Raw genomic sequence first — 57,671 nt, 5'->3', positions numbered from 1 at the left:
ACCGCTATTTGCGTTCACAAGTAAATATACAATGTAGCGACTCTGACCACCTGATGGATTTTTGCGATGAGCGACAAAGATAAAGATAGTGGTGACAAGACGGAGCTACCGACTCCGAAGAAGTTGAAAGACGCAAGAAAAAAAGGCGACATCGCTAAATCAAAAGATGTTGGTGCTGCCTTTTCGACCGTCACCTTCTGTCTTCTTTTTGCAGTTGCCGCGGGATATTGCTGCTTGCTCATTGGACAATTTGCATTGGCCATGTTGAGCCAGGCGACCAGCATGCCATTTGACGCAGCACTGGATCAATTGGGCCATCGTGCGTTGTGGTTGTTTATCGGATTGTCAGCCATGCTGCTCGGCCCAATGGCGGTTATCGGAATGCTGGTGGAATTTTTTCAGGCCGGCCCGGTCATGACCGGTGAAAAAATGAAACCAACACTGGATAAACTCAATCCTGTTGAAGGATTGAAAAGGATGTTCGGAAAAGACGGGTTGGTCGAGATGGTCAAAACCCTACTCAAGGTCGCAGCGTTGGTGAGCATAGTCATTCTCATATTTTTTGGCGCGATCGGCGAAGTTGGCGGCATCGTCCGACAGGCGTTGTGGACTGAACAGGTTGGAGCAGGCCAGATGGCCGGTGCCCGAACGCTAGACCTGTTTTATTCGATCACCCTGCAATTGCTGATGTGGTCTGCGTTCCTGTTCCTGTTCATCGCGCTGCTCGATCGCATCTATTCCAAACATCAATTTATCAAAAAAATGAAGATGAGTCGGCGCGACATAAAACAGGAATATAAGGATGATGAAGGCGATCCAATGGTCAAATCCCATCGCCGTCAATTGCATCAGGAATGGGCGGACAGTAACGCCGCCCAAGCAAGCGGCAGTGCCGCAGCCCTGCTGGTAAATCCGACCCATATCGCCATTGCTCTCGACTATAACGAGGATGACACACCCGTGCCTGTTATTGCCGCCAAAGGACAAGGACCGTTGGCACAGTTAATGCGCGATAACGCCCGGGACAATGATGTGCCAATCATTCGTAATATAGCTGCCGCGCGCAAGTTATGGGCCCGCGGAGAGACCGGAGAGATTATCCCGGAGGACATGTTCGATGCGATAGCAGAAATTATATTGTGGGCGCGCAAAGCGAAAGCCGGACAAGCACCGATGGAACAGGAACTTGGTGGCGATGTGATGGCTTTTGAACAGGATGAATATAGCGATGAACCGCGTGAGGACAATCACCGCGCAATGGAGGCTTAAGCATGGGAATTGGTACGGTGGTTTCTTCCATCATGGCGATTGTGGTCGCTATGATTGTTGTGCTGGCAATGGCCTGGGGCGTGATTTGGCTTTTACGCAAATTGCAGGATCGCACGATGACGGAAGCGGGCGAAGGCGGCGGCGAGCGCCCCATGCGATTTATACGGGCGCTGCCGCTAGGTCAGCGCGAGCGACTGGTGCTTGTTGAAATCGGGGGAGAGCAACTGTTACTTGGGGTCGGTGGCGGCATCATAACAATGCTGGCCGAATGGGACGCACAAGGACGCCGCATTCACGGCGCGGACTTGACGGAGCAAAATCGGAAAATTGATCCAGCCATCCTCGCCGGTATCAGAGAGGCAAGATCATGACTTCATTTCTGTTTGGTAGCGGTCCGGCGCTAGAATTACAGGTTGAAGAAGACATCGCTAGGACGGACGCAGAAAGACTGCCCACATCTGCCGCGCATGCCATCCGAGCAATCGATACTAAGGAAAACGCGTTTGCCAATCGCCTTGCCGCATTGTTCCAAGCTTCGCCGTCTGACAAATGTGATGATTGCGCAAACGGGCCGTTTAAGTCGTGCAAGATAGTCCGTGACCTACCCTGCCCCTCGGGTCCCCCGGTATTTTCTGATAACAAAGGGCGTTATTTTCAACCACTGGCCACAGCCGACGGTCCGGTTCATGCCGATGACGCGAATCTGGACGGCTTGATAGAATTGCTCGAACAGTTCGAACCGCTTTTGCAGATATTTGAAGAACGTACGGGTCACGCCTTCGAACCGGCTTCTTTAACCGAACATTGGTCAAGCGATACGGTGTGGATCGAATTTGCAAATGCCATTGATCAACCTGAAAAGGACCAATCATGGAGCGCGCGGTTTGGCTTCGCTCGCAAATATCAGCATGTTCAAACCTTACCCGAACCGTCGGTAATTTGCGATTTGCAGAATTTACCTGTCGCGGTTCAACTTATCCTCCGCGGGCCTGCTCTAGATCTGTCCGACGCGGAAAAAATTGCATCGGGAGACATATTGCTGCTCGGTGTCGAGACATTGACGGCCAAGCTGATTGCCGATCCGCAATATTCCGGAAAACCACAAATAACCGAAGGTTGCTTGAATTTGCGTTCCGGGCATTTTCAGCGAAGCGGCGTCGCCGATGCGACATCTCCCCCACAGAATATTCAACAAGGAAAACCGGCCATGCCAGATGATGCTGCGACCGAAACACCTGAACCTAATCCAAAATCCTTCAAAGTTCCGATCAATATCTGTTTGCGGGATGTTGCTGTACCCGCAGAAGCGCTGACGCGTTTGACCCAGGGTTCGACGCTCGACCTCATGCCCGTGCGCGAGGGACTACAGGTGGATCTCAATGTTGCCGGGCAAATGGTAGGTCGCGGTGAGATTGTGAAACTGGGTGAAAGTTTCGCGGTATTGATGGATCATGTGTCTGCAGAGGACAGCCAAATGAACGAAGCGTTAGACCAACAAAAATCCGCCAATGCGGAAACCGATTGATGGATCTATCGACCTTCACTCCCGGCTCCGCTCTTGTAACGGTCCTTCTGGTAGCACTGGCGCCATTTTTTGCTGTCATGGTAACATCATTCACAAAAATCGTGGTGGTGCTCGCATTGTTGCGCAGCGCCATGGGTTTGCAACAAGTACCGCCCAATCTTGTGCTCAATGGTCTGGCGCTGATATTGACGCTCTACGTTATGTATCCGGTGCTGGAAGACATGTCAGAGGCAGCCGGTTATAGTGAGCAGGTGAGCGGGATAGAAGGCGAAGGGCCTGAAATCGAGTCACCAATTGATGATACCGGCGCGATATTTTCAACGGCTGACAAAGCCAAAGAACCGTTGCGATTATTCCTGCTCAAACATAGCGATCCCCGGGAAAGGGCGTTTTTCCTGCGGACCCAACAAAGATTGAGCGACCCGGAAAAAGCTGCCGAACTAACGGATCGTGATTTCATCGTGGTAATGCCTGCCTTCGTTGTGCGAGAGTTAAAAGTGGCATTTCAGATTGGGTTTCTGATTTTCTTGCCCTTCCTGATTATCGACATGGTGATATCCAATATCCTGCTGGCGATGGGTATGATGATGCTCTCACCGGTGACCATCTCGTTACCGTTCAAGATATTATTATTCGTGCTAATAGATGGCTGGGTGAAGCTAACCCAGGGCTTGGTACTTTCCTATGTTTAGCCAGAGGCGAAGCGCATGAGCGCCGACATACTGGGGCTGACTATCGAAGCTTTGTGGCTAATCTTATTGCTATCCGCGCCGCCGGTGATTGCCGCTTCTGTTGTCGGCTTGATTACAGCGATCATCCAAGCGGCAACGCAGTTGCAAGAACAGACTCTGCAATTCACTTTGAAATTTTTTGCAATTGTGCTGACCATTTTTCTCACCGCCTCGCTTGTTGGCGGCAGCCTCTATACTTTTGGCGACAATATTTTTTCGCGTTTCTATACCATGGTTGGTTAGACGGTGATTGCCGGTGATCCTTCGCTAGGCGATGCGCTGACGACCATTGCGCCATGGACGCAGCAGGCCTTACTTGTTGGCGTGTCGTCCGCCCGCTTTGCCTTTGCGTTCATGTTTCTGCCCCTATTCTCAACCGCAGTCATTCCCGCAATGGTTCGCAATAGCCTCATCGTTACCTTTGGATTGGTCGCGTTCTCCTTGCAGGCAGACTTCATTCCGCGCGATCTAAGTGCCATCGGGTGGCTGGTCGTATTTTTGAAAGAAGCCGGTGCGGGAACCGTGATCGGTTTCTTTTTCGGGACAATATTATGGGCCATGGGCGCTGCTGGCGAGATGATAGATAATAAGGTCGGCGCGACTATCGCGCAGATTCTTAATCCGATGACCGGCACCCAGTCTTCTTTAACATCAGACCTGCTAACCCGCTTTGGCCAAGTTGTTTTTGTTACCGCTGGCGGTATCACAATATTGGTCGGTGTGGTGATGGAGAGTTATGCGATATGGCCCATTGGTCCTGGCGGACTTCGCTTTAATCTGGATAGCGTGACCCTGTTTCAGGCCGAATTTGGTAGGATGTTTACACTCGCCTTTCTATTCGCTGCACCTGCCATCGTCATGCTGTACATCATTGATGCCGGACTCGGGCTGCTCAACCGGATCGCGCCACAATTCAATGTTTTCATATTATCGCTTCCGATTAAAAGCGTCGCTGCAACCTTCGTTTTGATCCTGATCCTGCCACTGATCGCGGAGGCATTGCTTCATGATCTGGGAACACGAGCAGAGGTCTCCACTGAGGTTCTAAGAGGGGTAGGAACACCGACAGGGAATTGAATATCCAATGGCCGCCATTGTCTTGCGATATTCTATTGTGGCCGCAGTTCTTCTTTCATTACGGCCATGTTAGCAGGCGTCACTTTCCATTTGTTCGCGTCTTCATATTCGAAAGATACCGCAACGTTCATCTCTGGTTTGGAAATCTGGATTAGCACTGTTTTCCAAGGCCCCTGCCCTTCAATTTGCGTGACTTGCTGAAAATTCTGCAGCTTGTCCATGATGTCGCCGTTTCGCGGTGTCCCGGGCGAAGATTTACCGTTGGCATCATAAGAAAAACCGGTCATGTCAACACTGGTTGGGGTAACAATCGCTACCAGCGACATCGCCTCCCATTGACGACCAGCATATTTTTCATCCTGTACGATCATCGCACCGATCTCATGCAGAACATCATTAGCTATCGCATCCATAGATATCTCATTCGAAATATTGTTGCATCTGTCCGCTTGGTACTCGATCAAACGTTTCGCCAGCTACATTGTTAAATTGCTTCATATTATCAAAGATAACATCCCCTGTTTTCGGGTCAATCACTTCATAGGCAATTTCGATCTTGCCGGGTCGACCGTCCACTATATCTTTCAATTTGATATCGACGGAGACTTCCCCGCCGGCTGTGATCCAGTCAGCCATCTCATTTTCGACTTTTTTGAAGCCGCTATTGTTCAAATTGGCATTCTGGGGAAACAGGTTCTTCAACCCCTGATCTTTTACAAATCGATGACCAATAACATGGCCGCCTTGATCGGTCGCTAGCCGGGCGGCACCACCAACCTCAACCTGCGCAGCTTTTTCTGCGGAACTGCGAGGAGCTTTTACAAAAACTTCGCGTAATGTCGCATGGGCTTCTACCGGACGTCCCGCACCATCCAATGTCCATTCAACACTATTTTTTCCTACCTTGGCGGATTGCTGGGTCAGTTGCGTTGCCCGTGCCGCCAGCGCCGCCTCATCAAGATTATCGGCAGCGCGAGCCGTATCCGTCAGTGCATCACCAGCTCTTACAATATCGCCCGTTTTATCTGTTGCGCGCACGCTATCTCCCGCCGCGTCAAGAATACGGACAGCATCGGCAGTACCGTCAATCACTTGCGCGCCTTTTGATGCCTTTCCTGCAACCCCGGCTACAGGAACAAAAGTTGCAGCAACCTCAAACGTAACCCGCCCGACCGTCTCTCCCCACCAGCGCGCTTCAGCTTGCGGCCCTTGAGCCACAGCTTTGGCGTGATCCGCCTCCAGACCGTCCCAGGCTTTATCAATTGCGTTGCCGACATCATCCGCAATTTGCGACGCACTGTGGCTCGCAAAATAGTTTTTGGCGGCATTACCCATGTCTTGTAGAGCCGCCGTGCTTACATCACCGCGGCGGTCACTGGGTAGCACCGCGTTCATGGCTTGCCCAACACTGCTTGTGCGTAACCAGCCCTGAACCGTTTCTGGCAATGCCGATTTTGCTGTATTTCGTACAAAGTCCCCAACATCTCCCGCAAGGCCGACATCTGCGCCATATTGAACTGCGCGACCGGCGAGACTGGCAATACCAACGACCATGTCTTTGGCTCCGTTCAGCATCCCCTCTTGCAGTCCTGCGGTGAACGAAGTTGCGAGGCCGGGGGTATCCAGTATCTGTTGAAGACTGGCGCCCCAGGTTGTTTGATCCAGCCCAGCCTTGCGCCCCAATTCTGCGACAGCTGGCTGAATAGCATCGAGCGCCATCGCGCCGGAAGAAAATTGCGCGGTAAAATCGGCAACCTGCGTGGTCCAACTTGTTTCTTGCTCAATGACCCACGCCAACTCACCCTGCTGGACGGGGCTTAACTGACTATTGGCCTGTTGTTGAGTAGCTTGACCGATGTCGATATTTGCAGTCGCCAATTGCCCGATGTCGCGGCCCAGAAACTGGATATCCATATAATTTTGTGGCGGAGGAGGAGACGAAGTTATCGCGGCGGATTGGATGCCGGATGCGGACGTAGCGGGGTCAACCATATGCGGAAACTCCTCGGTCAGAATTCACTCTCGCGTTCGTGATAACCGATAAGGGGGAGTAGCCGCGCTAGACGTTATGACCACTACGCCTAAGCAAAACGATTAGTTTAAGCCGCCCCGAGCCTGATAATTGGATGGTGGAATGCCCGGTTTGACTTGTCATCGCTTCGTCGCGAATATCGGATATGGGCATGGTAAAGACGATTCGCATCGGGGGCTGAGGGAAATTTAAAATGCTCGAATTGATATTAGCGGCTACTGCTTTGAGCGGTACGCAGCGAGAAGAAACCGGCGTTGCAGCGACAGTGGATAGCTGTATCGCGGCTGGTATCGGTGCAAACGGAATTGATGATCCATCACTGAGGCGCGTCGATGGCTCGACCATCCAAAAACTATCTGATCTAAAAAGTCTCCGCCGACGCAACGGCAGAGGCACCGCGCCAATCATCGTTGACGGCGGCAACTTTAAGGGCTGGCAGCTTAAGAAGCTGAAGCTACAGAACATCTGTTTCGTAGGCAGCGATTTCTCGGGTAGCGACTGGTCTAGCGTTAGTGCCAGCGGGCTAGGCTTTATCCGCACCAACCTCGCCGGTGCCAATCTTAGCGGAGCGCAACTGCCTAGCAGTTTGTGGCGCGAAAACGATATGTCAGATATGAACGCAAGCGGTGCCAATTTGGATGGCGGTCTTGTTGATGGAGGATGGGCCGGCAGCTTTGCACGGGCGAGCTTTGACAATGCATATATGCGCAGCTTTCGTTTTAATTGCGGTGCCAGCGAATCCAATGGCTGTTCGTTTAATCGCCAAGGCCTATCGCTGAAAGGCACAGATTTCAGGCAGTCTAGCATTGGCAGTTTTTCGTTCTGGGATACCGATACGACCGGCGCCCAGTTGGGAGGTGCGACCATAGCGCTTAACCAACTTCCATTATTAAGCGACATCAATCTCGACCGCCCAGCGATATTATCGTTCGGGAACCAAGAAATTCCTGTCACCCAAGACGATATCGATGCGTTGCGGCAGGCTATCCGCTATGATAGCGAAAGCGGTTTAGCACCATGGTGTGTAGATCAGAGCACCGCATCTTGCCCGGTTGTTTTTCAGGAAAACGCAGCGCTGTATGAGGATGTCCAAAGATTGGCTGCGGAGCGGACAGGACGAACGGCTGATCGCGTCCAGGCGGCTTTTGAAAAAGCACGTAGTGCCTGCCTGAACAAGAGCGAGAAACAACGCGCGGAGTGCCTGGTCGCCTTGCACTGGCGGCGACGCGAGACGCTTTTATCGCAAGGCGCGCGACCAGAATGGCTGGATGGGGAAACTATAAGAGTATATGCAGCAAGCGAGCTATCGATTGATCCCAATTTCGCCAATAGCAAAATTGTTGAACAGGTGGCTCCAGTCCTGCTCGACCAGATGGAAAACATGGTGGTGTTACGCAGTGATAAGCCGGGGCAATTACAGGCCCGATTACGCAGCGAAAACGGTTGCGTAATCAGCGCCGATAATATCGTCTATTTGCGCCGACAAGGACGAATGGCGCGGCCTTTGCCGAGAAAAAAATACCGCTCGCTTTTTTCGGTTTCTGATGATGTGCTCACCTGGTCGAGACTTAGCAATCTGAGCAAAGACAAAGCATTGTTACAATGCGAAGACCGACCGATGATCCTACAACGGATAAATCTACCGCAAGATGTGGCTTATAATTTGTGGCAAAAAATGAATCTGCAACCCTAAGCGTTTCGATTAGAGACATGCCGGTGTATGTCGGGCTATGAGTTGAATGTTATGACTGACGAGCGTTTTCTGTGAAGGTCGGCTCAACCACCGATCCACAATCTTACGCGGCTGCGCGGCTGCCTGAACCTGCACGTCTGGATCATAACAATGCAGTGGCTGATATTCAGTCTCGCAACAATGCTGTAGCCGCTCCCGTTACCAAGGCGCATCCCGGCGCTACAGCAGCAGCCGTTGCTGACATATCCGCCGACCGCAACAAAGATGAGTTTGCCCAGATAGCCGATTTCGCCGCTGGTCGTTCGGCCCGCCCTCCCGCCGGTTGGCGCCAAGCGGGAACGTCGGAATTGTCCGAGATAGGCATGCGAAGCGACGCCATCAGCAGTCTGCCCAACGCACAATTTGCACGTATTTTCACCGCGGGTACCGGCAAAAATCAGCGCATCGCCGTTCATTTTTCTGAGCAATCTGGCCATTGGCAGCAATGGCTAAAAGCGGGTGGACATGGGTTTGGACCAGCCACTGCCCCGGCTGCACAACAGAAACAATTTGTATCGGAACTCGGACAAGCAACGAATGCGACAGTCACAGTGATTGACGAGAATAGCGCACCATCAGACGAGCTCCTGACAGCATCCGAATTGCATTCGGATTTAAAGTGGCACACTCCTGATCCGGGCAGGCTAGCCTATATTCAGGACTCAGGCCGCGCTATTGCTTCCAACATAGCGACCCTCTTTTGATATTCAGCCGCGCGCTATAGTTAGATAGCAATTGGTAGCCCCCAAGTTTCACCCAAATTGCTCCCATAAGATGCGCATGGCTACATACAGAATCAACAGAGCGGTGAGCCGTTGAATCCAATGCTCCGGCAGCGCCTTGCTCGCAAAAAAACTTCCAATTTGTCCGCCAATAAATACGGCTAGGAAGAGCGGCCAATAGGATGTTATTGGCATACCGGCCTGTTCCCATTGCGATTTCATAAGCTGCCCGACAAGGCCGCTAGCTGAGTTAACAAGAATGAATACGCTCGCCGTTGCCGCTATTCTGCGGCTGTCAGCCCAGTTGGTCAAAAATAAAAGTGGTGCGAGAAATATGCCGCCGCCTATGCCTACCATGCCCGAAAGAAATCCGATCGCGCCCCCGATTGTTGGCGCAAACCATATCCGCCGGGACCATGCCGAACGAGATGCCGCATGACGATTGCGAAAAAAAGGCTCTGCCAAGAGCAGCAGACCGGCAACAACCAACGACAGTCCAAGCAGAATAAGGAAGCTATCACGATCTATCACCAGAAGGCCGCCCGCCCACGCGGCAGGCACCGATAGCAGCAGAATTGGCCAGATCCTTCGCCAATCGATCAATCTCCGCACCTGAAAGCGAAGCGTAGCGCCCATCACCACTATGATATTGCAAAGCAGTGCGATAATCGGAAGTATCCGATAATCCAAATCGGCAAGCGCTAGCAGAGCGATGTAAGTAGAACCGCCTCCAAAGCCGACAGAGGCATAGAGGGCCGCCGTGAGAAGAAAGAGCAACGCGAGACCGGCAATGCCAAAGGCCATGTCAGGTCTCGCCCCGCGTCCGGCTCACGCGATCAATATTTGCCGTGACAATGCTTGTATTTCCGGCCCGAACCGCAAGGACAAGGCGCATTACGACTGACACCGTCAAAATTGACGTCGGCGGGTGCCGCTCCACCCGACTGGCGCGGCGGCATTGTGGCAGCGACCGTACCCAATGTCCCACCGTCAATGTCATCACTGTTATCTTCACCGGTAAGCGGATCGATATGCGTTGTCAGGAAATCTGGTAGCTCTGGCAATTCCGGCACTTCAATTTCTTCCTGACGATGGAACTGGCTAACCGCGATGGTTTTTGTCACGCTTTCACGAATGACTTCCAACATGCGTTCGAACAGACCAAAGGCCTCTTTCTTATATTCATCCAATGGCTTTTTCTGAGCATAGGCGCGCAGGAACACCACCTGTCGTAGCGCGTCAAGAGTGGCCAAATGCTCTTTCCAATTATGGTCGAGCGATTCCAGCAAAATTGATTTTTCTATCTGCACCCAGATTTCAGGATCAATCTGCTCGACTTTGGCATTGAAATCAGCGTCAGCCAATTCGACAATCCGCGTTTCAAGAATCTCCGGTTCAACCGCATCTTCCTGCAACCAGGCATCAATATCAGGCTTGAGATTAAAAACCTCTTCAACACGGGTTTTGAGCGTTTCTGTCTCCCATTGCTCCGGATAACTTCCCGGCGGGCAGCAGTCTGCGACAATGGCATTCACTGTTTCAAGGCGCATATCCTCAACCACGTCGCCAACCGTCTCAGCATCCATGATTTCAGAACGCTGTTCATAAATAACCTTGCGCTGATCATTCATGACATCATCATATTCGACAACCTGTTTACGCGCCTCGTAATTGCGCGCCTCGACCTTTTTCTGAGCCGTTTCAATCGCCTTGGATAACCACTTACCACCAATGGCTTCACCGTCTTCGAGGTTTTTGTTCATCATTTTGGCAAACATCGTCTCGGTACCAAAGATGCGCAGAAGGTCATCTTCCAAACAGAGGTAGAATCGGCTTAACCCCGGATCACCCTGACGACCGGAACGGCCACGCAGCTGGTTATCAATCCGGCGGCTTTCATGCCGCTCCGTTCCTAAGACGAACAAACCGCCGGCTGCGCGGACTTCTTCCCGCAATGCCCGGACTTCTTCCTCAATCTTGGCAATGGCCTTGTCGCGCTCAGGCCCCTCTTCCATATCGGCGAGTTCCTGCTCGACGCGAAAATCAATGTTGCCGCCCAGCTGAATATCCGTCCCGCGACCGGCCATATTTGTGGCAATAGTGACAGCGCCCGGGCTACCCGCCTGCGCGACAATATGTGCTTCCTGTTCATGAAAACGCGCGTTCAGAACATTGTGCGTTACATCTTCCTTCTTCAGAAAATCTGATAGCAGTTCCGATTTTTCAATCGACACTGTACCAACCAGAACCGGTTGGCCTTTGTCGCTATGCTCTTTGATTTTCTTGGCTATTGCCGCAAATTTATCGATCGTGTTCTTATAAAACTCGTCATTCTCGTCTGTCCGCTGGATCGGTTTATTCGTTGGAATGGTCACGACGTTCATTTTATAGATTTCAAAAAATTCTGCGGCTTCCGTGGCGGCCGTACCGGTCATGCCCGACAATTTGGGATACATCCGGAAATAATTCTGGAAGGTAATCGAAGCCATTGTCTGGTTTTCTGGCTCAATCTTGACGCCTTCTTTCGCCTCTACGGCCTGATGCAGGCCGTTGGACCAGCGCCGTCCGTCCATCATGCGGCCGGTAAATTCATCAATGATCACGACCTTGCCGTCTTTGACGATATAATCGGTGTCGCGCTTGCGCATGACATTGGCCATCAATGCCTGATTCAAGTGATGTACAACCTGGGTATTTTCAAAATCATAGAGGTTATCGCCTTCGAGCAATCCTGCTTCTTCGAGTAGACGCTCGGCTTTCTCCGTGCCCTCTTCTGTCAAAGAAATGTTGCGGCTTTTCTCGTCTTTCTCATAATCTTCCTCGGTAATGCTCTGAACAACCTCATTGACCGAAACATAGAGCTCTGACTTGTCGTCAGTAGGACCAGAGATAATCAAAGGCGTCCGCGCTTCATCAATCAGAATTGAATCGACTTCATCGACAATGGCGAAGTTAAATGGCCGTTGGACCATCTGGCCGCGATCATGCTTCATATTATCGCGCAGATAATCGAAACCAAACTCGTTATTGGTTCCATAGGTGATATCTGCGGCATAAGCCTCTCGCCGCTGTTCTTCGCTAATGTTCGGAACAATCGTACCAAGACTCATGCCCAGGAAATTATAGACCTGGCTCATCCACTCACCATCGCGGCGCGCGAGATAATCGTTTACGGTGACAACGTGGACACCTTTGCCCTCAATCGCATTGAGATAACAAGCAAGCGTCGCGACGAGCGTTTTACCTTCACCCGTCCGCATTTCGGAAATTTCGCCGCGATGCAAAACGATTCCGCCGACCATCTGGACGTCATAATGGCGCTGACCCAAGGTCCTCTTGGCCGCTTCGCGAACGACCGCAAAAGCTTCAGGCAAAATATCATCCAGCGTTTCGCCATTTGCCACTCGTTCCCGGAAATAAGGCGTTTTAGCCGCTAATTCTTCATCGGACAAAGGTTCGATTTCTGGTTCGAAAGCGTTGATCTTATCAACGACTTTCATAATGGTTTTTACGTAACGGTCGTTGGAGGACCCGAAGAAGGATTTGGCAAAGCCGCCGATCATGATGATTTCCGATATTTTATAGCTGTTGGGCGTATAAACAGCCCGTTTACGTCTGGATTTGGGAATAGTTGTGGACAAATCAACACAGTGACTGTCCAGAAGGCCGCTCTAGGGGGCGCCTTCTTCATGCTCCAGCTTGTCGCCAATAGTCGACTGTGTTGGCAATACCGCCCAAACAGGCTTAGTTTCGCGCGAACCAGAGAAGGCAATAATGAAGGGCTCCTCGGTCGTTGCAAATGCCCAGGTAGCCTTATCCCAATCAGATGATGTTGCGCGTTCAACTTCGGAAGCCGTTTCATTGCCAGCTGTCTCCGCCGTCATAGCAGTAGCCGGCGTATTGACGCCCACTGCATTGAAAAGCAGCAACATAAAACTTGCAATATAGACGTTCATCAATAAGCCCTGTGAGAAGTTCATCGCTTTAGCAAAACAATAGATAAAGGCAAGTTAAGTGTCAGAAACTATATCACCTCTTGCCCCCAAGCACATGCCCAAGCTTCCTGAAATGTCAGGCGTAACCCGTCGCATCGCGCAAGCCCGATATAAAGAATGGGACCGCTGCGATCTTACTTATATAGAATTGGCCGAAGGGACATCGGTCGCGGGCGTCCTGACCCAAAGCAAGTGCCCTTCCACAGAAGTAGAGTGGTGCCGCAAAGCATTGCTGGGCGGCAAAGCAAGAGCTTTGGTCGTCAATGCAGGCAACGCCAATGCCTTCACCGGCGCGCGGGGAATGGAAGCCGTGCAGCGGATATTGTCCCTAGCGAGCAATCATCTGGATTGTTGCGAGGAGGAAATATTCGTTTCCTCAACTGGTGTAATTGGTGAACCCTTGCCCAAAGACAGGGCTGAAGCCGGCTTAAATGCAGCTTTTATGGCAGAACCGTGCGGTTGGACAGAAGCTGCCGCCACGATCATGACCACTGACACTTTCCCGAAAATGGCGACCACGAGAGCTATTATCGGCGGAAAGACCATCCATCTTAGCGGCATTATCAAAGGGTCCGGCATGATCGCACCGGATATGGCAACGATGCTGGGCTATGTTTTTACGGATGCAACAGTGGATCCGGGCTTGCTCCAGGACATGCTGAACGCGGCAACGGCAAAGAGCTTCAATTGCATCACTGTTGATAGCGACACTTCCACAAGCGATACCGTTCTGGCCTTTGCCACCGGACAGCATGACGCCCCTGCCCTGCAGTCTTTTGACGACCCCGGAGCCGATGCGTTTCAGGCGGCGTTGAACGATTTGTGCATGCAGCTAGCTCATCTCGTCGTCCGTGACGGCGAAGGCGCGAGCAAATTTATCGAAATTGCTGTGATGGGCGCTGAATCCGCTGAAAGTGCCAAGCGAATTGCCTTGTCCATTGCCAATTCCCCGCTCGTTAAAACCGCCATTGCCGGGGAAGACGCCAATTGGGGCCGGATTGTCATGGCGGTTGGGAAAGCCGGTGAGCCAGCGGACCGGGACAAGCTGGCCATCGGGTTTGGCGGAGTTACAGTTGCGCGCGACGGGCTCGTTGTTCCAGATTATGATGAAGCGCCCGTCGCGGCGCACCTGAAGGGCGACGTAATTGAAATAAGCGTCGATATCGGCATTGGTAACAGTAAGGCCACAGTCTGGACCTGTGACCTGACCCATGGATATATCTCGATAAACGCCGATTACAGGAGCTAAAATGACTGAAGTCATATTGCATCACTATGAGAATTCCCCGTTCGGACAGGCGATGCGGCTGGCATTGGGCCTCAAAGGCATAAACTGGAAATCTGTTCAACAGCCAGATATTTGCCCAAAACCAGAGCTCAGCGCCCTGACCGGAGGCTATGAGCGCATTCCTGTGCTGCAAATCGGTTCGGACATTTATTGCGATACGTCGGTCATCGTGGATGCATTGGAGACGTTAAAACCGGAGCCCAGCCTTTATCCCGAACCTCTCGGTTTCGCAGGGCGTATCATTGCCACATGGTCTGGCGGTCTGTGGTTCATGCCGGCTGTGGGCGTCGCGCTGGGCACGAATCCCGATATCGTCAGCGATGCGTTCTGGGAAGATCGAGCCAAACGCTTTGGTATGGATCGCCAGAAATTCCTGCCGATGGTACCGCATTTAACAGCACAATTTGAAGCGGGGGCAGCCCTGGTTAGAGATGCTCTGGCTGATGGTCGGCGTTACATTTCTGGTGACAGTCCCGGTCATGCTGATCTGATGCTGTACATGAACATGCGCTTCGTCGGTTTTGCAGGACGAAAACCCTCCGAATTTGGACCCAAGCTCACAGCCTGGTATGACCGCATTGACGGGATTGGCTATGGCAGCTTTGAAGAATGGACCGGGGAACGGGCCATAGACTATGCGCTGGGAACCAGTCCATCGGCCAGCTGCACCGTCGATGAAGACCATGGTTTCGAACATGGTGATGCGGTTTCAGTCAGAACGGAAAGCCCCGATCCTGCTGCCGTTTCCGGAATATTAATCGGTTTGAATGATCGGCAGATAAGTATCAAAAGGGAGGATGAAAAGGTCGGCGAAGTGCATGTCCATTTCCCCCGCCTAGGACAGATATTGTCACCGGCATGAGCGATCCCAACCTCAACGAATCGGTACAAGCCATCATCCGGCAAGTCGCCCGCGACGTTGTGCTACCGCACTACCAAAATCTCAAAACGTCCGATATTCAGGAGAAATCACCTAGCGATCTGGTAACCGTAGCAGACAAACTCAGTGAAGAGATGCTGAGCGAAAAGCTGAGCGCTCTGACACCGGGAGCGGCGATTGTTGGCGAAGAAGCAAGCGCAGCGGATCCTTCTGTCATGGACCATCTGGCAGATAATCAGACATGGATAATCGACCCTATCGACGGGACCGGGAATTTCGCGGCGGGTAATCCGCCGTTCGGTATGATTGTGGCGTTGTCGGAAGCGAACGAAACGGTTGCAGGCTGGCTCTATGACCCGTTAGCCGACCGTATGTGCTACGCTGCCAAAGGCCAAGGCGCATTTCTAAACGGTGAAAGACTGGTGGTTCCTGATGATCCTGAAGGAAATCCCATTGCGGCCATGGCCACTGGCTTCATGACGTCAGAGCAACGCGGCAAGCTATTGGCCGCCGCTGACGGGCATTATCAGATTGTCGATATTCCACGTTGTGCCGCAGAGCAATATCCGCGCCTGGCGCTGGGTAGCAACCATATTTCGACGTTCGAACGCAGCCTTCCCTGGGATCATGCCGCTGGCATCCTGTTTCTCAATGAAGCCGGTGGAAAAGCGGCCCGCTGGAATGGAGACGCTTATCGCCCCGCTGATCGCAAAACAGGATTGCTCGGGGCCTCATCACCCAAATTATGGGACGAGGCCGCCGAGCTATTGGGATCTGTTTTCAGTAATTAAGCTGGGAGACTTTCTTCCAGCCAGGATTTAAGCTGGCTTTTTGGAGCTGCGCCCACCTTGGTTTCCACTGGTTCACCGTTGTTGAACAAGATCATCGTGGGAATACCGCGTACACCATATTTTCCAGGCGCATCCGGGCTATCATCAATGTTGAGCTTGGCAATCGTAACCTGCTCCCCCATTTCATCGCTGATCTCTTCCAACGCGGGGCCAATCATCTTACAAGGTCCGCACCATTCTGCCCAAAAGTCGACCAGCACTGGTCCATCCGCTTTCAAGACATCTTGTTCAAAACTCTCGTCGGTAATTGCTTTGGTACCCATAGGGAATCTCCTTTGCTTGTTTAATATCTATTTAGGCGCGCGCGCATCATTGCTCAACCATTTGCCCGAAAAGGATTTTCATGGGCGATCCAAGTCTGGCTTGTTCGTCGGCTTGTGCTGTACGATAAGATCGCCGGAAAGCTCCAACAACGTAGGTCCCTGCGTGTAAAGCAAAGCGGCCTTAACCGGCCTGTCAGGAAAGATTTTCTCCAAAGCCGCTACATAGGCTGCCATTTGACGCAAATATGCGCGCGGCGCTTGCGCCGCCTCTTTGGGTACAGCGCGGCCGGTTTTGAAATCAATAACCGTAATCAGGTTATCAGTGACCAACAATCGATCCACGGTGCCAGATACAACATGCTGATCAACAACCGCGGCTATAGGCGCTTCGGCAAAACTGTCCGGTGAGAATAGTGCTGACCAATCGGGATTGTCCAATACAGCGACAACGGTATCGATCAACGCTTTGCGCCGCGCCGCATCACCTATTTGCTTTTGCTTCTCCAACCAGCGATCCGCCACATATTTGCGCTTGTCCGGTGCGATATCCGGCAATCTTTCAAACAGGCTGTGCAGCAACTTACCACGTTTCGCAGCATCGCGCATAATCTGCGCTGACGGCGGGTTAGCGGCATCATCGGGACCGAGATCCGACGGCGTTAACGGACGCGGTGGACGTGCTTCTTTGGGTGCCGGAGCAAATAGCCATTCGGGTAGTGCTATCGGTCCGTCATTCGAAGATGGTTTGCCTTGTTTCGCTCCTACCGCCGGCATTTTTGTCACATTTGAACCGGTATAGGCCCGCTGGGCAATCCACCGCACGGTCTCTGTCAATTCACTGCCAAGTGCCTTCAGGCCCTGCTCGACAGCATTATACCAGCTTCCGTCCGGTACAACGCCTTTCGCTTTCGGTCCCAATATACCGGTTACAACCAGATGTTCCTCGGCGCGCGTCATCGCTACATAAAGCAGCCGCCAATGTTCCTGCCGCTCCCGCCCATCGGCTACCGTCGCAAAAGCATCGAGCAACCCGGTCCGTTCGGCCTTGCGGACCGGGACAACCGGATATTCAAGATCATCATCGGGGCGCATCGGGTCTGGTATGTCGAACCCACCGCTTTTCTTGTTCGCAGGGTCAAATGTCGCATTGGCGAGAATAACCAGTGGCGCTTGCAAGCCCTTGGCTCCGTGTACGGTCATCAAGCGGACCTCATTGCCGCCCTCTATCTGATCACGTTTAATCTCAACATCGCCGCGATCAAACCAATCGAGAAAGCCCTGCAGCGTCGGAATATGGTCCTGTTCAAACGCAAGTGCGGTGTTGAGCAACTCCTCCAGCGGATCAAGCGCGGCATGGCTAAGCCGCGCTGTCAGCTTCTTTCGCCCCTGCATCGGGCCAGAGACAATGGTTTCCAGAAACTGATAGGGTGTGTTGAAATCCGCCATGTTCAACAATGTCCGCAAGGGTTCGATATGGTTCACCAGTGCATCTTGCGTTCGTAAATATTGCCACAAGCTTTTATCCTTGTGCGCATCCCCGCGATAGCCGCGCTCCAGCAAATCCTCCTGCGTCCAGCCCAAAAGCGGTGACACCAAAAGCGACGCGAGATTAAGGTCATCATTCGGCTGTAAAACAAAGCGGATGGCGGCGAGCAAATCCTGTACCACCAAAGGCTGATTGAGACGGATCCGGTCAATGCCCGCTACCGGTACATTTTCAGCAAAGAGCCGCGCCACGATCAGTGCGCTCAGATCATCGCGCTTGCTGACCAGGATCATAATATCTTTAGGCTGCAGCGGGCGGTTCTTCTGGTTCAGCCAGAGCGGTGTCTCTAGCGAGAGCCACTCTTTAATCTGGAGCGCAAGTCGTTGCGCGAAAACCCTTTTTTCGTCGCTAAGCCAGCCTTCTTCATCATCGGCATTGCTCACCGCGCCATGGGCAACGGGTTGCCACAAGGTTACACTGCCGGGCTCTCCGGCAAAGTGGCTCTGATGCGGCGGGATGGCCTTGTCCAGCCCCAGTTCCTTTTCGCCAACATATTCCAGAACCTTATCGACCACCTCCAGAACTGGCGGTGTTGAACGGAAACTGCGATCCAATGGCAGGTCTTTAAACGGCCGCTCTGATGCCTCTGCCCGTGCGAAAAAATCATCACGGGCCTGCACGTAATTATGCGGGCTGGTACCCTGAAAGCCGAAAATCGCCTGTTTGAAGTCGCCGACAGTGAACAACGTCCGGATTTTATCCGCGCTCGCCCCCAATCCTGCAAAAAACTCCCCGGCGAGCGCCCGTACGATATCCCATTGCGCCAAATTGGTATCCTGCGCTTCGTCGACCAATATATGATCGGTGCGCTGGTCAAGTTTGTAGCGGATCCATTCCGCCATATTCCCCTGATTGAGCAATTTCGCGGTCATCCGGATCATATCATCAAAATCGACCACGCCTTGCAACTTCTTTGCCTGTGCATAGCGATGGTAAAAACCGCGCCCGGCGGTCAGCGCACCTGCGAACAGGTCGGCATAGTCAAACAGCGCCTTGGTCTCAAGCAGCTGGCGGCATTCGTCATACATTGCGACGCTCAGCTCATGATAATGCGGCGCGGCCTTATCCAGGCCTTTTGAAACAGCACGCCACTCACCATCGACTTTTGCCCAGATTTTGTGGAGATCTGGCAGTGTTGCAGCCCTATGCGCTGGATCAGCGGCTATCCAATTGCGAATTTGCTCTATGTACGCGGTAGCGGTCTTGGTCCCCCAACCAGCCAGCGCTTCCGCCATGTCCTCAAGAGACGCGACATTAAAGGCTTCATCGGTACATCGTTCTTCCAGCCAGTTTTGCGCGTCGCCCTCTGTCGGTAGACCCAGCAAACCCCGCACAAACGGCAATACACCGCTGGGAAGGTTTTCCATCGCATCCGCTTTGGACGCGCATTTCATCAGGTATTTTTCGGTTTCTTCTTCGCCCATTCGTACGCTAAGCGCCTGAATAGCTTGAATAATACCAGTATTCCCAGCCGCCTCTTCGGCCAACAGCAGATCGCCTAACGCCTGACGCGCCAGGATCTTCTGGTCGCGCTCTTCAATCGGCTTGAACAGGGCCGGGATACCCGCTTCTTCGGGAAAACTAGCCAGTAACGTCTGACAAAAGCTGTGGATCGTCATGATCCGAAGACCGCCGCCACGGGCATCCAGCACGCGGGCGAATAATGTCCGCGCATATTCCCGTGTTGCGGGATCAACCGGCGCCCCAATAGCCGATAAATCAGTGGCCAGTTTCGCGTCATCGGCACGCACCCAGCTAGCAAGTTGCCGGTGGATCCGGTCTGCCATCTCGGCGGCGCCGGCTTTGGTGAAGGTCAGGCAGAGTATATGTTCCGGCTTCACATTTTCGCGCAGCAACAGCCGGAAAACCCGAGCGGTCAGGACCTGTGTCTTGCCCGTCCCAGCGGACGCGCTCAGCCAGATATTATCATCCGGCTGCACAGCATCACTTTGCTTGTCCGCAAGCGGATAAAGGGTCGGCGCCTCACTCATGCCCGTCCTCCGCCTCAGTTACCGCTGCGCGGCCATACCATTCCTCAAGCCGCATTAACTGATCATAATCAGCATAGGGCGCATATTCGGGATGGAGTTTGGCGGTCATCGGCGCATCGCCTTTGATATAGCTGGTCACAGCTTTGGTGAATTCGGTCACCGCATGATCAACCATCTCGTCGGCTGCGATCTTGTCCGGACTGCGGGGATTGGTTGGCGTTGCGATATAACCAAAACTGTCTTTGGTCCCCGATTTCGCTAACGACCAATATTCAAAGCTGCTGGCATCGCCGGAAAGCCCACCAAAATCGCCTTTTTCGGCAATGGCGCCCAATAAGCCGAGTTGGAGAGCAAACCCTTCTTTCACAGCCTTGTTCGACGGCGGCCCACCCGTTTTATAATCGACTATACCAAGGTTGCCATCGGGCATCCGGTCAATCCGGTCCGCGATACCGAACAGATCAACGCCCGCTATGCACGCGCTGCCCTTTTGCTCTGATCTGACAGGTATCCGACCGTCTGCGCGCTGCTGCGCCACAGTATCAGCCACCCATAATAAACCCTGCATCAAACGCGGTGCCCATAATGTACGCATCAAAGGATGAGATGATCGTTCGTTCAAAAAGGCCTCTGCGCGCCGTTTCAGAGCATCAGGGTCATAGTCATCCTCTTTTGCCCATTTATCCAAAATGTCGTGAATGATAGACCCGCGCCATGCCGGACTTGGTTCAGCATCGATCATATCAAGTGCGCCCAAGCCCATTATTCTCGATGCATAAAAGGCATATGGATCGGCAATCAGTCGGTCGACTTGGGTGACAGACAGCTTCACCAGACGCTGCTCTGCGCTGGGTTCCGGTGCGGGCTGATCGATCTTCGCCGGTTTCTCCGGTTGATCCAAACGCCGCGCCCAATTCTTGGCGATGGGATGTGCTTTCAGGTTATCACCGCACATCGCTCTCAAACGCAGCAGGAAACGCGAGGCGATGGCCGGTCCCGAGCCATCTCGCCCCGCCCGCGTCAAAACCACATTTTGCGCGCCCATCGCACCGACCAGATCATGCGCGGACAAACCAATTTGGCGCTCTTGCGCCGGTAAGCCCAGCGATTTCCGGACCATAGGGGCAAGCCATGGGTCGGGCGTGATGGCTTGCGGCCAGCTGCCTTCATTCAAACCGCAACACAGGACCAGATCCGCCTGTTGGAGCCGTGCTTCCAGCAGACCATAGAGCGCAATCCGGGGATGTCCGCCATAAGGGGGGCGAACCGGTATATCCGCCAAAAAAGTCTCAAAATAGCTGGCAATTTCCGATGACTGGATTTTCATCGGCCCCAGTGCTGCACGATCTTCCATATCCGATAGGAAGTCAGCCAATTGGCGCCCCGCTGGTCCTGCCCAGACCTGCCCATTGGTCAGCAAGTCGGCGAGTTGCCGGATTTCGGATAAGGTTGCGGCCCAATCTGCCGCTCCGCTCAATATCTTTGCCGCTGGCTCGAAAACCGCTCTTACATCTTGCCACCAAGGTTGAAGTTCTTCCCTCAGGCCTCCGGTTCTTTGATCCTCACTCTGGAACAGGCTGTCAATGCCCGACAATCCCGGGGCTGGCCGGGGGCCGCGCATTAGAAGGTCAAGCTTACGAACTTGGGAAAGCCATTCCAACCGCCCCTCACCTGCCCGCACCAGTGGATGTTTTAGCAACGTCAAAAATTCGGCTGGTGGAAACCCGTCCGTTGCCGCGGACAGCAAAGCGAGAAAGAATGTCCCTTCTGGTTTTTTCGATAAGGGCTGGCCTGCCGTATCATCCGCCGCAATCATCCAGCGTTCGAGATGGGCGGATATCCGGCCCGCCAGAGCCCGATCTGGCGTGATAATCGCTACCCGGCGTTCTGGCGTCTCCAAAGCCTCGCGCGCCAAAATGGCGACAATCTGGGCCTCTTCAGCGCTATTGCGCGCTTCTATGGTCTGCACGCCCGCCAGGCTGCGCTCGTTCGCGTCCAGCGATTGCCAACGCGATGTTAATTTGGGGATGGCAAAAGCGTTACTCAGCGCCCTACTCCGTTTAGCCGCTGCCCCGCTTGTTCCCGTTCTCGGCCAACGCACTATCTCCCCGCGTGCGATCGACATGCGTTCCAGCAGCAACTTCATATGATATTGCGGATGCGTTTCCTGCGCCCGATCCGTTTTGCCCGTCTCGGAATCGGGCTCGAACGGGCCGAGCATGTCCCACTCCTCGTCTGTCATCACCATGTCCAGGTCCGGTAGAACCACCATGCCATCTGGCAGAAACGCAATCGCCCGCAAAAAGCGCGCAATAGCGGGGGCGGACGTCGTGATACCAGCGGCAACAACAAAATGATTGGGCGGACTTGTTTTCCAGACCTTGACGCTTTGATCAAACAAAGCGTTCCGCCGCGCCGCTTCATCGACAGCGCCCATATCGTTCAGCTTGGCCTGCCATTTCTCTGCAATCACACGAAAGAACGCGAGCGAGTCCTGCCAATGGCCGGATAATTCTGGCTCTACATCAATATCAAAAAGATCTTTGAGCGCGATTTCCTCAACGGTCAGTTGGTCGAGCGTCCGCGCAAATTCGCGCGCCAATCGCAGTGCTTCTTTGGACAATAGCGCATTACCCTTGGCCGCGCTCTCCATTTCGATGAGGCGCGCGAGCATCAACAGACGGTCCAGCGGATCAACCGATGGCGGGATATCGAGCGCCAGCTGACCACTATCCAACGCAACGCCGATAGATTCGTCTAGCTCCAGATCCCCGATCACTGCCATTTGCGGCAAAAGCAAACCGTCTTCGCTCAGCCTGACAAAAGCATCATGAACAGCACGACGCGCCCGGTTATTGGGCAGGATGACAAGCCCTCGCGCCAACCCGAGCGGGTCTTTCGCAAACCTATCAATTAATCCTTGCGCCAGCGCGTCCGCAAAGCCGCCATGCGCGGCAATATTGTAAATTGCGGGCGCTGACCGCTTGGTCATACTGGCCTATACACGGCGCAAAGCCGCCTCGGTCGGAGCAATGGCCTCAGGGGACCCGACTTCAAACCAGTCCCCTTCATGCACCAGTCCATAAAGTCGTCCTTCTTCAATCGCCCGGCTCCAAAGAATATTGGTCGAAAACGGCCCGTCGGGCGCGTCGCGGAGCAGGCGTTTGGAGAGAAGCTGAATGCCCGTATAGATGAAAGGGGCTTGGCGATCCGGCAAGCGCCGTGACACGCGCCCATAGTCGTCGAGCTTGAAATCACCGGCGCCCTTATAATTATGCGCCGATGTTTGCGGCACCAGCAGCAAAAGCGCATCCATTTCAGCATCATCCCAACGCTCTTCCAGCCGCTGCAGGCTGTTGGTTGGTCCATCGGTCCAAAGATTGTCGCTGTTGATGGCAAAAAACCTGTCCTCGTCGATTAGCGGTGCGGCCTGTACCATCCCGCCGCCCGTTTCCATCAACTGCGCCCGTTCGTCCGAAATTCTGATATCAAAAGGGTAGTTGACGGCCTTAAGGTGCGCTTCCAAAGCATCTGGCAGATAGTGCGCGTTAACGACGACCTTCATCACCCCCGCTTCCCACAATTTGTCGAGAGTATGATCAATCATTGCTTTGCCTGCCACTTTGACCAGCGGTTTGGGACGGGTAGCGGTTAGAGGCCGCATACGCTTTCCCAGGCCAGCTGCCATAACCATTGCGGTTTCAACCTTGCTCATGCCTGTACCGCCGCAATGGGTTTGCTGCGGACATCTTCCGGAACGTTCTGATCGAACCAGTTTGCCACGGGAGCGAGATCAGGATGGGCCAGATCCTTTTCCAACAGACGCCACATGCGCGGCAGAAAGTCGAGATAACGCGCTTTACCGTCACGCACGAAAAGACGGGTGAAGATACCGATTATCTTCGTATTCCGCTGCGCCCCCAATATGGCATAGTGGCCGCGAAATTGGGTGGCTTCGTCAGAAGACCGGTCGTCCAGATAATATTCCAGCATGGCCTCTTCCAGCTCATCCGAAACGTCACGGCGCGCATCCTGTAACATTGAAACAAGGTCATAGGCGGCATGCCCGGCAAGCGCATCCTGAAAATCCAGAAGTCCCAGCCGATTGTCGTCCAACAACATAATATTTTCAGCATGATAATCGCGAAGGACCGTAACTGGAGATTTTTGAGACGCAATTACCGGCTGTAAGACGGATTGCCATGCATCGGTAAAACCGGCTGTATCCACATCAAGTGATTGCGCGGGACAATACCATTCGGGAAGCAAATTGACCTCTTTGAGATATTGATCCCAGTCATAATGCGGTAATTTGGCGGCGGGCTTTTGATGAAGCTCCTTAATAAGGTCAATCGTGCGACGATAAATCGCCTCTTCGTCTTCCGGATGATGGTCCAGATGCTCACGCATCCGATGGTCACCAAAATCCTCCAGCAAAACCAGTCCCTCTTTCAGATCCTCCCCGAATATCTCCGGCGCCGCGAAATTCTGTGCCTTCAGATGCCGCGCGATATGGATGAACGGGCGGGGATCTTCGTGCGGGGGCGGCGCATCCATCAATATTGCTTTGCGACCTCCGTCAACGACCCGAAAATAGCGGCGAAAAGACGCATCGCCCGCGACCGGTAGTATCTCTGCGCCTCCCCAGCCGTGATTGTCTAAAAAATCCTGCGCCGCTGCGGGCGGTGTCATATTATTGGCCATCTGTCTTTCCAAGCGGGGCCAGCCGTCCAAGTCAACTGGCGAGTATTGTCATTGCGTATTTCTAAGGTAATTTGCAGGCCTTCGGTCCAGAAGCTATCAGCCATTCGGTCTGGCCATTCTGCAATGATCGCGCCATCCATAAGAATATCATCGAGCCCCAATTCCTGAATCTCGTTTGGGTCTTCAATGCGGTAAAAGTCAACATGAGCCAAAGATAGCCGGACTTCCGGTGGTTCATATTGCTGGACAATGGCAAAGGTCGGGCTAGGCACATCATCCTCAAAACCCAAACCGCGCAACAGGCCCCGCGCCAGGGTTGTTTTTCCTGCACCCAATGTCCCGGTCAAAGCGATTTTATCGCCCGGTAGCAGGATATCAGCTAGCTGTTTGCCCAGAGCCATGGTCGCTGCTTCGCTTTGTAATATCACGAATATCCGCCTATTGCCGCGGCAGATGAATGGTGACCAACGTGCCCTGACCCGGCTCTGAGGTCAGGGTCAGTTCGCCGCCATGCGCCAGCAATAATTGCCGGGCTAGCGGTAGACCCAGGCCACCAACATTCTCGCCTGTCTTTTTGCGTGATCGGGCAAAACTATCAAATGCCTTCGATTGCTGGCCTGCGCTCATGCCTGGACCGTTGTCAGAAATATGAAGGACGGCCTGTTTCACATTACCGCTGCCATTGATCAGCAAACGTCCATTTTCACCCGTGTAACGGATACTATTATCTACGATCTGACCAATGGCTTGAGACAGACGCTTGCCATCCGCCAAGGCTGATCCCAGCGTATCGTCCAGCTGCAATTCCATTTCAATATTCTTGGCTTGCGCATCATCGGCAAATTGCGCCGCAATTTCTTCGACCAGCTTATTGAGGTTCACCTTTTCCTTGGCAATCGGCAAGGCTCCTGCCTCGCTTTGACTGAGGTCAAGAACATTGTCGATCTGCATCCCCAGCCTTTTCACGGACTGCAAGATTGCACGGGCATATTCATGACCTTGTTCTGTCAATGGCCCGGCCACTTCATTGTCCAGCAATTCAGCAAAACCACCGATTGAGGTGAGCGGCGTTCGGAATTCATAACTCATATTGGATAGGAAAGAAGCTTTGATCGAATCCGCCTCTACCAGCGCCTCGTTGCGTTCGCGCAGTGCCAATTCAATGCGCCGACTATCCGATATGTCGAGCATCGTGAACAACGCATTCCCGTCGGGCAGCGGTATGGCGGCAAATTCAAATCGGCGGCCATCGGCAAAGGACATCTGACCGCTTTGTTGTTCGCGTTCAGACGTCGCGGCCCGAACCATGGCACGGACTTCCGAAATCCGGGCCGGCTGTTTCAACTGAACCGCCATTTTCTGCATCAAAGTATCGACCCGCGGATGTTTACCCAATTCCTCTTCGTCAAGATTCCAGATGCTAGCAAACTGGTGATTCCAGATGTTGAGTTTGCCATCCGCAGCAAAGACAGCCACGGATTCGAACAGATTGTCGAATGTTGCGGTCCGCACGCGCAACAACGTATCTCTTGCACTGGCCAGTTGAACCTGCTCGGTACGATCTTCGATGATCATCAACAGGCCGCCATCCGGCGTCGGGTTGGCAATAACCCGCAAATGCGTACCATCGGCCAACATCCAGTTTTCTTCTATCGAGCCGGTTGATTTGAACCATTTCGTGCGCTCTTCCCGCCATTCGGGAAAATCGCGTACTTCAGGAATCCGGTTCATCTCGCGCATCCGGTCAAGAACACGCGGAAATTCTGGTCGCTCCGCTATCCATTGCTGGCGCATGGAAAAAATACGCTGAAATGGCAGGTTGCAAAACTGCAAAGATTTGTCGGGATCAAATTGCACAACAGCAGCAGATATCTTGTCGAGCATATCACGCTGGGATTCATTGAACCGCCTTTGCTCTTTGCGCGAATCGATCAATTCCTGAATATCGATGGCGTAACCGGCAATGCCTGATTTGCCGAGCGGCACGTCGACCACTTGGGTGGTGCGGCGCTGTCCGCCAATGGTGGTCGCCACCACGCGCTCATGGGGCTCACCCTTCTCTTTTGCTTGTGCTGCGGCGTCTTTGGGACTGACCCCGTTGATTGTCTCAACAAGCTCAATACCTTCTTCAACGACCTGAGCCCCGTCCTTTGCATCCACAGCTCTTACATAAGCACTATTGACCAGCGTCAGTTGTAAGTCACGGGAACGATGCCACATCGGAACCGGTGCCGCCTCAATTAGTGCCGATAGCGCATCAAACGCGGCATGGGCTTCTTCATTTTCGGCGCGCAGTTTTTCAATCTGGTTCTGGCTGTCAGTTGCATCAAATACCCATAGCAGGGCACTGCCATTGGGCGCGATTTTCTGATCCGCCAATCCTCCATGGATCAACAACGCTTTATCCGACCCGGCAACTTTGATTGCTCTGGTAAAGCTGCCTCCTGATTTCTGCGCCAGGTTCACATCCTGCGTCAGCCCTTCCAGGTCTGCGCGGCTCATCCCCGCGTCATTGCTATGAAGTTCCGAAATATGGGCCGGCAAATAGTCAAAGCCCAGCCAATGCATCAATCGCTGTGATGCTTCCAGTTTTCCATCCGACCGGACCAACAAGGGAAGCGCCGGAGATGTTTCGAGCAATCGCCCTAAACGTCCCGATTGGCGCATCGTGGCCGCCGCCTTTTTCTTCATCGCCAAACCAGTCCACACCGCCCAGGCAGACGCACCCAGCCAGGCGGCTAGAATCAGGCCCAATATGACAGCAGTGAAGTCCGGAACGTTCGACATTAATACAAGCGATTAGACGGTTAGAGCACCGGCGAAAAGCCCCTATTCTTTATGGCTTATAAAAGTCCGACAATATGGGTTATATAGCAGCCGAAAAGCCACCGGAGAAAACCCATGCCGATAGACGAAAGCCGGACGTTCAAACCGATAAACATCGCTCTTTTGACGGTGTCCGACACCCGTTCCCTCAAAGAAGATACATCCGGCGATATACTGGCAAACCGGATCACAGATAAAGGTCATATACTGATCCATCGCAACCTGATCCGTGACGAGAAATCCAAAATTGTCGCGCAGCTGCATGAATGGATTGACGAGGAAACCGTCGACGTGATCATCACCACAGGCGGGACTGGCCTTACTGGACGCGACATCACGCCCGAAGCGCTCGATGCCGTCAAAGACAAAGACATCCCGGGCTTTGGCGAGCTGTTCCGCTGGCTGAGTTTTGACAAGATCGGGACATCCACCGTCCAGTCGCGCGCATGTGCCGTCGTCTCCAGAGGCACTTATATCTTCGCGCTACCGGGCTCCAACGGTGCGGTCAAAGACGGCTGGGACGGCATATTGGACACCCAACTAGATAGCCGCCATCGTCCGTGCAACTTTGTCGAATTGCTGCCGAGACTACGCGAAAAATAGACCTTTGTTCTTTTTTTGTTCTCATGCTATATCATATTCATGGAACAGGACAAAAGGCCTGCCCCACCCGCCCGGAAGGGGCGCGGCGCGGTCACTAACAACGACAGTCACCGATTCAATTTGCCCAGCCGCCAGGCCGATGGTGATTGGCTGGATGATCGTGAGGCACTGGGAGACAGTCCAACCAAGCTTCGCACCCAAGTCACAACCGAAACGCCTAAATCCATATTAAGCTTCAACACATCCCCGGACATTCCCTTTGACCGTTCCATCAATGCCTATCGCGGATGCGAACATGGGTGCATCTATTGCTATGCGCGCCCGACACATGCCTATCACGATCTATCGCCTGGTCTGGATTTCGAAACCAAGCTGTTTGCCAAGCCCAATGCCGCGCAATTGCTCCGCGAGACTTTGGCCAAACCAAAATATCGGCCAGCGCCGATTGCCCTGGGAACCAATACCGATCCTTATCAGCCCATTGAAAAACGCTATCGCATTACCCGCACGATACTGGACGTCATGCTGGAGACCAGACACCCGGTAGGAATTACGACCAAGTCCAACAAAGTGATTGATGATAGCGAAACCCTTGCGGCTCTGGCGGCTCTGGAACTGACGGCCGTTGCCATCTCGGTCACGACTCTCGATCCGCAGACAGCCCGTCTGCTCGAACCGCGCGCACCGTCACCAGTGAAAAGACTCGCCGCTGTCAGACATTTGCGCGCGCTCAACATACCAGTTCATGTTAGTATAGCTCCGGTTATCCCGGCGATTACCGATTACGAGATCGAGTCCATTGTTGAAGCCGCTGTGGACAACGGGGCACAAAGTGTGTCGATCACTCCCATGCGCCTGCCCCACGAAGTTGCTCCGCTATTTGAACAATGGCTCGAAGCGTATTTTCCAGATCGCAAAAACAAGGTCATGAATATCATTGCTTCGTTGCGTGACGGAAAGAAAAATGACCCCGATTTCCATAGCAGAATGAAAGGGAAAGGCCCGTGGGCAAAATTGCTTCACCACCGCCTTGCCATTGCATCCCGCAAACATGGTTTAGGCAAAGCGAGATTTACCCTGCGAACCGATCTGTTTCAACGGCCGTTGGTCAAAGGAAGCCAGATGGAGTTGTTTTAATACCCATCATATATGCCAGCCGAACCTTCCCTTTGTCGCCGGCAAAGGTTACGTTCCATCATGACAAAAAAACACAACGTCACCTACGCAAGCTATCTTGCTCTCGACACCCTCCTCTCCGCGCAGCACCCGCAGTCCAAGCTCGATGACGAGATGCTGTTCATCATCATTCATCAGACCAAAGAATTGTGGTTGAAACAGATTATTCGCGAGCTTCGCTTCGCCATCTCCCAAATTGCCAATGATGCCTTGGTGCCGGCCTATAAGGCGCTGGCCCGCGTCAGCCGGATTCAAGCGGTAATGACATTAAGCTGGGACGTTCTGTCCACAATGACACCCAGCGATTATACGCGGTTTCGTCACGTGTTGGGGGCCAGCTCAGGTTTTCAATCTGACCAGTTCCGCACGGTCGAATATTTGCTCGGACTAAAGGACAAGGGCTTTCTGAAATATCAGGACGACCGCCCCGAAGCACAGGCCGCCATGCAGACGGCGCTGGAAGCACCCAGCCTTTGGGACCATGCCATAGCCGCTCTGGCGCGCGCTGGTTTTGCAATTTCTTCCTCTCTTCTGGAACGCGATTTCAGTCAATCCCATGTCCCGTCTCCCGAAGTCGAAGCGGCGTTTCTCGAAGTCTATCGCGATACCGAACGCTATTGGGAGCTTTATCAGCTGGCGGAAAAACTGGTCGATCTCGATGATGCGATGGCGACTTGGCGGCACAAGCATGTCCTGACCGTGGAACGTATTATCGGCGGTAAAATGGGAACCGGCGGTACGGCTGGTGTATCCTATTTGCAATCCACGCTGCCCAAGCGTGCCTTTCCCGAACTCTGGTCGCTACGCACGGCTTTATGAGCTGGAAGTCCCTGTTCTCCAAGGCGTTTGCCGCCAATCCGAACCGCCTGCATTTCGCAGCCCACAGCCATCATCTCTGGCCAGATGCCGCCTATAGCGGACACATGGCGGCGTGCGATGACGCGATGGCATTGGCGGATCATAAATGGGATAAAATAATGGGCCCGGTCTGGTCCGAGGCGCAGGGGCACATCGCTGCCGAACTTAAGCTGCCTGACCCGCAAACCATCGCCTTTGCCCCCAATACGCACGATTTCCTGATCCGCATTATGTCCGCCATCCCGGCCCATCCGGTTCGCGTCCTGACCACCGATGGCGAGTTTCATAGCTTCCGGCGGCAGATGGATCGCTGGTCAGAAACCGGCAAAGTGATTGTCGAACCAGTGGCGGCCGATGCGCTTGTCGAAAAAGCGCAGACGGGCGATCATCATCTCATTTTCGCCAGTCAGGTGCTGTTTAACTCCGGCACCATCCTCGACGGGATGGAACAATTAGCCGGGCTCGCGCGTCCGGACGGGCCATGGGTCGTGATTGATGGATATCATGGCTATATGGCGCTCGACACTGATCTTTCGCCCTTTGCCGATATGATCTTCTACATGTCTGGTGGATATAAATATGCAATGGCCGGGGAAGGCGTCTGTTTCCTCCACGCACCGCCCGGCTATGCGCCCCGACCGCCGGTAACCGGCTGGTATGCTGCGTTTGATGACCTCGCTCTGCCGCCCGGAGAAATCGGCTATGCCCCGGATGGCCGCAGGTTTCTCGGCAGCACTTTTGATCCCTCTGGCCTCTATCGGTTCAACGCGGTACAGGCGATGCTGCGAAAGGTCGGATTATCAACTGCCGTTATTTCCGAGCATGTTGCGAAATTGCAAACCTATTTTGTCGGGCAAGACCCGCTGCCGAACATGGTCCTGCTGAACCCTCTGGACGAAAATCCCCATGCGCGATTTCTCGCCTATAAGGGCCAGAACGCGGCATCGCTTCACGCGAGCTTGACGGACCGCAATATCGTCACGGATGTCAGGGGCGATGTTCTGCGTATCGGCTTTGCAATCTATCATGACATAGACGATGTGGATCGACTGATCGCGGTGATTGCAAACATGCCGTGAACCTTTCCTTGTTGAGAACTTAGCCGGTACTATCAAGAGATAAGGCTGAACAGGCTCTTTCCTACAAATAACCAGATAGGTTATCTTCATTGTTCCCCTCATAGAACAAGGAACAGCAGATGACCGAACTCCCTTCACACGATAGCTTCACCGATATCCCTGCCCCTGATGATCTGGCGCAGCCCAGGGAGCGCCATGATGGCCGGGCCTTTGCCCGGGCGTGGGATGCGGCGCTTATCCATGCGCGCGATATCTATCAGGATGCGCTTCTCGATAAGGGGCTGAATGGCTGGGACGAGGCGGTATGGCATCAGGGCGAGGAAGTGGGCATGCGCACCCGCTGGAGCGCGCCCTTGTTTCTCGCTGCCATGGCGCGGCTCGACAAGATGGCGGATGGTATTGATCTGGCGGGCAAGCCTGCGCGGGTGGCAGCGGAGCATTTTGATGATTTGCTCGACGGCATTGGCAAGGGCGAGGATTGCGCAGCGCTGGTGGAAGAGATTGATAGCGCTGGCCGGACGGCCTCGGAAGAGGAAAACCAGCGCTCTGATGAGCATATTATCGCGATGTTGGAGCTGCAAGCGGGACGGGAGCAGATCCAGGCCATGGCACCGGAGGATATTGATGTATCGGACCTTGATGTGGCGAGCCGGGAAACCTGGAGCGACCTCGATTGGGACCGCGCCGAGCGCAGCGGCTTGCTGGAACGCAGCGGGATATTCGATGACCTGCCCGAGCCGGTGTGATCTGTGTGAACTTTGAGGGCGCGCCTTTTGCCATCGTCATTCCAGCGCAAGCTGGAATCTCCATGCAGCAGAGCGGCAGGTTTCGAGGAGATCCCAGCTTGCGCTGGGATGACGGGGGGGATGGGGGTGTGAATGGTGTGAACTTTGGAAGGGAGTCTTTATTTATTCCCTCAAGCGCCGGGCGCGGGCATCCGCCCGCTTGGCTTTCCTCGCATAAGCTCGGGCGCGCGGTCGCGCTTGCCTCCGCTTCGCGTCGGATTGGTACAGATCTCGAGGTCATACAACCGAGCGCAGCGAAGGCAAGGCCGACCGGCCGCCGCGCCTTATTGGCGCGTAGCCAAGGGCCCGGATGGGCCCGCCCGGCGCCTGAGGTGAAATAAAAAATCCCCCCCGCCCGGCGCCTGAGGGCTTATAAAGAATCCACCTCCGCTAAGCTTTTCAGCTTATAATCCTTATACTCATCGCGAAGCGCGCGTTTCAGGATTTTGCCGGTTGCGGTATGCGGCAATTCGTCGATGAATTTCACCTCGTCTGGCAGCCACCATTTGGCGACCTTGTCGGTCAGATAAGCGATCACATCTTCTTGTGTCACCTCGGCGTCCGGTTTCTTGACGACCAGCAACAACGGCCGTTCATCCCATTTCGGGTGATAGACGCCGACTGCCGCCGCTTCCGCTACGCCCGGACAGCCTACGGCGGCGTTTTCCAGTTCGATCGAACTGATCCACTCGCCGCCTGACTTGATCACATCTTTGGCCCGGTCGGTGATCTGCATTGTCCCATCGGGGTGCAGTACCGCGACGTCACCAGTGTCGAACCACAGGTCATCCTCGACCGCTTCTTCATCGGCACGGTAATAGCGCTTGATGATCCAGGGGCCCCGAATTTCCAGGGTTCCGCTCGACTCGCCATCGCGCGGCAGGACATTGCCATCGTCATCCACAACCCTGAGTTCGACACCAAAGGGAGGCCGCCCCTGTTTGCAGATCACGTCGACCTGCTCGTCAAAGCTCAGATCATCCCAGTTGGCGGGAAGCGAGCCTGCCGTGCCAATGGGCGAGGTTTCCGTCATGCCCCAGGCATGGGCCACGCGCATGCCGTTTTTCATCAACCGCTCAATCATCGATCGCGGACAGGCCGAACCGCCGATAGTAATAACCTGCAGCTTGCCATAATCGCCGCCATTGGCGTCCATATCGGCAAACATCGACAGCCAGACCGTCGGCACACCGGCGCTATGGGTGACGCCTTCTTCGCGGATCAGTTTCCACAGGACCGGCGCTTCGTTGCTCGCCGAAAAGACCATCTTCGCGCCGACTGCCGCACAGGCAAAAGGCAGCCCCCAGGCATTGGCATGGAACATCGGTACAATGGGCAGCATCACAGAACGGGTCGCAAGATCCATGATATCCGGCTGCACCTCGGTCAGGGCATGCAGGACATTGGAGCGATGTTCATAAAGCACGCCTTTGGGATTGCCGGTGGTACCGCTGGTGTAACACAGACCGCAAGGATCATTTTCGTCCACATCGACCCAGTCAAAATTGCCGTCTTCGGCATCAACGAGCTCACGGAAGACGGGATAGTCGCCCTTTTCTCCGTCAAACTGGATATAATGCTCGACTGTCTTCAGCTGCGGTTTAAGCATTTCGATGATCGGGGTGAACATCTTGTCGAACAGCAGCACCCGGTCTTCGGCATGGTTGATGATATAGACCAACTGTTCTTCAAACAGGCGCGGGTTCACGGTGTGCAGAATGCCGCCAATGCCCGCAGAGCCATACCAGCTGATCAAATGATGGGCATGGTTCATCGCGATAGTCGCGATCCGGTCCCCCTTTTTCATGCCAAGCCGTTGCAGTGCCTGCGAAAATTTTCGCGCATTCTGACCAATTTCGCCCCAATTGGTGCGGGTGAGCGAGCCATCCGCCCAATAGCTGACAATTTCCCGCGTGCTATGTTCCCGCGCCGCGTGATCAATCAAATTGGTGATTTTGAGCGCACTGCCCTGCATAGCTCCAGCCATTTATCTCTCCGTATATTTTGTTTGGCTGTTTTTCGACTGAAATGGCTCAGCTTACAAGTCTTAAATTGGGCCTCCGATGTCGGACTGGTCGAGAGCCGGTAGCAGGGCCCAGACGGATATTTTCAAGCCCCGCAATATGACTGAGCGTCTCTGCAACCTGCGCATCAAGCTGAAAGGAACGACCGAGGCAAATATGAGCAACTTCGCCGTCAAAACTAGGCACCGTGGCAATGAGTTCGCTCTTGCCGCCAGCGAGAGGTGCCAGGAAATTCTTCAGCTCGTGCAGGCTGTCCAGATTGCGCACATCCAGCTCCATCCTTGTACGGGTGGTCTTTTCCAGACCATCCATCGCCTGTGCCCGCCGGATCGCGACACGCGGGCTTTCGTCGTCGGAACGCTGATCGAGTTCCACGTTCAGCAAGGCACAGCTGCCTTCCTTGGCCATATCCGCCAGCAATTCGCATTGCTCTTCCTCAAAGCAGCTGCCGGAAAACTGCCCGCTGCTGTCCGACAGGTCGACCAGTACGAACCGCTTGCCACGTTTGCTCTCTCGCCAGCGCACACCTTCGACCAGCGCCGCCATGACCGCTGGCTTGCGTTGTCCCTCGGCGATCGGACCCTCTTCACACAAGGCTGCATAGGTCATCGCCCCATGAGAGGACGTCACAGCCTGAAATTGTGTGACCGGATGGGATGCGAAGTAGAAACCATAAGCATCGCGCTCACGCAACATGATCTCGCTGAGGTTCCAATTGCTATTTGCCGGCAGGCGAATGGCTTGCATATCGCCAGCGCCGCCTTCGCCAAAAAGACCGCCCTGCCCGCTGGTCCTTGCCTCTGCCGCGCTATTGGCGACAGACAGCAACATGTCCGCCCCTTCATAAACGGCCGCACGATTGGGTTCCATTTCGTCAAACGCGCCGGCAGCAGAAAGACTTTCAATCTGCCTTTTGTTCATTCCGGACGGATCAACCCGGTTGGCAAAGTCATCCATCGATTGGAACGGCCCGCTTTCAGCCCGCTCGGCGACCAGCGACTGCATCGCCTTTTCCCCGACATTTTTCAGCCCCGCCAAAGCATAACGCACGGCAAGCAGCGATCCCTCCTGCTCTTCAACCGCGAACGACGGTCGGCTTTTGTTGATCGAAGGCGGCAATATCGTCACGCCAAGCCGCTTGATGTCATCGACAAAAATGCTGAGCTTGTCGCTCTGATGCATGTCAAAGCACATCGAGGCGGCATAAAATTCATGCGGATAATGGGCTTTGAGCCAGGCCGTCTGATAAGCCAGCAAGGCGTAAGCGGCCGCGTGGCTTTTGTTGAAGCCATAGCCGGCGAACTTGTCGATCAGGTCAAACAATTCGTTCGCTTGCGGTCCCTCCACGCCGTTCTTGGCAGCGCCCTCGACGAAGATACTGCGCTGCGCATCCATTTCCGACTGGATCTTCTTGCCCATCGCGCGACGCAACATATCGGCTTCACCAAGCGAGTAACCCGCAATCACCTGCGCGGCCTGCATCACCTGTTCCTGATAAACGATGATGCCGTAGGTTTCTTTCAGGATGTCTTCGAGCAGCGGATGCGGATAAGCGAGTTCCGCGCGCCCGTTCTTGCGATCTCCGAAGAGCGGGATATTGTCCATCGGGCCAGGGCGGTAGAGCGAAACGAGGGCGATAATATCGCCAAAATTCGTGGGTTTCACTGCGGCCAGCGTCCGCCGCATACCTTCGGATTCGAGCTGGAAAACACCAACGGTATCGCCTCTTTGCAGCAATTCAAACACTGCTGCATCATCCCAAGCAAGCGTGTCGAGATCGACTTCGATATTGCGTTCAGCGAGCAACTCCACGGCCTTCTTCAGAACAGAAAGCGTTTTCAAACCCAGAAAATCGAACTTCACCAGACCGGCTTGCTCAACAAATTTCATGTCAAATTGGGTGACCGGCAAATCCGACCGTGGATCGCGATAAAGCGGGACGAGCTGGTCGAGCGGCCTGTCCCCGATGACCACACCGGCAGCATGGGTCGAACTATGGCGCGGCAGGCCTTCCAGTTTCATCGCAAGGTCAAACAGGCGTTTCACATCAGCCTGCTTATAGTCCTGCGCCAGCTCGGAAATACCGTTCAGCGCCCTTTTCAGGTCCCATGGATCGGTCGGGTGGTTGGGTACCAGCTTGGTCAGGCGGTCCACTTGACCATAAGGCATCTGCAAAACACGGCCGACGTCACGCAGAACCGCTCGCGCTTTGAGCTTACCGAACGTAATGATCTGGGCGACCTGCCCTGTGCCATATTTCTCCTGCACATAGCGGATCACTTCGCCGCGACGGGTTTCGCAGAAATCGATGTCGAAGTCTGGCATCGACACACGTTCCGGGTTCAAGAAACGTTCAAACAGCAGACCCAGTTTGATCGGATCAAGATCGGTAATCGTCAGCGCCCAAGCCACTACCGAGCCCGCGCCAGAACCGCGCCCCGGACCGACCGGTATATCCTGATCCTTTGCCCATTTGATAAAGTCCGCAACGATCAGAAAATAGCCCGGGAAACCCATATTAACGATCACATTGATTTCAAAATCAAGCCGGTCAAAATAGTCCTGCCGCTCTGCCCCTTCAATATCACCAACATGGGCCAGGCGTTCCTCAAGCCCAGCGGTTGCATCGCGGCGCAACTGTTCAGCCTCGCCAGCCAGATCGCCGGCCAGACTCGGCAAAATGGGATCTCGGCGTGGTGGTGAGTAAGCACAGCGTTTTGCCACCACCAGCGTGTTTTCAAGCGCTTCAGGCAGGTCGGAGAATAAATCCTCCATAACCATGGCGCTCTTGATCCACAGATGCGGCGATGGTTTGTCGCGGTCATCATTTTCCACATAAGCGGACCCGGCAATGCATTTCATGGCATCATGGGCTTCATGAAAATCCGGCTCGGCAAAACAACTGGGGTTGGTCGCAACGAGAGGAATATTCCGATCCATCGCCAGTGCGATCAGGCCCGCTTCCGCTACCATTTCAACCGGATCATCACGGCGGGACAGCTCGATATACAGCCGATCAGGAAAATATTGCTGAAGCTGCGTCAAATAGGCCTCTGCCTCCGACTGCTGCTCTTCTGCAAGCAAACGGGTTACGGCCCCTTCACCGCCACCGGTCAGCGCCAAAAGGCCGGCATTATGCTGCTCAAGCATCTCAAGCGGAATATGCGCATCTAGCTCCGCCGGGCGTTCCAGATGAGAGGCGGACACCAGTCTGCAGAGATTTTGATAGCCGTCTTCATTCTGCGCATAAAGCGCAATCCAGTCCATTGCCGGCTTGTCGCTTCCGCTGGGGCCGGGTCTGGCGACCCTTAAAAAACAGCCGGTTATCGGTTGAACACCGTTGGCTCTGCAACCGTCGTCAAACGCCATCGACGCAAACAGGCCGATGCGGTCCGTTAATGCTATCGCCGGAAACCCGCGCTCTTTGGCAACAGCGCCTATCGCCTTCGGCTCCATCGCGCCATCCAAGATGGTGTAAGCTGAAAAAGAGCGCAGATGGACAAAGGGAATCTGAGACATTGTTGAACTCTAGCGTGAACCCAAAGTTTTGACTACGATCAGATTAGATCAACGCAAGCTATCGACCAGTTTTCCACAACTAGTTGAGAATTTTGCTAAAGCAGCGCTTCAATCTCACTCTTTAGCTGATCAGGCTTTACCGCTGGCCCGTGCCGAGCAACGACATTTCCCTCCCGATCAACAAGAAATTTGGTGAAATTCCATTTGATTCGCGATCCAAGCAGTCCTGATTTTTCAGACTTCAGATATTTCCACAATGGGTCCGCGTCATTGCCGTTAACATCCACTTTGCCCATTAACGGAAAGCTGACATCATAGTTTAATGTACAGAAATTTTTAATCTCTTCGGCATCACCTGGCTCTTGATTGCCAAATTGATTGCATGGAAAGGCTAATATTTCCAAGCCCTTATCAGCATATTCTTGATGAAGCTTTTCCAGTCCTTCATATTGCGGCGTAAACCCGCATTTTGATGCCGTGTTCACGATCAAAAGCACCTTGCCTTTATATTTCGATAAATCCGACATAGACCCATCGGCCTGTTTAATTTCAAATTCTGCAATTTGCATAGATGCACCCCATTCTTTGCAATTTCATTCCCCCGATCATGTGTTCAAATCAATACTCGCTGGCAAAATGTCAAAGCCTATCTGGCTTCGTTTTGAAAACGCTAGCTTAATATTCCATCATGCAGCCTGACCACACGGTCCATCTTCGCCGCCAGCCTTTCATTATGGGTAGCAATTAATGCCGCACTTCCTTCTTCGCGCACTAGCGCCATGAGTTCAGCCAACACAATATCGGCTGTGGTTTCATCGAGATTGCCTGTAGGCTCGTCGGCCAATACCAGTTTCGGGGCGTTTGCCAGAGCTCTGGCAACCGCAACACGCTGTTGTTCGCCTCCTGACAACTTACTCGGTTTATGGTCCAACCGCTCGCCAAGCCCCAGACTGCAAAGCAGGGATTCAGCCCGCTCTTCAGCATCTTTTTGAGAAGTTCCTGCAATGAGTTGCGGCATCACTACATTTTCTTCTGCTGAAAAATCGGGGAGCAAATGGTGAAATTGATATACAAAACCAAGCAATTCCCGGCGAATGCGGGTATGTCCACTGGCTGACATCTGCGCCGTTTCTTCGCCATCAAGCTTGATGGAACCATCAAAACCGCCCTCAAGAAGACCAACCGCTTGCAACAACGTTGATTTACCTGACCCGGATGGCCCTAACAACGCTACGATTTCATTGGATCTTATGTCCAGATCGACGCCTCTTAATACATCGATTTGAACGTCGCCTTGCTTAAAACTCCGCTTTACGTCCCTTAGCTCGACGACCTTATTTCCGAGATCATTCATAGCGCAGCACCTGCACAGGATCTGTGCTTGCGGCCTTAAACGCCGGGTACAAGGTTGCCAGGAAGCTGAACAGAAGTGCCAGCATGGCTATTCCAAACACTTCCATGGGATCAGTTCTAGCCGGTAATTCGGTTAAGAAACGTATTGAGGGATCCCAAAGGTTCTGCCCTGTAATCGTCTGCACAAAGTTGATCACATTCTGCCTGAAATAAATCGCGATCAGGCCTAATAATATGCCTGCCGCTATCCCCAATGCTCCAATTGATGTCCCAACCGTCACAAATATTCTTGTCAACGAGGCCCGTGATGCGCCCATCGTCCGCAATATCGCTATGTCCCGCGTTTTGGCGCGAACCAGCATGATGAGCGACGACAGGATATTAAATACCGCGACCAATATTATGATCGACAAGATGACAAACATCACGACGCGCTCGACCTGCAGAGTCTCAAACAGGGAGGCATTCATGGACTTCCAATCTGTTATTTCCGCACGTCCATCGATTTTCGGGTATAATGGCGCAATTATCTGTTGCACATTTTGGGCGTCATTGGTCTGTATTTCGATCATTCCAATCTGATCACCCAACAGCATCAATGTCTGAGCATCCTCCATCGGCATGATAACAAAGGCCTTGTCGTAATCATATACTCCCACTTCAAATATGGCCGCCACCTCGTATGAAATCTCGCGAGGAACGGTCCCAAAAGGTGTAGATCGCCCTTGTGGATTCATTAGGGTAACCCGGCTTCCCAGCTGGGCTCCAAGCGTTTGTGCAAGCCTACTGCCAATCGCAACACGATCACTACCAGGTGCCAATGCACCGAGATCGCCAGCAACGGTTTTTCCATCCAGTGTGTCATTGCTCAATATGTCTTGAGTCAGCATCCCGCGAACCAATACGGCCTCCACGCGGCCATTATATATTCCGGCCAAAGGCATCTCGATTAAAGGCGATGCTGAGACCACCCCTTCAGTTTCACGAGTCTCCTCGAGCAAATCGCGCCAATCAGGCAACCGCCCGCCATAGCCCTGGATCACGGCATGGCCGTTCAACCCAACAATCTTGTCGAATAACTCAGCCCGAAAGCCGTTCATTACGCTCATGACAACAATAAGGGCAGCAACACCAAGCATAACGGCCACCAGACTGATGCTGGCGACCAGAAAAATAAAGCCTTCCCCTTTACCCGGTAAAAGATAGCGTTTTGCGATGACCCATTCATAACGGGATAGAAGCATAGGAGTTTGATCTTCCTGAAAAACTATTGTGGCTTTACGGTCGCGAAGCGGCGCAGGCAAGAGTGATGCTGGTTAAAATGCTGTTGCTATTATGACACAAGCCTGAACCAATATTGCACATTTGTGAAAATTTGCATGACAATAGCGGCCATGACGATCACACATAGTGACAGAATCAATCACCGCTTACAGGTCATGGTTCAGGGATCCTTTCTGGTTCCGCCGAATGTTGGGGGACAAACGGCGTTGAATAAGACAGGAAAACAGGGGGACGATATTATCGTCACCATTTTCGCCCGGAGTCAGAAATGGCTCCGGGCGTTTTTGTTTCGGGTCAGTTTTTGTCACGAAAAACCCTCTTGAAATCCAAAAAACCGATAATATCTTGATAAGGCAAGGTGCCTGTTTGGATCTTGCAATACAGAACCGGACGCCATTTTTTGGGTCCATAATTTTAATTGCTCAAACGAGGATAAAGATATGAACCGTTTTGATTTTACCCCCTATCGCCGCTCAACCGTTGGTTTTGACCGGCTATTTGATTTGCTCGAGAATAATGCTCGTGCGCAACAGTCTGAAAATTATCCCCCATTTAACATCGAACGCAGCGGCGATGATCATTACCGCATTACCCTTGCAGTTGCGGGTTTCAAAGATGATGAAATTGAAATAACCGCACAACAGAATCTGCTGTTAGTCGCTGGGAACAAAGGCAGTGACGAGAATGAAGGCAAGCAATTCCTGCATATGGGAATAGCAAATCGGAACTTCGAACGTCGTTTCGAACTTGCTGATTTCGTCCGTGTCGATAACGCTGCGCTCAGCGATGGTTTGCTCATCATCGATCTGGTGCGCGAAATCCCTGATGCGATGAAGCCACAAAAAATTTCTATAAACGGCGATAATAATGTCACCAAAATCGCCGATAAACGGAAAAAGTCAGAAGACAAAGCAGCGTAAATCAACGCCACCGTCTTTTAACCGAAATGAGGGCAGCCAATTTTTTGGCTGCCCTTTTTTATGCAAATTCGCAATTCGCACAAGACGATAGGCGCCTATTGAGCTTCCGCCGATATTCAAAGATGAGAAAGAGCAGCATGTCGCCTATCACAGCAGCAGATTTGTAGGAAAGCCGGATCTCTTGGAAAACGGGCAAAAAAAATGGGGCAGCCGGATGAGGATCCGACTGCCCCTGACACCCGCGTGGTGTCACTCTTGACGAAATTAGCCCGGGTCGCAAATGGCCAACTTCGTTCAAGAATCCGCATTGGCAATATTGGAAAGCGTGGCGTGATTTAATATCCGCACTTTCCCGCTTTCAACCGATACAATGTCCTCTTCTGACCAGGTTGAAAGTTGCCGATTAATATGTTCGCGCGACATCCCGGCAAAATTGCCAAGTTCGCTTTGACTTAAATCCAGTTTTAAACGTCCCTCTTCTGCACCGACCACTGATAATCTCAATAGGTAACGCGCCAGCCGCGGTCCTGAGGTATATGCCCGGTCTCCCTCAATCATGGTATTAGCCGTTCTGATACGGTTTGCCATGACCTTAAGTAGCCGTAATGCCATATTTTTGTGCTTTTTCAAAATTTCTTCAAAAGCTGTCCGCGTGATGGTCAGTGCGGTTGTCGGTTCAATCGCCGTGACACTGGCGGTTCTTTCGCCACCGTCAAGCAAAGCAATTTCCCCCAAAACCTGCCCAGGCTCGGCATAATCGAGGATGATTTCATGACCGTTGCTGGCAATCATGCTGGTCCGCGCATTGCCCGATAATAATATCAGTAATGAGTTCCCAGGATCGCCTTGCATGATCAATTCATCCCCTTTTTCATATTGCACGAAATGCCCGCGCAATATCAAATCCGCTAATTCTGCTTCGTCACAATCAGCGAACAAACTATGCTCTGCCAATATGCCTGCAAGTTCTTCGGCTTTCACTAAACTTGTCCCATCCCAAATCGCTTGCATCTGTTAACCGGTTGATAACCAATTCTCATTGCTTGGATGTGACAATAGTCACTTGGTGTAAAAAGGATTGGATAAATTAGACAAGTCGGCTTTGTTTTAGCGCTGCAGCGATAAAAGAAGCAAAAAGAGGATGTGGATCAAAGGGTTTGCTCTTTAGTTCCGGATGATATTGGACACCGACAAACCAGCTGTGATCGGGCCGTTCGACAATCTCGGGAAGCTCGCCATCTGGCGACATTCCTGAAAATATAAGCCCGGTTTGCTCCAGCTGTTCCACATAGCCTTTATTGACTTCATAACGATGGCGATGGCGCTCGCTAATAACATCAGAGTCATAAATTTCGCTCACCTTGGAGCCATGCTGCAGGCGCGCCTCATAGGCCCCAAGGCGCATTGTTCCGCCTAAATCTCCGCCCGACTCGCGTTTTTGCAGGCCTTCTTCGGTCATCCACTCGGTAATCAGTCCGACAATAGGCTCCGCTGTTTCACCAAATTCGGTTGTTGAGGCCGCATTAATACCAGCCTGATTCCGCGCCGCTTCCACACAAGCCATTTGCATACCCAGGCAAATACCGAAAAATGGCACATCATGTTCCCTGGCGAATCGTACCGATCCAATTTTGCCTTCGCTCCCGCGTTCTCCAAAACCGCCGGGTACCAGAATCGCATCGAGTGGCTCAAGATTAGCCACCAAATCGCTTTCATCTTCAAAAAGCTCGGCATCAAGCCAACGGACTTGTACTTTCACCCGATTCGCAAGACCGCCATGGAATAACGCCTCTTGCAGCGACTTGTAGGCATCTTGCAGACCGACATATTTGCCAACGACACCAACAATGACCTCACCTTCCGGGTTTTCTATCCGTTCCATCACGTCAGTCCAGCGAGTCAGGTCGGGTTCTGGTGCGTTGATGATACCAAAGGCGTTCAGCACTTCGCGGTCCAACCCCTCTTCATGATATTGCAGCGGCACGTTATAGATGCTGCTGGCATCCAGTGCCGGGATCACGGCTTCTTTGCGGACATTACAGAATTGCGCAATTTTGGCGCGTTCGCCATCCGGCAGATCATGTTCACAGCGACAAAGCAATATATCCGGCTGAATACCCAGAGATGTCAGTTCGCGTACGCTATGTTGAGTCGGTTTGGTCTTCAGCTCACCCGCCGCCGCGATATAGGGCACCAGCGTGACGTGAACCGAAATCGCGTTGGCGCGGCCAACCTTGTTGCGCAGTTGCCGAATCGCTTCGATAAACGGCAGGCTTTCAATATCGCCCACCGTGCCGCCAATTTCGCAGAGCACAAAATCGATTCCGTCGAGTTTATCCTGTGCAAATTCCTGGATCGCATCCGTCACATGGGGAATTACCTGAACCGTGGCACCGAGATAATCGCCGCGGCGTTCCTTGGTGATAATCGACTGATAGATTCGCCCAGAGGTAACGTTATCCGACTGGAGCGATGGGACGCCGGTAAACCGCTCATAATGTCCCAGGTCCAGATCGGTCTCTGCGCCATCGTCAGTCACATAGACCTCACCGTGCTGGTAAGGCGACATGGTACCCGGATCGACGTTCAGATAAGGGTCCAGCTTCCTGATACGCACCGAATATCCGCGCGCTTGCAAAAGCGCGCCGAGGCTCGCTGCCATGAGACCTTTGCCAAGTGAGGAGACCACACCGCCGGTTATAAAAATATATCGCGCCATGGGAGGAAAGGCTTAAGGCGTGTCGGGCCGAAATGGCAAGCGTGCGAATCCGAAAAAGCGAAATTTATTTTCAATCGGTACCAAATTTTACCTGCCGTCTAATCCGGCAATCAAATGTTACTGATCGAGCGGAACGGCTCCGTCGGCAGCAGCTGGTGCTTCGTCAGCCGATCCTTCCGCCTGTGCCGCGGCGGCAGCCAATGGATCATCGCCAACCAAAGGCACTGCATCATTTGGCTGCGCTGGCGCTACGGGAATGTTCGTATCGCGCTCCAGCGTCTGGTCGATTGTTGAAGGTTGACCTTCCGAAGCGGCTAAAAAAGCCAAAGAAATAGACAAAATAACGAACAATACAGCCAATACGGTCGTTGTCCGGGTCAGCAAATCGGCTGCACCACGCGCAGACATCATGCCAGATGGACTGCCGCCAACACCCAGTCCGCCGCCTTCTGACCGTTGCATCAATATAACGCCGACAAGAGCGGCCGCGACAATCGCCTGAACAACGGTGAGAAATAGAAACATGACTAGGTCCGAACGTAATGGTTTAACTGTGAGCAGCGCACATAGCGATTGGGTCGCGCGAGTTCAAGCGGTGAAAACATGATGTGGCTCCGCTTATACAGAGATCAAACTAACCCCTGCAAGGCACACCACTCCATAGCTGTGGCCTTTTCCAAAGTTCACACAAATCACGCACCCTGTCCTGCCCGCCGCTGCCGAAGCAAAGTTCACACAAATCACAGGGTGCTTTTCCCTCTACCCCAGCGTTGGGCTAACGCGATTGAAGCGGGAGCGCTGCACCCAAAGTTCACACAGATCACAGCCCTTTTCTTCATCCGCCCGACGATAGATAGTTTTCCAAAGTTCACATCATTCTCACCGACCTATTATAGCCCTAAACCATTGATTTAATTGTTTTTACTCAGTATTTCTCGTGATTGTTATTGATAAGACTCTACCTTAAGATCAGGGCTGTTCTCTATAACCATGGAACCTGGTGTAGGAAAGACACCTGCCGACAAAATCCGGAGATGGCAAACAACGAGACCCTCTTAATGCTGAGCCTAGCTGCCCGCTAAATCTGCCACCGGCTTAAATACCACATCCGGGCTTTGATATAGTAGCAGGTGTGCGGTATCTTGCACGACTTCGACATCAAAATTATCCCGACCAGCCGCGAAATCCTGCATCACCTCGGGCGTATAGTGAAGATTATGTTGCCCAACCAGGTTGTGAACCGGGCATAGCCTGTCATCGATCAGATATTGCCATTCGCCACTGGCCAGAGCCAATTCATTGGTAAAGCCATCATAGCCTTGCCTTGTTGTCTTCTGGAAAGCCTGCCGAAACTGCGTGCGAATATCTTCTCGTTCAATTGTGCGCTGGTCGTGGTCGTTGTCGCCCAGAAACGCGTGGAGATATTCATGATCATAGCCGGAATCGACCTTTGCGAGCGCACCATGAACCACAAACCGACCGATTTTGGGAAAATGGCGCATAAGATATAAGCGCAGCCGTTCTGCCCGATCAACTTTGGCAAGATGCGGACCAGGTTCCATCGGTACAATGCCGTTGATATTGACGACACCTGTGATGCGGTTAGCAAGGTATTTAGCGATGGCATAAGCGAACATTGCACCAGTGATATGGCCAATCACGGGACAGGATTTTATGCCAAGCGCGTCCAGCAATGCTCTTATGTCTTCGGCGTAGCGCGCAAAGCTGTCGGATCCCGCGGGACCATCCATTCCGCTATTGGCAAGCCCAGGCCGCCAAACCATGATCAGACGTAATCCATACCGGGAAAGCGCGCGATGCATATCATCTGTCACCGTCATGCCGCCCAGTAAAGCTGGAAAAAACAGCACCGGCTGCCCACTTGTTGCGCCCACCAATTCATAATCCAGAACCCGATTATCCGAGCGCAACAAAACATGGCACCCGACACGATCGTCGGTTTCTGGCAGTTCGCCTTTCGCGCCCCCCTGCCCTTTGACGTTAAATTTTGAAAACCCGGAATAAAGACAAGCCAATTCGGTCTGCGATCGCAGATTGAGTTTAGCCAAAAGAGACTTGGCCTGATGACGTACCGTGCCGATTGAACGGCCACGCTTAATGGCCAGATCATTTAGCGAGAGTCCGGTAACAACCGCCTTGGTAATTTCCAGCTCTACGGGTGTGAGATTGAGCAATGTCTGGAACTGCATTCCGATATCGGGGAACCAGCTTATGTGAATGGCGGAAATATGGCCAATCGCTTTACCGTCGGAATCATGCACTTTGGTCAGGGCAACTTTGACCATCTCCTCTCCGTCAGCGCTTTCCATTCCGAAAATGCTGATGACCTTGTTCAACTCAAACCGTTCCAGTGACTGCAAATTGGACAAGAGGGTTTTGAAATGGCCGCGCTCGAAAAGACCCTCATCGGGACATTTTCCCGTGTGAAGCCTGAACATCTCCTCAGCGGCGCTATTGGCGTAAACAATCCGGCCGTCTGCATCGATTAAAGCGGAGGGACGGCTGTCTGCATCAATCATTTTCATCGAATATTTGGCACTGTCGGAGGGGCGGCCCTGCATATCCATCAGCGACTGAGCATTTTCAAAATGAGGCACCAGAGGTTCAAATACCGATCGGATAGTATCTTCGTCGAAATCTGATCCGTCGGACCCGTCGGCGCTATCCTTTGCTTTGTCTAAGGCCTGGTCCAACCGCGTTCCCAAAAGATCGAACATTTCTCGATAGCGATAGGGACCGATGGCCAGCGAATAGGCTAGCTTTACAATATCTTCGTCACGCCCGGCGATTTCGCGATCCACTGAAACTTCGCTCCCGACTTAATCAAACTCCGCTTGCAACAAGCATTTTTCATCGACGCTGATAACGTGTCTTTTCGGGCAAGCAATTGCAAAAAACGAACGGGATGCGTTCGTCCCGCCGCCTCTTGTGACCTGGATCACAGAAGCAGAGCCAATTCATTCGTGCGCTTATCCCATATGGCATATTCTCCTATGGCCCAAATCCAGACATTTGCTCTCTCGACAACAAGGGAGATTACCAATGTCACTCAAAAATACTATGTACCTACTTGCAGGCGTTGCCGTTCTATCCACCGGGCATATGGCCGAAGCGCGTGATCCATTTGGCGGATTGAAAAGCGCCGTCAAGAAAGTGAAAAAGGAAAAGAAAAGGGTCGACGATGCTGTCGAGGTTATTGATCGAGTAACCGGAACCTCATCAAGCGGCTTTTCCAACCGGGGCAGCACCAGCAATAGCCCGCGCACAGCCAAGCGGACACCAACCCGTACCGATTATAAAATGGGTATGCCTTCGGCCAATCTGACATCGCAGACCAAATGTACCGGCCTTGCTTTATCCGATGTTACCATAGGTAACCTTGGCGAATATACCTTCCAACAAGGCTTCAGCAAAGAAAAGCGTACGGGCTTCATCAATCGAAAGCCCGGAAAAGTCAGCAAAAGCTGTATCATCACACCCGGCCTGCAATCCGGCGAAGTCGTCTATTTCGAGGTCAATCGCGCACAGTATAAAGCGCTCGACAAAGGCAATGATTTTGAATGGCAGTGCGTACGGTCCGACAACCCGGGTGCCGGCGTTACCGATTATTGGACGTGGAACAGCGACCAGTATCTTGGCGATTCCCACATGAAATTGCATTGTGGCAATGATCAGGGCGTCACCAATTGCGCGACCGGAAGCAATTCGTCTCGCGCGTCCGCCTATTCCGCCGATATCAAAAAGCGCGGCAAATATGGCATCAGCTTTCTGGCCCGCACCACCGGCAAATTCCGCGGACCGACCGAGAAACTTTACTGCCAATATTACAATAAACGTACCGGCCAAAGTCTGGTCGGCTTTGAATATATGAGCGCTTCCGGCCGTTAGTCATCAAATTTCAAAACCAGTATAAGGAAATATCTATGAAAACATTTACCATGATAGCCGCGGCGGCAATTGCGACATCCGGGCTTTACGCGCCACTGGCTTTTGCCCAATCGAGCAGCACCAGCGTGACCAAAGACGGCAGCTGTCCAACCGGCTTCAAAGCCTCCGGTGGCAACTGTAAATCAAGCTCCGGAAAAGTGGCCATAGCCAAAATCGGTTCTTGCCCAACCGGCTTCAAATCTTCGAGCAATTATTGCGTCGGTGACAAAGGCGACTATGCCGAAGTGAAAAGCGGCAGCTGTCCGGGCGGTCTAAAAGCATCCGGAAAATATTGCATAAAATAGCAGAATACTGGCGATTCCGCGCATTGAACCGCGCGGAATCGCTTTTTCCGTTTGATGCTTTTCAAATCCCGAATTCACTTATACACGGCCCGGCGGTCACGAAAATCACGCACACGTTTGCGCCAGGCCCGGTAACTACCGGTTTTCAAATTAGACCGCATAATTGCTTTCACTTCGTCGGGACTGACGCCGTGAAGCTTGCGAATGGTTTCAAACGGCACATGATCACTCAGTGCCATTTCAATAATTTCGCTGACAATATCCTCGGGCAGATCCGGCGCTTTTGCCACTAGCTTGCCGCGGCCGCCTCGATAATCGGTCCAAATTTTTCGGCTGTCAGGCTTGCGCCGCCAACCAGGCCGCCATCAACATTAGGCACAGCCAATAATGCAGCCGCGTTGCCGCCGTTCATTGAACCGCCATATAAAATGCGCACGGCATCGGCACCGTCACCCATTAACTTACCCAATTTATTGCGAATGGCAGCATGCATTTCTTCCACATCGGATGTTTCAGGCACCCGGCCTGTCCCGATTGCCCAAACCGGTTCATAAGCAATGGTCAGCCAGTCCGCACTGGGTTCCTCAGGGAACGATCCTTCCAACTGACCGCAAACCACTTCCACCGCTTTCCCGTCATCGCGTTCCGCTTCGGTCTCACCGACACAGATAATGGCTCCCAACCCGGCCGCATGGACGGCTTCAGCCTTTGCTTTGACATCGGCATCGGTTTCATGCTGATCCGCGCGGCGTTCACTGTGGCCCAATATGCTCAAAAGCGCGCCGGTTTCGCGGATCATATCAGCCGACAGGCAGCCTGTATGCGCGCCATTTGCGGCTGAGTGACAATCCTGAGCGCCAATCATGAAATCAGGGACTTTTTCGGCCGCCGGTGCAATCAAGGTAGTGGGCGGGCAGATTGCAACATCGATATCTTTATGCTCGCTTGCGATGGCAGCAATGTCACCAATGTCAGACAACTGGTCATGCAAACCATTCATCTTCCAGTTACCGACGATAAATTTCCGATTGGCCATGATAACTCCCATCCCGTTTTTTGTTGCATCCAAGCGCTAACAAATTCTGTTGCAACTGCCAAATGGCTTTCGATAATCAACGGGCGATAATGAATGATCCCCTTTTGCTTGAACGAAAAACGCAAGCCGCCTAAAGCATCGGAAAATTTATTCGCTCTAACTGAATTGCAATATTCTTATGATTACATTTTTCCGCAACATCTTCTCTTCGAAAATCGGCTTGTTCTTGACGATGTGTTTCGTGGCACTGATCGCTATTGCCTTTGCTTCGGCAGATGTGACCGGTTCGGGCGCCTTCGGCGGCGTCACCGGTTCTGGAACAGCGGCACAAGTTGGCGATTCAAAATTGACCACTGCTGAGCTCAGTCAGTCGGTCAACAATGCTTTTCGCGCCGAGCAGCGGGAGAATACCGGACTGGATCTCAAAACTTTTGTTGAAGGTGGCGGATTTGATGGAATATTGGACCGGCTGATCAATAGTTTTTCGATCGCCGCATTTGGCAACAAATATGGCATGACAGCAGGCAAGCGACTGGTCGATAGCGAAATTGCCGACATACCGTCGTTCCAAGGCGCTGATGGCCAATTTAGCGAAGAAAATTTCCGCCGTGCGCTGCAACAGCAAGGCATCAAGGAACAGCAATTACGCGATGATTTCACACGTAATTTACTGGCAGATCAGTTGCTTCCAATTGCCGGCTTTGGTGCATCGGTTCCGCAAACATTGGTAACGCCTTATGCTTCTTTGCTTTTGGAAGCGCGTCAGGGTCAGATAGCAATTGTCCCCTCTGCCGCTTTTATCGAGAATGTAACGCCGGCCGATGCCGCTCTGGCTGCTTTTTATAGCAAAAATAGCTCCCGTTACACGATTCCAGAACGCCGTACGATTAGCTATGCGATCTTTTCCAAAGAGCGGTTTAACGACAAGATTAAACCAACCGAGAAAGAAATCCAGGGTCGTTACAATCTCGACAAGGCGAAATATGCCGCCAGCGAAACCCGGAATATTGATCAGGTAATTTTGCCAACCCAAGCGGCCGCAAAAGCACTAGCGGACAAGATATCGGGCGGCGATACTATTGGCGCGGCAGCAGAATCCGTCGGCCTTTCTGTCGCAGAAGTTGGGTCCATCAACAAATCAGCGCTGGCTGGCACCGCCTCTCAGGCCGTTGCCAATGCCGTATTTTCAGCGCCATCAGGCGGTGTTTCGGCACCAGCGCAAAGCGCGCTCGGCTGGCATATCGCTAAAATCAATGATGTCCAGAAGGTCCCTGCACAAACGCTTGATCAGGTACGGGCAACAATTGTTTCGGACCTCACGCGCGAAAAAGTTGATGTCGCTCTGGCAAAACTTACCGTGACAATGGAAGATGAATTTGCCGCAGGGTCTTCCCTGCAAGATGTGGCTGATGCGGAAGGGCTTAAAATTGAATCGACCCCTGCCTTGCTTGCCAATGGCCAAAACCCGGAAGATCAAAATTATCGTCCCATACCGGAAATGCAGCGCATTCTTCCTATCGCATTTTCGCTGGAAGAGGATTCGGATCCCCAGGTGGTCGAGATTATTGCAGGGCAGCAATATGCTATTCTCGACGTGACCAACATAACCGAAGCCGCGCCGCCACCGCTCAATGCGATTAAGCCTGTCGTGACGCGCGATTATATGCTGGATGAAGGCTCCAAAAAAGCGAAAGTCATCGCCGATCAAATAGCAAAAGAAGTGAGCGGCGGTACGGCGCTTTCCGAAGCGGTGGCTAACGCCAAAGTCAAATTGCCAAATATTGAAAATGTCAGCAGTACCCGTGCCGATCTGGCGAGACAGAGCCAGCAGGGACAAGTTCCTCCGCCGCTATCGTTGATGTTTAGCATGGCCGAAAACACCGCCAAAACGCTCAAGGCTCAACAGAATCAGGGCTGGTTCGTGGTGAATCTTAACAAGATTAATCGCGGAGATGCCTCTACACGTACAGATTTGCTCAACGCCACGCGGGCACAGTTTAAGCAGGTATTCGGTAATGAATATACCGAGCAGTTTATCAACGCGATGAAGGCAGATGTCGGTGTTGAGAGAAATGAAGATGCGCTCGCTAGTTTGAAAAACCAGCTGACGGGCGGCAATTAATTGTCTCGTTTTCGTCCTTCTTTCGACTGATGCAAGAAAGCTTTGGCATTAGCGCTGCACAACAAGCATTGAAAGCAGGCAAGCCGGCGCTGGTCTGGCGCAAACAGGTTGCGGATACTGAAACGCCGGTATCTGCAGCGCTCAAATTGATCGAAGCCGAGCGCGGCGACTTCCTGCTCGAATCCGTGGAAGGTGGTGAGACGCGAGGGCGACATAGCCTGATCGGACTGGCCCCGGACCTTGTGTTTCGCGCTGATGGTGAACAGGCATCAATCAACCGGCACTGGTTAACCAACCGCGACAGCTTCGAACCGGAACAAGCGAGCAGTCTCGATGCTTTGCGCAAATTGGTCAAACGGTGTCAGATGGACGTGCCCGAAGGTCTCCCGCGGGCTTTGGCATGCCTGGTCGGCTATTTTGGCTATGAGACCATTGGACTGGTCGAAAAACTGCCAAGGGCCTCCCAGTCTGAATTGGACTTGCCAGACATGCTGTTTGTCCGGCCCACTGTGATCGTCATTTTCGACCGGCTGGCGGATGAGATGTTTCTGGTCGCTCCGGTTTGGCCAGAAACCACTGGTGATGCCGACAGCAAGATTGCGAGTGCCGAAGAGCGGCTGGATGAAGTGGAACGACAGATTGCGGCACCTGTGCCAGCTTTTGCCTCTGAACCCCCTGCTCTCAATCCTGATGATCTTGCTTTCGAAGCGAAGCTGAAGCCAGAACAATATGAGAATATGGTGCTCAGCGCTAAAGATTATATCGAAGCTGGTGATGTTTTTCAGGTGGTATTGGCACAAAGGTTTACGGCCCCCTTCGCTTTGCCGCCGGTAGAACTTTATCGCGCTTTGCGGCGGATTAACCCCTCACCTTTCCTTTTTTTCCTGGACCTGCCGGGCTTTGCCCTAATCGGTTCCAGTCCTGAGATATTGGTGCGCGCCCGTGACGGGGAGGTCACCATCCGACCGATTGCGGGAACCCGCCCACGCGGTGCCAATGCGGCCGAAGACAAAACCAATCGCGACAGCTTGCTTGCCGATCCCAAAGAGCGCGCCGAGCATCTCATGCTTCTCGACCTTGGCCGCAATGATGTCGGCCGGGTGAGCGCGGCCAATAGCGTCGAAGTAACCGACAGCTACACGGTCGAATTTTACAGCCACGTTATGCATATTGTCTCGAATGTGGTGGGGGAATTGGCGCCGGACAAAGATGCACTCGATGCTCTGTTCGCGGGTTTTCCGGCTGGCACGGTAAGTGGCGCACCAAAAGTCCGCGCCTGTCAGATCATTGCCGAACTGGAGCCGGAAACCCGCGGTGCCTATGCTGGCGGCGTCGGCTATTTCTCACCCGATGGCAGCATGGACAGCTGCATCGTTCTGCGTACCGGGATTGTCAAAGATGGCCTGCTACATGTGCAAGCGGGCGCGGGTATCGTCGCCGACAGCGATCCCGCCTATGAACATCGCGAATGTGAAGCAAAATCAGGCGCTTTGCTTGCGGCTGCGAAAGAGGCAGTCAGACGGGCGCAGGATGTTGGCTTCGGGCAGTAGCCGAGACATCCTGGCACCGTCCTTTTGATCGCTACAATGCCAGTCCACGGAACTGCTCACGGGTAGCAGCAAACATGCCGTTCATCGCGTTTGCCACAGCCGGATCAGTTGTCGCCAGTGTCCCGCCGGCAACTGGCGGTTCGGGCGCATATTCTGCTTGCAGGCGTAATGCTTCAGCATATTTCTTGCCTCGCAATGCCGCCACAATCGAAAGGCCGAAATCAAGACCTGCCGAAACGCCTGCACCAGTGATAATATTACCATCGACGACCACACGTTTGTCGACTGCTATGGCCCCGAAATCAGGTAATATTGCGTGCGCACCCCAGTGCGAGGTCGCTCGCCTCCCTTTTAACAACCCGGCTTTACCGAGAATCATTGATCCGGTGCACACGCTGGTAACATAGCGCGCGGTTTCGGCCTGCTTTGCGATCCAGTCGATCGATCGCTGATCCGCCATCACCGCCGCCGTACCCATGGTGCCGCCAGGTACAAACATGATGTCAAGCGGCCCGCCAATATCTTCCAGCTTCGCCGTCGGCGCGATGGCGAGTTGCAGGTCAGAAGCCACGGGATCGAGATTGTCCTGCGTCGTTACCAGATCAACCTTGGCACCCATCATACAAGCAAAGAAGAAATGCGGTCCGACCAGATCCAATGCGGTAAAGCCTGGATAGAGCAGCATCGCCACTTTCTCGTTACCATGCATCTTGATGCCATCAATATTCATCAAATCCATATGAGCGGCTTCTGATTCTTTCTGGGCAGCCGCCAGGGCTGGCGATATATCGCCTGCTGCAATCTGCGCCGCGGCTTGTTCTATCGCCAGAAACGGCGCGGCAAATAGCGCTGATCCGGCACCGAGAAGAAGAGAGCGTCTGTTGATGGTCATAAATTTTCTCCTGAAAAACGAATTTATCCTAAAAATCAAAATTCAAAGTGACGAAAGCCGAGCGTGGATTTCCGGGACGCACCACAGATTGTGCGAGATATTGATAGGGTAGAAAATATTGCGCATCGAAAATATTGTCGATCCGCAATCCCAGACGCGCTGGCCCCCAATCATAGCTCGCCTGCGCGTCGAATATGGCATAGCTGTCGCTGCGCATATTGTTCGGTAAAGTCAGCTCCGCTCTGCTCGCTGCGGTTAACCCGGCACCAACCGCCAAACCATCCAGAGCGCCATTGTTAAACCTGTACCGCACGGCAATTCTGCCTGCATGTTTGGGGACACGCGGCAATGCGTCTCCAACCGGAATCTCCGTATCGGCCGTCACCCGCGCATCGGTATAAGCATAGGAAAGCAGGAAGGACCAATTGCTATTGGGTTCCCAAATAAGGTCCAGCTCGACGCCTTCGCTGCGCTGTTCGCCGGTTTGGATGGATGCTGAGAGATTCGGCGGTTCGGCATTTGGATCTGCGGTAGGGACATTGGAGCGGGTTGAGTCAAACCATGCAACTGTGCCGCTCAGCCCTATATCCGACAATCCTATTTTGATCCCGGCCTCATAATTACGCGCGCGCTCTGGTTCGGGAACTTCATCGCGATTGTTGAAGAAAATCGACAGCCGTGATCCTTCGGCATAGCCCGCAAAAACCGCCAATCCGTCGACAATATCAAAGGTCGCTCCAATGCGGGGATCCCATTCCTTATAAGTTTCCCGGTTGCCATTCCCGCCGAGTAATTCGCGCAAGGTCAGTTCTGAATACCGGACGCTGGCAAGAATGTGCAGGCGGTCAAATAGTGATATCTGATCCTGTACATAGAAAGCCGTGGTGTCATATTCATTCGCGATAAAATTATTTAGCGTCGGGATTTCGCCAAAATCCAGGTCGCTATCAGGATCGGCAAAATCAAACATCCCCAGCGGAACGAAATTGAAACCGGAAGCCGCTTCATAATGGGTTGCGTCATATTGCCCGCCGACCAGCAAGGTATGATTGATCGGGCCAGTATCAAAAACGGCTGTAAAACTGGCATCTAGCGTCCACTCGTCCACACTGGCAGGCAATTGCGCACTGATCAGCGGGAATTCGCTGTTTGTACTGGCGGAGATGGTAGTGGTTGCAAATTCACGGAAATCGTTTTCATATCGCCTTGCACGAAAATCAAAGGTCAGGTTATCGCCAATGGGCTGCGACAGCGAAAAATCGGCGCTCAGATTCTCGACCACCGTGGGCGGTGCATTGGTCGCTCCGGAAAAGCGCAACGGATCGACACTAGGCAAGTCCACCACAGAAGACGGCAAGCCGACATATTCAAGCTGTTCCACCCGGCTGTGCGTGAACCGGGCGATAATCTCGGTTTCGGTCGGTAGCAGCGCGCGCACAGAGCCGTTGATGTAGAAGCGCTCAATAGTCACCGCATCGATAGCATCTCCTGCATCCTGATATTCCGCAATCAGACGGACCGACAAATTATCATCCAGCTGTAAATTGGCATCGCCGCCAATTTGCCATGTGTCAAAACTCCCAGCACGGCCGCGAACTGAAAATTTTGTGCCCGGCTCCGCAGTCTTACTGACAATATTGATGAGCCCGCCAACCGGTGCGCCTGTTCCACCGCCGAAAAGCGCGGAGGTTGCGCCTTTGGCCACTTCGATGCGCTCGACCGCAATCAGGCTTGCGGGATCGGCAACAGCCGTATCGGCATAGCCTATCAAGCCATCCATAAAGATTTCGGCTTCGAACCCACGGACAATCGGATTGGCGAGCACCAGTTCGGAAGACAGAGATGGAATAACCCCCGAAATATTGCGCAACGCCTCATCCAGAGTATTGAGTTCTTGTTCTCTGATCAACGTGTCGGTCAATACCTGGATGGATTGCGGTACCTCGATCAACGGCACGGGCGTGCGGGTAATGCTGGCAACATCAACCGCATAGTTTTGCCTGCTGCCTGTAACGATAATCGTGTTGGATGGAGTCCAGGATTCGGCTGAAGAGGCTTGCTTCTCGGGGAGTTCGGCAACGGACTGAGCCGCAAGAGGAGTGGATAATAGTCCGGCTGCGCATAAAGACGCAGACCCCAACAAAATAGGCTTTTTCATTTATGATTTTCTTTCCGACTTGATTCAATGGTAGCGCGCCGGTTCAGACGCACCGCTGATGATTCAAGCGGATGCAGGCGGTCCCCGAAGAGGTGGTCGCAATCGCGTCAAACGCTCTGACGGCATTGCGGTCCTGACAAGAAGACCCGCAAGCAATATAAAACCAAGCGCAATAGCGAGTTGCACAGGATCAGTTACTGTCATAGCCGATTGGGAGACACTGCTGGAAGAACAGGCCTTTCCGGTCATGTTGGAACCATTGTCATGATCGCTACCATCAGTGCCCATCGGTATGGTGACAGTGCTCTCCGTATCCCCAACACCGTTACAAATTTTGACCGTCATCGTCTGGCTGTCTGCGCTGATCATATATCCATGCGGAACCAACGCTTTCATCGCCAGCGCCAACGTAAACAACGCCACAAACCATAGGCTGCGGGTCTGCAAAAGATGACGGATCAGCTTCATGCGGCGGCGTTACTGAGGTTTACGAGACAATACAAGGCTTCGCGGTGCTAGGGGGTTTCGTGGCATCGAAGCAATTAAGATATGAGATCATATCCATTCGACCCGTCGATGTTGATTAGGCCGCATTTTGGGTTACTTTATGTCCATGACCATATTTGACCGTATATTAATCATTCTTTTCGCCATTTTTGTAGCGGGCACAGTAGAATCCCAAGCTCAGCCCAATGACATGGTGACGCCAGCTGAAACCCTTCAGCCTTCAAGCTCGGCAACCATAAAAGCGCATATGGCATTTTTGGCCGATGATCTTTTGGAGGGACGGGAAGCGGGGACCGCTGGCGAAGCGCGATCCGCCCTGTATATAGCCACGCAGCTTCAGGCGCTTGGCCTGCAGCCAGCGGGTGAAGATGGCGGCTTTTTGCAGGACGTCCCACTCCGCTCGGCGCGGTTAGACCAATCGAAATTCGAATTTTCCATCCAGACCAATGGCACCGAGCAATCCTTTGAAAATGGAAGCGACGTGGCCGTGTCAGCCAGTTTTGCAAGCACAGACCTGTCCGCTGCCGGGGATGTCGTTTTCGCCGGACATGGCATTATCGCGCCAGAGTTGGGCATTGATGATTATGCGGGGCTGGATGTTAATGGCAAAGTTGTTGCGGTGATCGGCGGACCGCCAACGTTTCTGCCTTCAGAAGCAGCCGCGCATTTCGGTTCGTCCAATCAAAAACGGCTTATGGCCGAGGCACGGGGCGCAATCGGTGTCCTCATCATCTGGACACCTGCTCTTGAGAAACGATATCCTTTCGATCTTTGGAAAACGGGATTTGCATCTTGGAATATGACCTGGAGCGATGCTGCCGGAACGTCTCATATTCAGGCACCGGATATTATATTGCGGGCATTTGTACGGGGCGAGGCAACCGACGCGATTTTCAGTGGCGCACCGATTACGGCAGCCCAAGCGATCGCGAAAAGCGAAACTGGTCCGGTGAAGGGGTTTGTATCACAGGCACAAGTCAAACTGTCCCTGACAACCAGACATGATGACACGCGCCAGTCCGCAAATGTCGCCGCCCTGTTGCCAGGATCTGACCCGGTTTTGTCGAAGGAAATTATCGTCCTGACCGCACATTATGATCATGTCGGCATTTGCGCGCCCGATGAAGCAGACAAAATTTGCAACGGCGCATTGGATAATGCTTTAGGCACAGCGCTGATGCTCGACGTTGCCCGCGCCTTGACGGAGCAGGAAACACCGCCAGCGCGTTCCATCTTGTTTCTCGCGGTCGGCGCCGAGGAAAAAGGGCTATTAGGCTCTGACTATTTCGCGGCATCCCCGACCGTTCAACGCGATCAGATCATTGCGAATATCAACCTGGATGGCGGAGCTCCGTTTTACGATTTTAGCGATGTCATCGCATTTGGTGCAGAACAATCTCA

At 53.0% G+C, this 57,671-nt stretch carries 48 protein-coding genes (1 of these 48 only partly in view); 22 read left to right on the top strand and 26 right to left on the bottom strand.

Translation table 11 applies throughout. The features are described 5' to 3' along the window. The first annotated feature begins 66 nt into the window (after nucleotides 1–66). From J4G78_RS00530 to sctT, 6 genes are read left to right on the top strand one after another with little or no spacing between them, the layout of a single operon-like run. Entirely contained in the window at nucleotides 67–1,269 is a 1,203-nt protein-coding gene (locus J4G78_RS00530; protein ID WP_207987953.1) for an EscU/YscU/HrcU family type III secretion system export apparatus switch protein, read from the top strand. Between the two features lie 2 nt (nucleotides 1,270–1,271). Further along, complete coding sequence (gene fliO / locus J4G78_RS00525) at nucleotides 1,272–1,640, top strand: flagellar biosynthetic protein FliO (RefSeq protein WP_207987952.1); 369 nt, start codon at nucleotides 1,272–1,274, stop codon at nucleotides 1,638–1,640. Further along, the gene (locus J4G78_RS00520) at nucleotides 1,637–2,794 is read left to right on the top strand and encodes a FliM/FliN family flagellar motor switch protein (RefSeq protein ID WP_207987951.1); all 1,158 of its coding nucleotides are present in this window, start codon (nucleotides 1,637–1,639) and stop codon (nucleotides 2,792–2,794) included. Before fliO ends, J4G78_RS00520 begins: the two co-directional genes overlap by 4 nt. Next, nucleotides 2,794–3,486 (top strand): type III secretion system export apparatus subunit SctR, encoded by a 693-nt coding sequence (sctR, locus tag J4G78_RS00515; protein ID WP_207987950.1) that lies wholly within the window; start codon nucleotides 2,794–2,796, stop codon nucleotides 3,484–3,486. Before J4G78_RS00520 ends, sctR begins: the two co-directional genes overlap by 1 nt. Before the next feature lie 15 nt (nucleotides 3,487–3,501). Then, nucleotides 3,502–3,768, top strand: a complete 267-nt coding sequence (gene sctS / locus J4G78_RS00510; protein ID WP_207987949.1) for a type III secretion system export apparatus subunit SctS — start codon at nucleotides 3,502–3,504, stop codon at nucleotides 3,766–3,768. A 3-nt stretch (nucleotides 3,769–3,771) separates the two neighbouring features. Continuing rightward, a complete protein-coding gene (gene sctT, locus J4G78_RS00505) occupies nucleotides 3,772–4,602 on the top strand; it encodes a type III secretion system export apparatus subunit SctT (protein WP_243457168.1) in 831 nt (276 codons plus the stop codon). A gap of 32 nt (nucleotides 4,603–4,634) precedes the next feature. Here sctT and J4G78_RS00500 read toward each other — a convergent pair whose 3' ends face one another. Together J4G78_RS00500 and J4G78_RS00495 are read right to left on the bottom strand one after the other, a co-directional pair. Further along, the gene (locus J4G78_RS00500; protein ID WP_207987948.1) at nucleotides 4,635–5,015 is read right to left on the bottom strand and encodes a hypothetical protein; all 381 of its coding nucleotides are present in this window, start codon (nucleotides 5,013–5,015) and stop codon (nucleotides 4,635–4,637) included. Nucleotides 5,016–5,022: 7 nt separating this feature from the next. Beyond that, the gene (locus tag J4G78_RS00495; protein WP_207987947.1) at nucleotides 5,023–6,594 is read right to left on the bottom strand and encodes a DNA/RNA non-specific endonuclease; all 1,572 of its coding nucleotides are present in this window, start codon (nucleotides 6,592–6,594) and stop codon (nucleotides 5,023–5,025) included. A 233-nt stretch (nucleotides 6,595–6,827) separates the two neighbouring features. On the opposite strand from J4G78_RS00495, the gene J4G78_RS00490 reads away from it, so the two are divergent. Next, nucleotides 6,828–8,327 carry a pentapeptide repeat-containing protein gene (locus tag J4G78_RS00490; RefSeq protein ID WP_207987946.1) on the top strand — a complete coding sequence of 500 codons (1,500 nt, stop codon included), beginning with the start codon at nucleotides 6,828–6,830 and terminating at the stop codon, nucleotides 8,325–8,327. Nucleotides 8,328–8,398: 71 nt separating this feature from the next. Continuing rightward, entirely contained in the window at nucleotides 8,399–9,070 is a 672-nt protein-coding gene (locus J4G78_RS00485) for a hypothetical protein (protein ID WP_207987945.1), read from the top strand. A gap of 48 nt (nucleotides 9,071–9,118) precedes the next feature. On the opposite strand, the gene J4G78_RS00480 is transcribed toward J4G78_RS00485, so the two are convergent. The 3 genes from J4G78_RS00480 to J4G78_RS00470 form a co-directional block, all read right to left on the bottom strand. Next, nucleotides 9,119–9,892, bottom strand: a complete 774-nt coding sequence (locus J4G78_RS00480; protein ID WP_207987944.1) for a sulfite exporter TauE/SafE family protein — start codon at nucleotides 9,890–9,892, stop codon at nucleotides 9,119–9,121. 32 nt (nucleotides 9,893–9,924) lie between these two features. Continuing rightward, entirely contained in the window at nucleotides 9,925–12,651 is a 2,727-nt protein-coding gene (gene secA / locus J4G78_RS00475) for a preprotein translocase subunit SecA (protein WP_207987943.1), read from the bottom strand. A gap of 108 nt (nucleotides 12,652–12,759) precedes the next feature. Beyond that, nucleotides 12,760–13,044: a hypothetical protein gene (locus J4G78_RS00470; protein ID WP_207987942.1), complete on the bottom strand. Its 285-nt coding sequence runs from the start codon at nucleotides 13,042–13,044 to the stop codon at nucleotides 12,760–12,762. A gap of 94 nt (nucleotides 13,045–13,138) precedes the next feature. Here J4G78_RS00470 and argJ point away from each other — a divergent pair, with 94 nt between their 5' ends. From argJ to J4G78_RS00455, 3 genes are read left to right on the top strand one after another with little or no spacing between them, the layout of a single operon-like run. Continuing rightward, complete coding sequence (gene argJ / locus J4G78_RS00465) at nucleotides 13,139–14,332, top strand: bifunctional glutamate N-acetyltransferase/amino-acid acetyltransferase ArgJ (RefSeq protein WP_207990292.1); 1,194 nt, start codon at nucleotides 13,139–13,141, stop codon at nucleotides 14,330–14,332. A 1-nt stretch (nucleotide 14,333) separates the two neighbouring features. Beyond that, a complete protein-coding gene (locus J4G78_RS00460) occupies nucleotides 14,334–15,233 on the top strand; it encodes a glutathione S-transferase family protein (protein WP_207987941.1) in 900 nt (299 codons plus the stop codon). Then, nucleotides 15,230–16,042 (top strand): inositol monophosphatase family protein, encoded by an 813-nt coding sequence (locus tag J4G78_RS00455; protein WP_207987940.1) that lies wholly within the window; start codon nucleotides 15,230–15,232, stop codon nucleotides 16,040–16,042. Before J4G78_RS00460 ends, J4G78_RS00455 begins: the two co-directional genes overlap by 4 nt. Here J4G78_RS00455 and trxA read toward each other — a convergent pair. The 7 genes from trxA to J4G78_RS00420 all read right to left on the bottom strand — a co-directional run bounded on the left by trxA (nucleotide 16,039) and on the right by J4G78_RS00420 (nucleotide 27,393). Continuing rightward, nucleotides 16,039–16,365, bottom strand: a complete 327-nt coding sequence (gene trxA / locus J4G78_RS00450) for a thioredoxin TrxA (RefSeq protein WP_207987939.1) — start codon at nucleotides 16,363–16,365, stop codon at nucleotides 16,039–16,041. The genes J4G78_RS00455 and trxA overlap by 4 nt on opposite strands. A 78-nt stretch (nucleotides 16,366–16,443) precedes the next feature. After that, nucleotides 16,444–19,902 (bottom strand): double-strand break repair helicase AddA, encoded by a 3,459-nt coding sequence (addA, locus tag J4G78_RS00445; protein WP_207987938.1) that lies wholly within the window; start codon nucleotides 19,900–19,902, stop codon nucleotides 16,444–16,446. Then, entirely contained in the window at nucleotides 19,895–22,894 is a 3,000-nt protein-coding gene (gene addB, locus J4G78_RS00440) for a double-strand break repair protein AddB (RefSeq protein ID WP_207987937.1), read from the bottom strand. Before addB ends, addA begins: the two co-directional genes overlap by 8 nt. Nucleotides 22,895–22,900: 6 nt before the next feature. Continuing rightward, the gene (locus J4G78_RS00435; protein WP_207987936.1) at nucleotides 22,901–23,617 is read right to left on the bottom strand and encodes a nucleotidyltransferase family protein; all 717 of its coding nucleotides are present in this window, start codon (nucleotides 23,615–23,617) and stop codon (nucleotides 22,901–22,903) included. After that, nucleotides 23,614–24,594, bottom strand: coding sequence for an aminoglycoside phosphotransferase family protein (locus J4G78_RS00430; protein WP_207990290.1), 981 nt, complete (start codon nucleotides 24,592–24,594; stop codon nucleotides 23,614–23,616). The genes J4G78_RS00435 and J4G78_RS00430 overlap by 4 nt, the downstream gene beginning before the upstream one ends. After that, the gene (gene tsaE / locus J4G78_RS00425) at nucleotides 24,591–25,034 is read right to left on the bottom strand and encodes a tRNA (adenosine(37)-N6)-threonylcarbamoyltransferase complex ATPase subunit type 1 TsaE (protein WP_207987935.1); all 444 of its coding nucleotides are present in this window, start codon (nucleotides 25,032–25,034) and stop codon (nucleotides 24,591–24,593) included. Before tsaE ends, J4G78_RS00430 begins: the two co-directional genes overlap by 4 nt. 10 nt (nucleotides 25,035–25,044) lie before the next feature. Continuing rightward, complete coding sequence (locus tag J4G78_RS00420; protein WP_207987934.1) at nucleotides 25,045–27,393, bottom strand: sensor histidine kinase; 2,349 nt, start codon at nucleotides 27,391–27,393, stop codon at nucleotides 25,045–25,047. 114 nt (nucleotides 27,394–27,507) lie between these two features. Here J4G78_RS00420 and moaB point away from each other — a divergent pair, with 114 nt between their 5' ends. From moaB to J4G78_RS00395, 5 genes are all read left to right on the top strand, one after another. Then, nucleotides 27,508–28,035: a molybdenum cofactor biosynthesis protein B gene (moaB, locus tag J4G78_RS00415; RefSeq protein ID WP_207987933.1), complete on the top strand. Its 528-nt coding sequence runs from the start codon at nucleotides 27,508–27,510 to the stop codon at nucleotides 28,033–28,035. 39 nt (nucleotides 28,036–28,074) lie between these two features. Then, nucleotides 28,075–29,172, top strand: a complete 1,098-nt coding sequence (locus tag J4G78_RS00410; RefSeq protein WP_207987932.1) for a PA0069 family radical SAM protein — start codon at nucleotides 28,075–28,077, stop codon at nucleotides 29,170–29,172. Between the two features lie 60 nt (nucleotides 29,173–29,232). After that, a complete protein-coding gene (locus J4G78_RS00405; protein ID WP_207987931.1) occupies nucleotides 29,233–30,030 on the top strand; it encodes a tryptophan 2,3-dioxygenase in 798 nt (265 codons plus the stop codon). Next, a complete protein-coding gene (locus tag J4G78_RS00400; protein ID WP_207987930.1) occupies nucleotides 30,027–31,148 on the top strand; it encodes a kynureninase/PvdN C-terminal domain-containing protein in 1,122 nt (373 codons plus the stop codon). Before J4G78_RS00405 ends, J4G78_RS00400 begins: the two co-directional genes overlap by 4 nt. A gap of 119 nt (nucleotides 31,149–31,267) precedes the next feature. Further along, nucleotides 31,268–31,894: a hypothetical protein gene (locus J4G78_RS00395; RefSeq protein WP_207987929.1), complete on the top strand. Its 627-nt coding sequence runs from the start codon at nucleotides 31,268–31,270 to the stop codon at nucleotides 31,892–31,894. Between the two features lie 409 nt (nucleotides 31,895–32,303). Here the strand turns inward: J4G78_RS00395 and J4G78_RS00390 are convergent, their stop codons facing one another. The 5 genes from J4G78_RS00390 to J4G78_RS00370 all read right to left on the bottom strand — a co-directional run bounded on the left by J4G78_RS00390 (nucleotide 32,304) and on the right by J4G78_RS00370 (nucleotide 40,073). Next, complete coding sequence (locus tag J4G78_RS00390; RefSeq protein WP_207987928.1) at nucleotides 32,304–33,920, bottom strand: long-chain fatty acid--CoA ligase; 1,617 nt, start codon at nucleotides 33,918–33,920, stop codon at nucleotides 32,304–32,306. Nucleotides 33,921–33,966: 46 nt separating this feature from the next. Next, nucleotides 33,967–37,476 (bottom strand): DNA polymerase III subunit alpha, encoded by a 3,510-nt coding sequence (gene dnaE / locus J4G78_RS00385; RefSeq protein ID WP_207987927.1) that lies wholly within the window; start codon nucleotides 37,474–37,476, stop codon nucleotides 33,967–33,969. Between the two features lie 95 nt (nucleotides 37,477–37,571). Then, entirely contained in the window at nucleotides 37,572–38,045 is a 474-nt protein-coding gene (locus tag J4G78_RS00380; protein ID WP_207987926.1) for a glutathione peroxidase, read from the bottom strand. Nucleotides 38,046–38,146: 101 nt separating this feature from the next. Next, complete coding sequence (locus J4G78_RS00375) at nucleotides 38,147–38,830, bottom strand: ABC transporter ATP-binding protein (protein ID WP_207987925.1); 684 nt, start codon at nucleotides 38,828–38,830, stop codon at nucleotides 38,147–38,149. Further along, complete coding sequence (locus J4G78_RS00370) at nucleotides 38,823–40,073, bottom strand: lipoprotein-releasing ABC transporter permease subunit (protein ID WP_207987924.1); 1,251 nt, start codon at nucleotides 40,071–40,073, stop codon at nucleotides 38,823–38,825. The genes J4G78_RS00375 and J4G78_RS00370 overlap by 8 nt, the downstream gene beginning before the upstream one ends. Nucleotides 40,074–40,553: 480 nt before the next feature. Between J4G78_RS00370 and J4G78_RS00365 the strand changes: the two genes are divergently transcribed. Continuing rightward, complete coding sequence (locus J4G78_RS00365; protein WP_207987923.1) at nucleotides 40,554–41,033, top strand: Hsp20 family protein; 480 nt, start codon at nucleotides 40,554–40,556, stop codon at nucleotides 41,031–41,033. A gap of 294 nt (nucleotides 41,034–41,327) precedes the next feature. Here J4G78_RS00365 and J4G78_RS00360 read toward each other — a convergent pair whose 3' ends face one another. The 4 genes from J4G78_RS00360 to J4G78_RS00345 form a co-directional block, all read right to left on the bottom strand. After that, nucleotides 41,328–42,014, bottom strand: a complete 687-nt coding sequence (locus tag J4G78_RS00360; protein ID WP_243457166.1) for a Crp/Fnr family transcriptional regulator — start codon at nucleotides 42,012–42,014, stop codon at nucleotides 41,328–41,330. 106 nt (nucleotides 42,015–42,120) lie between these two features. Next, nucleotides 42,121–43,752 (bottom strand): CTP synthase, encoded by a 1,632-nt coding sequence (pyrG, locus tag J4G78_RS00355; protein ID WP_207987921.1) that lies wholly within the window; start codon nucleotides 43,750–43,752, stop codon nucleotides 42,121–42,123. A 117-nt stretch (nucleotides 43,753–43,869) separates the two neighbouring features. Further along, nucleotides 43,870–44,277 (bottom strand): preprotein translocase subunit SecG, encoded by a 408-nt coding sequence (secG, locus tag J4G78_RS00350; RefSeq protein WP_207987920.1) that lies wholly within the window; start codon nucleotides 44,275–44,277, stop codon nucleotides 43,870–43,872. Between the two features lie 542 nt (nucleotides 44,278–44,819). Next, on the bottom strand, nucleotides 44,820–46,574 hold the full coding sequence (locus J4G78_RS00345; protein ID WP_207987919.1) for an alpha/beta fold hydrolase: 1,755 nt from the start codon (nucleotides 46,572–46,574) through the stop codon (nucleotides 44,820–44,822). A 241-nt stretch (nucleotides 46,575–46,815) separates the two neighbouring features. Between J4G78_RS00345 and J4G78_RS00340 the strand changes: the two genes are divergently transcribed. Beyond that, a complete protein-coding gene (locus J4G78_RS00340) occupies nucleotides 46,816–47,661 on the top strand; it encodes a hypothetical protein (RefSeq protein WP_207987918.1) in 846 nt (281 codons plus the stop codon). Nucleotides 47,662–47,696: 35 nt separating this feature from the next. Then, nucleotides 47,697–48,005, top strand: a complete 309-nt coding sequence (locus J4G78_RS00335; protein ID WP_207987917.1) for a hypothetical protein — start codon at nucleotides 47,697–47,699, stop codon at nucleotides 48,003–48,005. Between the two features lie 74 nt (nucleotides 48,006–48,079). Here J4G78_RS00335 and J4G78_RS00330 read toward each other — a convergent pair whose 3' ends face one another. Next, nucleotides 48,080–48,295, bottom strand: a complete 216-nt coding sequence (locus J4G78_RS00330; protein WP_243457165.1) for a DUF2805 domain-containing protein — start codon at nucleotides 48,293–48,295, stop codon at nucleotides 48,080–48,082. Continuing rightward, nucleotides 48,295–49,041, bottom strand: coding sequence for a triose-phosphate isomerase (tpiA, locus tag J4G78_RS00325; RefSeq protein WP_207987916.1), 747 nt, complete (start codon nucleotides 49,039–49,041; stop codon nucleotides 48,295–48,297). Before tpiA ends, J4G78_RS00330 begins: the two co-directional genes overlap by 1 nt. A 178-nt stretch (nucleotides 49,042–49,219) precedes the next feature. Between tpiA and J4G78_RS00320 the strand changes: the two genes are divergently transcribed. After that, nucleotides 49,220–51,163 (top strand): peptidylprolyl isomerase, encoded by a 1,944-nt coding sequence (locus J4G78_RS00320; RefSeq protein ID WP_207987915.1) that lies wholly within the window; start codon nucleotides 49,220–49,222, stop codon nucleotides 51,161–51,163. 29 nt (nucleotides 51,164–51,192) lie between these two features. Continuing rightward, nucleotides 51,193–52,713: an anthranilate synthase component I gene (trpE, locus tag J4G78_RS00315; protein WP_207987914.1), complete on the top strand. Its 1,521-nt coding sequence runs from the start codon at nucleotides 51,193–51,195 to the stop codon at nucleotides 52,711–52,713. 31 nt (nucleotides 52,714–52,744) lie between these two features. Here trpE and J4G78_RS00310 read toward each other — a convergent pair whose 3' ends face one another. From J4G78_RS00310 to J4G78_RS00300, 3 genes are all read right to left on the bottom strand, one after another. Further along, nucleotides 52,745–53,605 carry a DJ-1/PfpI family protein gene (locus tag J4G78_RS00310; RefSeq protein WP_207987913.1) on the bottom strand — a complete coding sequence of 287 codons (861 nt, stop codon included), beginning with the start codon at nucleotides 53,603–53,605 and terminating at the stop codon, nucleotides 52,745–52,747. 28 nt (nucleotides 53,606–53,633) lie between these two features. After that, nucleotides 53,634–55,763 carry a TonB-dependent siderophore receptor gene (locus J4G78_RS00305; protein WP_207987912.1) on the bottom strand — a complete coding sequence of 710 codons (2,130 nt, stop codon included), beginning with the start codon at nucleotides 55,761–55,763 and terminating at the stop codon, nucleotides 53,634–53,636. Between the two features lie 63 nt (nucleotides 55,764–55,826). Continuing rightward, nucleotides 55,827–56,231: a DUF2946 family protein gene (locus J4G78_RS00300; RefSeq protein WP_207987911.1), complete on the bottom strand. Its 405-nt coding sequence runs from the start codon at nucleotides 56,229–56,231 to the stop codon at nucleotides 55,827–55,829. A 139-nt stretch (nucleotides 56,232–56,370) separates the two neighbouring features. Here J4G78_RS00300 and J4G78_RS00295 point away from each other — a divergent pair, with 139 nt between their 5' ends. Continuing rightward, nucleotides 56,371–57,671, top strand: the 5' portion of a protein-coding gene (locus J4G78_RS00295; protein ID WP_207987910.1) for a M28 family metallopeptidase. 394 nt of this gene lie beyond the right edge of the window; the window shows 1,301 of its 1,695 coding nt (coding positions 1–1,301); its start codon is at nucleotides 56,371–56,373; its stop codon lies beyond the right edge, outside the window.

Source organism: Parasphingorhabdus cellanae (assembly GCF_017498565.1).
Taxonomy (GTDB): Bacteria; Pseudomonadota; Alphaproteobacteria; order Sphingomonadales; family Sphingomonadaceae; genus Parasphingorhabdus; species Parasphingorhabdus cellanae.
Note: the sequence above shows the minus strand (reverse complement) of the source record. Positions and strands in the feature narration are given on the sequence as shown.

Excerpts from the sequence above, each read along its gene's own strand:
- J4G78_RS00335 (WP_207987917.1), top strand. The coding sequence starts at position 47,697 with ATGAAAACATTTACCATGATAGCCGCGGCGGCAATTGCGACATCCGGG.
- J4G78_RS00495 (WP_207987947.1), bottom strand. The coding sequence starts at position 6,594 with ATGGTTGACCCCGCTACGTCCGCATCCGGCATCCAATCCGCCGCGATA.
- J4G78_RS00320 (WP_207987915.1), top strand. The coding sequence starts at position 49,220 with ATGATTACATTTTTCCGCAACATCTTCTCTTCGAAAATCGGCTTGTTC.
- sctR (WP_207987950.1), top strand. The coding sequence starts at position 2,794 with ATGGATCTATCGACCTTCACTCCCGGCTCCGCTCTTGTAACGGTCCTT.
- secG (WP_207987920.1), bottom strand. The coding sequence starts at position 44,277 with ATGTTTCTATTTCTCACCGTTGTTCAGGCGATTGTCGCGGCCGCTCTT.
- moaB (WP_207987933.1), top strand. The coding sequence starts at position 27,508 with ATGCCGATAGACGAAAGCCGGACGTTCAAACCGATAAACATCGCTCTT.
- J4G78_RS00305 (WP_207987912.1), bottom strand. The coding sequence starts at position 55,763 with ATGAAAAAGCCTATTTTGTTGGGGTCTGCGTCTTTATGCGCAGCCGGA.
- addB (WP_207987937.1), bottom strand. The coding sequence starts at position 22,894 with ATGACCAAGCGGTCAGCGCCCGCAATTTACAATATTGCCGCGCATGGC.
- J4G78_RS00480 (WP_207987944.1), bottom strand. The coding sequence starts at position 9,892 with ATGGCCTTTGGCATTGCCGGTCTCGCGTTGCTCTTTCTTCTCACGGCG.
- J4G78_RS00410 (WP_207987932.1), top strand. The coding sequence starts at position 28,075 with ATGGAACAGGACAAAAGGCCTGCCCCACCCGCCCGGAAGGGGCGCGGC.
- J4G78_RS00460 (WP_207987941.1), top strand. The coding sequence starts at position 14,334 with ATGACTGAAGTCATATTGCATCACTATGAGAATTCCCCGTTCGGACAG.
- dnaE (WP_207987927.1), bottom strand. The coding sequence starts at position 37,476 with ATGTCTCAGATTCCCTTTGTCCATCTGCGCTCTTTTTCAGCTTACACC.
- J4G78_RS00470 (WP_207987942.1), bottom strand. The coding sequence starts at position 13,044 with ATGAACGTCTATATTGCAAGTTTTATGTTGCTGCTTTTCAATGCAGTG.
- tpiA (WP_207987916.1), bottom strand. The coding sequence starts at position 49,041 with ATGGCCAATCGGAAATTTATCGTCGGTAACTGGAAGATGAATGGTTTG.
- pyrG (WP_207987921.1), bottom strand. The coding sequence starts at position 43,752 with ATGGCGCGATATATTTTTATAACCGGCGGTGTGGTCTCCTCACTTGGC.
- J4G78_RS00420 (WP_207987934.1), bottom strand. The coding sequence starts at position 27,393 with ATGTCGAACGTTCCGGACTTCACTGCTGTCATATTGGGCCTGATTCTA.
- J4G78_RS00520 (WP_207987951.1), top strand. The coding sequence starts at position 1,637 with ATGACTTCATTTCTGTTTGGTAGCGGTCCGGCGCTAGAATTACAGGTT.
- addA (WP_207987938.1), bottom strand. The coding sequence starts at position 19,902 with ATGAGTGAGGCGCCGACCCTTTATCCGCTTGCGGACAAGCAAAGTGAT.
- J4G78_RS00395 (WP_207987929.1), top strand. The coding sequence starts at position 31,268 with ATGACCGAACTCCCTTCACACGATAGCTTCACCGATATCCCTGCCCCT.
- J4G78_RS00530 (WP_207987953.1), top strand. The coding sequence starts at position 67 with ATGAGCGACAAAGATAAAGATAGTGGTGACAAGACGGAGCTACCGACT.
- J4G78_RS00300 (WP_207987911.1), bottom strand. The coding sequence starts at position 56,231 with ATGAAGCTGATCCGTCATCTTTTGCAGACCCGCAGCCTATGGTTTGTG.
- argJ (WP_207990292.1), top strand. The coding sequence starts at position 13,139 with ATGCCCAAGCTTCCTGAAATGTCAGGCGTAACCCGTCGCATCGCGCAA.
- J4G78_RS00490 (WP_207987946.1), top strand. The coding sequence starts at position 6,828 with ATGCTCGAATTGATATTAGCGGCTACTGCTTTGAGCGGTACGCAGCGA.
- secA (WP_207987943.1), bottom strand. The coding sequence starts at position 12,651 with ATGATCGGCGGCTTTGCCAAATCCTTCTTCGGGTCCTCCAACGACCGT.
- J4G78_RS00380 (WP_207987926.1), bottom strand. The coding sequence starts at position 38,045 with ATGCAAATTGCAGAATTTGAAATTAAACAGGCCGATGGGTCTATGTCG.
- J4G78_RS00435 (WP_207987936.1), bottom strand. The coding sequence starts at position 23,617 with ATGAGCAAGGTTGAAACCGCAATGGTTATGGCAGCTGGCCTGGGAAAG.
- J4G78_RS00340 (WP_207987918.1), top strand. The coding sequence starts at position 46,816 with ATGTCACTCAAAAATACTATGTACCTACTTGCAGGCGTTGCCGTTCTA.
- trxA (WP_207987939.1), bottom strand. The coding sequence starts at position 16,365 with ATGGGTACCAAAGCAATTACCGACGAGAGTTTTGAACAAGATGTCTTG.
- J4G78_RS00390 (WP_207987928.1), bottom strand. The coding sequence starts at position 33,920 with ATGGCTGGAGCTATGCAGGGCAGTGCGCTCAAAATCACCAATTTGATT.
- J4G78_RS00310 (WP_207987913.1), bottom strand. The coding sequence starts at position 53,605 with ATGACCATCAACAGACGCTCTCTTCTTCTCGGTGCCGGATCAGCGCTA.
- J4G78_RS00405 (WP_207987931.1), top strand. The coding sequence starts at position 29,233 with ATGACAAAAAAACACAACGTCACCTACGCAAGCTATCTTGCTCTCGAC.
- J4G78_RS00500 (WP_207987948.1), bottom strand. The coding sequence starts at position 5,015 with ATGGATGCGATAGCTAATGATGTTCTGCATGAGATCGGTGCGATGATC.
- J4G78_RS00430 (WP_207990290.1), bottom strand. The coding sequence starts at position 24,594 with ATGACACCGCCCGCAGCGGCGCAGGATTTTTTAGACAATCACGGCTGG.
- J4G78_RS00400 (WP_207987930.1), top strand. The coding sequence starts at position 30,027 with ATGAGCTGGAAGTCCCTGTTCTCCAAGGCGTTTGCCGCCAATCCGAAC.
- sctS (WP_207987949.1), top strand. The coding sequence starts at position 3,502 with ATGAGCGCCGACATACTGGGGCTGACTATCGAAGCTTTGTGGCTAATC.
- J4G78_RS00365 (WP_207987923.1), top strand. The coding sequence starts at position 40,554 with ATGAACCGTTTTGATTTTACCCCCTATCGCCGCTCAACCGTTGGTTTT.
- trpE (WP_207987914.1), top strand. The coding sequence starts at position 51,193 with ATGCAAGAAAGCTTTGGCATTAGCGCTGCACAACAAGCATTGAAAGCA.
- fliO (WP_207987952.1), top strand. The coding sequence starts at position 1,272 with ATGGGAATTGGTACGGTGGTTTCTTCCATCATGGCGATTGTGGTCGCT.
- J4G78_RS00455 (WP_207987940.1), top strand. The coding sequence starts at position 15,230 with ATGAGCGATCCCAACCTCAACGAATCGGTACAAGCCATCATCCGGCAA.
- J4G78_RS00375 (WP_207987925.1), bottom strand. The coding sequence starts at position 38,830 with ATGAATGATCTCGGAAATAAGGTCGTCGAGCTAAGGGACGTAAAGCGG.
- J4G78_RS00370 (WP_207987924.1), bottom strand. The coding sequence starts at position 40,073 with ATGCTTCTATCCCGTTATGAATGGGTCATCGCAAAACGCTATCTTTTA.